Annotated in this window: 45 protein-coding genes (1 of these 45 running past the window's edge); 21 read left to right on the forward strand and 24 right to left on the reverse strand. The window is 62.7% G+C overall.

Annotated features, from left to right (window positions below):
* Positions 1 to 53: 53 nt before the first annotated feature.
* Entirely contained in the window at positions 54 to 296 is a 243-nt protein-coding gene (locus ACPPVP_RS05310; protein ID WP_426531965.1) for a hypothetical protein, read from the reverse strand.
* Positions 297 to 756: 460 nt separating this feature from the next.
* Here ACPPVP_RS05310 and ACPPVP_RS05315 point away from each other — a divergent pair, with 460 nt between their 5' ends.
* The 5 genes from ACPPVP_RS05315 to ACPPVP_RS05335 all read left to right on the forward strand — a co-directional run bounded on the left by ACPPVP_RS05315 (position 757) and on the right by ACPPVP_RS05335 (position 5,935).
* Positions 757 to 1,557 carry a crotonase/enoyl-CoA hydratase family protein gene (locus ACPPVP_RS05315; protein WP_426531967.1) on the forward strand — a complete coding sequence of 267 codons (801 nt, stop codon included), beginning with the start codon at positions 757 to 759 and terminating at the stop codon, positions 1,555 to 1,557.
* A gap of 1 nt (position 1,558) precedes the next feature.
* Complete coding sequence (locus ACPPVP_RS05320; protein WP_426531969.1) at positions 1,559 to 3,445, forward strand: feruloyl-CoA synthase; 1,887 nt, start codon at positions 1,559 to 1,561, stop codon at positions 3,443 to 3,445.
* A gap of 34 nt (positions 3,446 to 3,479) precedes the next feature.
* Entirely contained in the window at positions 3,480 to 4,241 is a 762-nt protein-coding gene (locus tag ACPPVP_RS05325) for an SDR family NAD(P)-dependent oxidoreductase (RefSeq protein WP_426531971.1), read from the forward strand.
* A gap of 13 nt (positions 4,242 to 4,254) precedes the next feature.
* Positions 4,255 to 4,674 (forward strand): acyl-CoA thioesterase, encoded by a 420-nt coding sequence (locus ACPPVP_RS05330; RefSeq protein ID WP_426531973.1) that lies wholly within the window; start codon positions 4,255 to 4,257, stop codon positions 4,672 to 4,674.
* Positions 4,675 to 4,783: 109 nt separating this feature from the next.
* A complete protein-coding gene (locus tag ACPPVP_RS05335; protein ID WP_426531975.1) occupies positions 4,784 to 5,935 on the forward strand; it encodes an ABC transporter substrate-binding protein in 1,152 nt (383 codons plus the stop codon).
* 122 nt (positions 5,936 to 6,057) lie between these two features.
* Here ACPPVP_RS05335 and ACPPVP_RS05340 read toward each other — a convergent pair whose 3' ends face one another.
* The 5 genes from ACPPVP_RS05340 to ACPPVP_RS05360 form a co-directional block, all read right to left on the reverse strand.
* On the reverse strand, positions 6,058 to 8,640 hold the full coding sequence (locus tag ACPPVP_RS05340; RefSeq protein ID WP_426531977.1) for an EAL domain-containing protein: 2,583 nt from the start codon (positions 8,638 to 8,640) through the stop codon (positions 6,058 to 6,060).
* A 519-nt stretch (positions 8,641 to 9,159) separates the two neighbouring features.
* Positions 9,160 to 9,828 (reverse strand): hypothetical protein, encoded by a 669-nt coding sequence (locus ACPPVP_RS05345; RefSeq protein WP_426531979.1) that lies wholly within the window; start codon positions 9,826 to 9,828, stop codon positions 9,160 to 9,162.
* Between the two features lie 163 nt (positions 9,829 to 9,991).
* On the reverse strand, positions 9,992 to 10,723 hold the full coding sequence (locus ACPPVP_RS05350) for an ABC transporter ATP-binding protein (protein WP_426531981.1): 732 nt from the start codon (positions 10,721 to 10,723) through the stop codon (positions 9,992 to 9,994).
* A complete protein-coding gene (locus ACPPVP_RS05355) occupies positions 10,720 to 12,489 on the reverse strand; it encodes an ABC transporter permease subunit (RefSeq protein WP_426531983.1) in 1,770 nt (589 codons plus the stop codon). Before ACPPVP_RS05355 ends, ACPPVP_RS05350 begins: the two co-directional genes overlap by 4 nt.
* A 5-nt stretch (positions 12,490 to 12,494) precedes the next feature.
* A complete protein-coding gene (locus tag ACPPVP_RS05360; RefSeq protein WP_426531985.1) occupies positions 12,495 to 13,535 on the reverse strand; it encodes a branched-chain amino acid ABC transporter permease in 1,041 nt (346 codons plus the stop codon).
* A gap of 177 nt (positions 13,536 to 13,712) precedes the next feature.
* Here ACPPVP_RS05360 and ACPPVP_RS05365 point away from each other — a divergent pair, with 177 nt between their 5' ends.
* Complete coding sequence (locus ACPPVP_RS05365) at positions 13,713 to 14,231, forward strand: MarR family winged helix-turn-helix transcriptional regulator (protein ID WP_426531987.1); 519 nt, start codon at positions 13,713 to 13,715, stop codon at positions 14,229 to 14,231.
* Positions 14,232 to 14,354: 123 nt separating this feature from the next.
* On the opposite strand, the gene ACPPVP_RS05370 is transcribed toward ACPPVP_RS05365, so the two are convergent.
* The 11 genes from ACPPVP_RS05370 to ACPPVP_RS05420 all read right to left on the reverse strand — a co-directional run bounded on the left by ACPPVP_RS05370 (position 14,355) and on the right by ACPPVP_RS05420 (position 28,025).
* Entirely contained in the window at positions 14,355 to 16,502 is a 2,148-nt protein-coding gene (locus ACPPVP_RS05370) for a sensor domain-containing protein (RefSeq protein ID WP_426531989.1), read from the reverse strand.
* Positions 16,503 to 16,683: 181 nt separating this feature from the next.
* Entirely contained in the window at positions 16,684 to 17,973 is a 1,290-nt protein-coding gene (locus ACPPVP_RS05375; RefSeq protein WP_426531991.1) for a glycerate kinase type-2 family protein, read from the reverse strand.
* A 141-nt stretch (positions 17,974 to 18,114) separates the two neighbouring features.
* Positions 18,115 to 19,341, reverse strand: coding sequence for an ABC transporter substrate-binding protein (locus ACPPVP_RS05380; RefSeq protein ID WP_426531993.1), 1,227 nt, complete (start codon positions 19,339 to 19,341; stop codon positions 18,115 to 18,117).
* Between the two features lie 219 nt (positions 19,342 to 19,560).
* Positions 19,561 to 20,787, reverse strand: coding sequence for an ABC transporter substrate-binding protein (locus ACPPVP_RS05385; RefSeq protein WP_426531995.1), 1,227 nt, complete (start codon positions 20,785 to 20,787; stop codon positions 19,561 to 19,563).
* Positions 20,788 to 20,948: 161 nt separating this feature from the next.
* Complete coding sequence (locus ACPPVP_RS05390; protein WP_426531997.1) at positions 20,949 to 22,178, reverse strand: ABC transporter substrate-binding protein; 1,230 nt, start codon at positions 22,176 to 22,178, stop codon at positions 20,949 to 20,951.
* 236 nt (positions 22,179 to 22,414) lie between these two features.
* Complete coding sequence (locus tag ACPPVP_RS05395) at positions 22,415 to 23,644, reverse strand: ABC transporter substrate-binding protein (RefSeq protein WP_426531999.1); 1,230 nt, start codon at positions 23,642 to 23,644, stop codon at positions 22,415 to 22,417.
* 29 nt (positions 23,645 to 23,673) lie between these two features.
* Positions 23,674 to 24,690: a branched-chain amino acid ABC transporter permease gene (locus ACPPVP_RS05400; protein ID WP_426532001.1), complete on the reverse strand. Its 1,017-nt coding sequence runs from the start codon at positions 24,688 to 24,690 to the stop codon at positions 23,674 to 23,676.
* A gap of 2 nt (positions 24,691 to 24,692) precedes the next feature.
* A complete protein-coding gene (locus tag ACPPVP_RS05405; RefSeq protein WP_426532003.1) occupies positions 24,693 to 25,571 on the reverse strand; it encodes a branched-chain amino acid ABC transporter permease in 879 nt (292 codons plus the stop codon).
* A gap of 10 nt (positions 25,572 to 25,581) precedes the next feature.
* Positions 25,582 to 26,295 carry an ABC transporter ATP-binding protein gene (locus tag ACPPVP_RS05410; protein WP_426532005.1) on the reverse strand — a complete coding sequence of 238 codons (714 nt, stop codon included), beginning with the start codon at positions 26,293 to 26,295 and terminating at the stop codon, positions 25,582 to 25,584.
* On the reverse strand, positions 26,292 to 27,089 hold the full coding sequence (locus ACPPVP_RS05415) for an ABC transporter ATP-binding protein (protein ID WP_426532007.1): 798 nt from the start codon (positions 27,087 to 27,089) through the stop codon (positions 26,292 to 26,294). The genes ACPPVP_RS05410 and ACPPVP_RS05415 overlap by 4 nt, the downstream gene beginning before the upstream one ends.
* A gap of 69 nt (positions 27,090 to 27,158) precedes the next feature.
* Positions 27,159 to 28,025: an IclR family transcriptional regulator gene (locus tag ACPPVP_RS05420; protein ID WP_426532009.1), complete on the reverse strand. Its 867-nt coding sequence runs from the start codon at positions 28,023 to 28,025 to the stop codon at positions 27,159 to 27,161.
* Between the two features lie 180 nt (positions 28,026 to 28,205).
* Between ACPPVP_RS05420 and ACPPVP_RS05425 the strand changes: the two genes are divergently transcribed.
* From ACPPVP_RS05425 to ACPPVP_RS05455, 7 genes are all read left to right on the forward strand, one after another.
* On the forward strand, positions 28,206 to 30,302 hold the full coding sequence (locus ACPPVP_RS05425) for a 3-hydroxyacyl-CoA dehydrogenase NAD-binding domain-containing protein (RefSeq protein WP_426532010.1): 2,097 nt from the start codon (positions 28,206 to 28,208) through the stop codon (positions 30,300 to 30,302).
* A 157-nt stretch (positions 30,303 to 30,459) separates the two neighbouring features.
* Positions 30,460 to 32,133 (forward strand): dicarboxylate--CoA ligase PimA, encoded by a 1,674-nt coding sequence (gene pimA / locus ACPPVP_RS05430; protein ID WP_426532012.1) that lies wholly within the window; start codon positions 30,460 to 30,462, stop codon positions 32,131 to 32,133.
* A gap of 36 nt (positions 32,134 to 32,169) precedes the next feature.
* A complete protein-coding gene (gene pimC / locus ACPPVP_RS05435) occupies positions 32,170 to 33,360 on the forward strand; it encodes a pimeloyl-CoA dehydrogenase large subunit (RefSeq protein ID WP_426532014.1) in 1,191 nt (396 codons plus the stop codon).
* Positions 33,361 to 33,564: 204 nt separating this feature from the next.
* On the forward strand, positions 33,565 to 34,707 hold the full coding sequence (gene pimD / locus ACPPVP_RS05440) for a pimeloyl-CoA dehydrogenase small subunit (protein WP_426532015.1): 1,143 nt from the start codon (positions 33,565 to 33,567) through the stop codon (positions 34,705 to 34,707).
* 166 nt (positions 34,708 to 34,873) lie between these two features.
* Entirely contained in the window at positions 34,874 to 35,647 is a 774-nt protein-coding gene (locus ACPPVP_RS05445; RefSeq protein WP_426532017.1) for an SDR family NAD(P)-dependent oxidoreductase, read from the forward strand.
* Between the two features lie 227 nt (positions 35,648 to 35,874).
* Complete coding sequence (gene glpK, locus ACPPVP_RS05450) at positions 35,875 to 37,377, forward strand: glycerol kinase GlpK (protein WP_426532019.1); 1,503 nt, start codon at positions 35,875 to 35,877, stop codon at positions 37,375 to 37,377.
* A gap of 117 nt (positions 37,378 to 37,494) precedes the next feature.
* The gene (locus tag ACPPVP_RS05455) at positions 37,495 to 38,088 is read left to right on the forward strand and encodes a GNAT family N-acetyltransferase (protein ID WP_426537680.1); all 594 of its coding nucleotides are present in this window, start codon (positions 37,495 to 37,497) and stop codon (positions 38,086 to 38,088) included.
* 156 nt (positions 38,089 to 38,244) lie between these two features.
* On the opposite strand, the gene ACPPVP_RS05460 is transcribed toward ACPPVP_RS05455, so the two are convergent.
* On the reverse strand, positions 38,245 to 38,658 hold the full coding sequence (locus ACPPVP_RS05460; protein WP_426532021.1) for a DUF6636 domain-containing protein: 414 nt from the start codon (positions 38,656 to 38,658) through the stop codon (positions 38,245 to 38,247).
* 204 nt (positions 38,659 to 38,862) lie between these two features.
* On the opposite strand from ACPPVP_RS05460, the gene ACPPVP_RS05465 reads away from it, so the two are divergent.
* Positions 38,863 to 39,492, forward strand: coding sequence for a glutathione S-transferase family protein (locus ACPPVP_RS05465; protein WP_426532023.1), 630 nt, complete (start codon positions 38,863 to 38,865; stop codon positions 39,490 to 39,492).
* A 95-nt stretch (positions 39,493 to 39,587) separates the two neighbouring features.
* On the opposite strand, the gene maiA is transcribed toward ACPPVP_RS05465, so the two are convergent.
* From maiA to metF, 3 genes are all read right to left on the reverse strand, one after another.
* On the reverse strand, positions 39,588 to 40,247 hold the full coding sequence (maiA, locus tag ACPPVP_RS05470; protein ID WP_426532026.1) for a maleylacetoacetate isomerase: 660 nt from the start codon (positions 40,245 to 40,247) through the stop codon (positions 39,588 to 39,590).
* A gap of 353 nt (positions 40,248 to 40,600) precedes the next feature.
* Positions 40,601 to 44,449, reverse strand: a complete 3,849-nt coding sequence (gene metH, locus ACPPVP_RS05475; protein WP_426532029.1) for a methionine synthase — start codon at positions 44,447 to 44,449, stop codon at positions 40,601 to 40,603.
* A gap of 4 nt (positions 44,450 to 44,453) precedes the next feature.
* On the reverse strand, positions 44,454 to 45,368 hold the full coding sequence (metF, locus tag ACPPVP_RS05480) for a methylenetetrahydrofolate reductase [NAD(P)H] (protein ID WP_426532031.1): 915 nt from the start codon (positions 45,366 to 45,368) through the stop codon (positions 44,454 to 44,456).
* A gap of 383 nt (positions 45,369 to 45,751) precedes the next feature.
* On the opposite strand from metF, the gene ACPPVP_RS05485 reads away from it, so the two are divergent.
* Positions 45,752 to 46,771 carry an LLM class flavin-dependent oxidoreductase gene (locus tag ACPPVP_RS05485; RefSeq protein WP_426532033.1) on the forward strand — a complete coding sequence of 340 codons (1,020 nt, stop codon included), beginning with the start codon at positions 45,752 to 45,754 and terminating at the stop codon, positions 46,769 to 46,771.
* Between the two features lie 131 nt (positions 46,772 to 46,902).
* Here ACPPVP_RS05485 and ACPPVP_RS05490 read toward each other — a convergent pair whose 3' ends face one another.
* Positions 46,903 to 47,763: a prephenate dehydratase gene (locus ACPPVP_RS05490; protein WP_426532035.1), complete on the reverse strand. Its 861-nt coding sequence runs from the start codon at positions 47,761 to 47,763 to the stop codon at positions 46,903 to 46,905.
* Positions 47,764 to 47,784: 21 nt separating this feature from the next.
* Positions 47,785 to 48,525: a 3-deoxy-manno-octulosonate cytidylyltransferase gene (locus ACPPVP_RS05495; protein ID WP_426532036.1), complete on the reverse strand. Its 741-nt coding sequence runs from the start codon at positions 48,523 to 48,525 to the stop codon at positions 47,785 to 47,787.
* 211 nt (positions 48,526 to 48,736) lie between these two features.
* Here ACPPVP_RS05495 and ACPPVP_RS05500 point away from each other — a divergent pair, with 211 nt between their 5' ends.
* The 6 genes from ACPPVP_RS05500 to ACPPVP_RS05525 all read left to right on the forward strand — a co-directional run bounded on the left by ACPPVP_RS05500 (position 48,737) and on the right by ACPPVP_RS05525 (position 57,193).
* Complete coding sequence (locus tag ACPPVP_RS05500) at positions 48,737 to 49,291, forward strand: c-type cytochrome (protein WP_426532038.1); 555 nt, start codon at positions 48,737 to 48,739, stop codon at positions 49,289 to 49,291.
* A gap of 215 nt (positions 49,292 to 49,506) precedes the next feature.
* A complete protein-coding gene (locus ACPPVP_RS05505; RefSeq protein WP_426532040.1) occupies positions 49,507 to 51,402 on the forward strand; it encodes an extracellular solute-binding protein in 1,896 nt (631 codons plus the stop codon).
* A gap of 11 nt (positions 51,403 to 51,413) precedes the next feature.
* Positions 51,414 to 53,282: an extracellular solute-binding protein gene (locus tag ACPPVP_RS05510; protein ID WP_426532042.1), complete on the forward strand. Its 1,869-nt coding sequence runs from the start codon at positions 51,414 to 51,416 to the stop codon at positions 53,280 to 53,282.
* Positions 53,283 to 53,285: 3 nt separating this feature from the next.
* Positions 53,286 to 54,392 carry a microcin C ABC transporter permease YejB gene (locus tag ACPPVP_RS05515; RefSeq protein WP_426532044.1) on the forward strand — a complete coding sequence of 369 codons (1,107 nt, stop codon included), beginning with the start codon at positions 53,286 to 53,288 and terminating at the stop codon, positions 54,390 to 54,392.
* Positions 54,392 to 55,570: an ABC transporter permease gene (locus ACPPVP_RS05520; protein WP_426532046.1), complete on the forward strand. Its 1,179-nt coding sequence runs from the start codon at positions 54,392 to 54,394 to the stop codon at positions 55,568 to 55,570. Before ACPPVP_RS05515 ends, ACPPVP_RS05520 begins: the two co-directional genes overlap by 1 nt.
* 9 nt (positions 55,571 to 55,579) lie before the next feature.
* Positions 55,580 to 57,193, forward strand: a complete 1,614-nt coding sequence (locus ACPPVP_RS05525; RefSeq protein WP_426532048.1) for an ABC transporter ATP-binding protein — start codon at positions 55,580 to 55,582, stop codon at positions 57,191 to 57,193.
* Between the two features lie 134 nt (positions 57,194 to 57,327).
* Here ACPPVP_RS05525 and ACPPVP_RS05530 read toward each other — a convergent pair whose 3' ends face one another.
* On the reverse strand, positions 57,328 to 57,671 hold the 3' portion of the coding sequence (locus ACPPVP_RS05530; RefSeq protein WP_426532050.1) for an NlpC/P60 family protein. The gene runs 499 nt beyond the window's last position; 344 of the gene's 843 nt are visible here — the last part of the coding sequence; the start codon falls outside the window, past its right edge; the stop codon is at positions 57,328 to 57,330.

Consider the following 57,671-nt stretch of genomic DNA (forward strand, 5'->3'; position numbering starts at 1 on the left):
TCCGCTCGACGTCGATGGTCGCTACGAGCCGTTCAATCTCGCCTAATCGCGGATCAGCCGCAGACTCGCACCCGGCGGACCCGCCAGCCATGGCCGTCCCAGAAACGCTGGGTCACCCATTCGCAACTGCCAAAATCGTCGTATGGCCCGCGACCTGCTCCGTAAGGGGCGGGCCAAGAATAGCGGTCCGGAGCCGTGACGCCCGCGGCGCCGCCACGCTGTGCGCTTACGGGCGTCGCGGCGAGCGAACCCACGATCGTAGCCACCGCGACGAAGGCAGCAAATGTCCTCTTCATTCCAGGGGCCCTCCTTGCAAGATGACGCCTTCGGTCAGCGCCGGTGGACGGTCAATCTCCAGCGGGGCATCGTATCAGGCCAACTGAGTGCATTGATAGGGGTTGGCTTCGAGTCGCTTGTCGCAAGTCCTGATGTCCGTTGTGAGTCAGTCAATCGCGTCGAGTTTGACATCTCTGCGGCATGTCCAGTCAGGGGAACGAGAGGTCATGTTCGGTCGGAGCCACGTCATTGCGAGCCAACGGGTCGCGCGAATGCCCGCCCCGCGACGAGCGCAATTGCGCCCGCACAGTGATGACAGGCTCCGCGAAGCAATCCATTGTCACCTCGCGTACGGAAAGGTGGATTGCTTCGCTTCGCTCGCAATGACGGTGGCGCCAGCAGGGGCCCACAGATCCATATTGACTCCGTCCAAAATCGTTATAAAATATAACTATTCTGCACAGGAAGTAAAACGCGCCCATGGGAAACGCCTCCACCGCCGCTGCGGGTTCATCCGACCTGCTCAAGATCGAGCAGACGGGCGCGGTGCTGACCGTGGGCCTCAACCGCCCGGCCAAGCGCAATGCGCTGAATGACGGCATCATCCTCGCGATCCAGGACTGCTTCTCCAATCTTCCCGAGGGAACGGGCGCCGTGGTCATCCATGGCGTCGGCGATCACTTCTCCTCCGGCCTCGATCTGTCCGAACTGACCGAGCATGACGCCACCGAGGGCCTGCGCCATTCGCAGATGTGGCACCGGGTATTCGACCGCATCCAGTATAGCCGCGTTCCCGTGATCGCGGCGCTGAAGGGCGCGGTGATCGGTGGCGGACTGGAACTGGCCTGCGCGGCACATATCCGTGTCGCCGAACCATCGGCCTATTTCGCGCTGCCCGAGGGCCAGCGCGGCATCTTCGTGGGCGGCGGCGGATCGGTGCGGTTGCCGCGGCTGATCGGCGTGGCGCGGATGATCGACATGATGCTCACGGGGCGGGTCTATTCGGCCACTGAAGGCTCGGCGTATGGTTTCTCGCAATATCTCACGGAGGCCGACGGCGCGCTTCCGAAGGCGCTGGAACTGGCCGAAAGAGTGGCTGCGAACGCCCCGCTGACCAATTTCGCCGTGCTGCAGGCATTGCCGATGATCGCGGAGGCCAATCCGCAGGCCGGCCTGTTGATGGAATCGTTGATGGCAACGGTGGCGCAGAGCGACAAAGAGGCCAAGCGCCGCATTCGCGCGTTTCTCGATCACAAGACCGCAAAGGTGAAGCCGACCTGACATGAGCGCCAAGCCCAGCATGTCCGCCTCGACCGACAAAGCCGCGCGCGCCGATCATCCGCTGCGCCCGATCTCGTTCGGCACGCCCGCGGTGCATGTCGAGCGCCGCGATGACGGCACCATCTATCTGCGCCCGAAGGCGCCGTTGCTCGACTATCCCGTGCGCCTCACCGACCGCCTGCATCATTGGGCCGCAGCCGTGCCCGATCGGGTCTTTATGGCGGAACGCAACGCCGCGCGGGGCTGGCGGCAGATCACCTATGCGGAGTTGCTCGCCTCCTCGCGGCACATCGCCTCCGCGCTGCTGGCACGCGGGCTTTCCGCCGAAAAACCGGTCGTCATTCTCTCCGGCAACTCGATCGATCATGCATTGATCGCGTTCGGCGCGCTCTATGCCGGCATTCCCTTCTGCCCGGTCTCGCCGGCCTATTCGCTGGTGTCGCGGGACTACGGCAAGCTCAGCTATCTGATGAAGCTATTGACGCCCGGCCTCGTCTTCGCCGACGACGCCTCGAAATTCGCCGACGCGCTGGCTGCCAACGTGTCCCATGGCATCGAGATCGCGGCCTCGCGCGGCACGGTGGCCGGTCGCAACGTAACTGACCTCGCTGTTCTGATGGCTGCGCCATTGCATCCGCGCCTCGACGCAGTACACGAGGCGATCGGCCCTGACACGATTGCAAAATTCCTGCTGACATCGGGATCGACGGGCAATCCGAAGGCCGTCATCAACACCCAGCGCATGATCTGCGCCAACCAGGTGATGCTGCGCGAGACGCTGGCGTTCCTGAAGGACGAGCCGCCCGTCATCGTCGACTGGCTGCCATGGAATCATACGTTCGGCGGCAATCACAATATCGGGCTGACGCTGTACAATGGCGGCTCGATGTATCTCGACGAGGGCAAGCCGATGCCCGGCGGCATCGAGGAGACCGTGCGTAATCTGCAGGAGATTTCGCCGACGGTCTATTTCAACGTGCCCAAGGGTTATGAATCGCTGCTGCCCTATCTGCGCGACGATCCCGCCTTGCGCAAAAAATTCTTTGGCCGGCTGCATGCAATGTTCTTCTCGGGCGCCGCGCTGTCAGCCTTTGTCTGGAACAGTCTCGACGAACTTTCCGTCCAGGAAACCGGCTATCGCGTGCCGATGCTGACCGGCCTGGGCGCCACCGAGACTGCGCCGTTCTTCATGTCGGTCAATCCGCACACCAGCCGTTCCGGCCATGTCGGGCTGCCGGTGCTGGGCAATGATGCCAAACTCGTGCCCAACAACGGCAAGCTGGAAGTTCGCGCCAAGGGGCCGAACGTGATGCCGGGCTACTGGCGTCAGCCTGACATGACGGCGAAAGCCTTCGACGAGGAAGGCTTCTACAAAATGGGCGATGCGCTGAAACCAGTCGACCCCGATAATTTCGACGCCGGGTTCGATTTCGACGGCCGCACCGGCGAAGACTTCAAGCTCGCCAGCGGCACCTGGGTCAGCGTTGGGCCGTTGCGGGCGCGCTTCGTTGGCGCTTGCGCGCCTTTGGTGCGCGACGTCGTCATTGCCGGCATCAACCGCGATGAAATATCGGCGCTGGTGGTGCTCGACCTCGACGGCTGCCGCCTGATCAATCCAACGCTTCCGCTCGACGACCTGGCCGCTGCGGCGTCCGACCCGCTGATCGTTGCGGCCTTCCGCGAGCGCTTCCGGGCGCTTGTCGCGGGCGCGACCGGCTCGTCGACCCGGATCACGCGCGCGGTGCTGCTCGATGCGCCGCTGTCGATCGATCGCGGCGAGGTCACCGACAAGGGCTCGATCAATCAGCGCGCGGTATTGGAAAATCGCGGCGCGCTGATCGAGGAGATTTATTCGCCCGCGCCGCCGGCGCAGGTGATTACGCTGTAGCCGAATTCGCACAAAGCTTGTCAGGGAGAGCACCATGCAGTTGAAGGACCAGGCCGCCATCGTCACCGGCGGCGCATCCGGATTGGGCGCAGCAACCGCGCGCCGGCTCGCAGCGCAGGGCGCCAAGGTCGCGGTCTGCGATCTCAACGCAAAACTTGCCGAAACCGTCGCCACCGAGATCGGTGGCGTTGCCGTGATCTGCGACGTTTCCGACGCAGCCTCGGCGGAAGCTGCGATCGCCAAGGCCGCGGCGGCCCACGGCCCGGCGCGCGTGCTGGTGAACTGCGCCGGCATCGGCGTCGCCAAGCGCGTAATCGGCAAGGAAGGCCCGATGGCGCTCGGCGATTTCGACAAGGTAATCAAGGTCAATTTGATCGGCTCCTTCAACATGCTGCGGCTGGCGACGGCGGGCATGTCGAAGCTGGAGCCGCTTGCGACCGGCGAGCGCGGCGTGGTGATTTCCACGGCTTCCGTCGCAGCCTATGATGGCCAGATCGGTCAGTCCGCCTATTCGGCCTCGAAGGGCGGCATCGTCGCCATGACGCTGCCGATCGCGCGCGAACTGGCGCAGTTCGGCATTCGCGTGCTGACGATCGCGCCCGGCCTGTTCCTTACGCCGCTGCTCGCCAATTTGCCGCAGGAAGCACAGGACTCGCTTGCCGCCTCGATCCCGTTCCCGCGCCGGCTCGGTCAGGCCGACGAGTTCGCCTCGCTGGCGCTGCACATGATCGACAACCCTTATTTGAACGGCGAAGTGGTGCGGCTCGATGCCGCGCTTCGCATGGCACCGCGCTAGGATATTCCAGCTCATGTTCATTAACCGGCGCGACGTGCAGATCCAGTGGGGCGATTGCGACCCCGCCAACATCGTCTACTACCCGCGTTATTTCGCGATGTTTGACGATTCGACCTCGATCATGTTCGAAGCCGCCGGCTTTTCGAAGCAGGACATCATCCACAAATACGGCCTGGTCGGCATACCCATGGTGGATACAAGGGCAAAATTCCACATTCCCTCGACCCATGGTGACTGGATCAGGATCGAAAGCCGGATCGAGAGTTTCAAGCGATCCTCTTTCGAGGTGCTCCACAACGTGTTCAAGGGCGAGGCGCTGGCGATCGAGGCGTTCGAGACCCGCGTGTTGGTCGGCAAGCATCCGGACGATCCGGCGAAGCTCAAATCGGCACCGATGCCCCCGGAGATCATCGAACGATTCATGCGGGACTGACTCAGTTCTCCTCGGGGCTGACTCAAGTCCCCGCATGACCTAAAGAAGGGGCTGAATAGCCCACGGGATTTTGCTTAGAACGATAAATAGACAATCAAGGGAGGAATGAATGAAGAAGGCCTTTTTGTCCGCTGCAGCCGTTGCAGCGGCTCTCGCCCTGCCGGGTTCGCCCGCGCTCGCGCAGACCAACGAAATCACGATCGGCATTTCCGTTACCACGACGGGACCGGCGGCCGCCCTTGGTATTCCCGAGCGGAACGCACTCGACTTCGTGCCGAAGGAAATCGGCGGCGTGCCGATCAAGATCATCGTGCTCGACGACGGTGGTGATCCCACGGCAGCGACCACCAATGCGCGGCGCTTCGTGACGGAATCCAAAGCCGATATCATCATGGGTTCTTCGACGACGCCGCCGACGGTCGCGGTCTCCACCGTCGCGAACGAGGCGGGAATTCCGCATTTCGGCCTCGCGCCGTTCCCGATCAACGAAGCGCGCATGAAGTGGTCGGTGGCCATGCCGCAGCCGATCCCGATCATGGGCAAGGTGTTGTACGAGCACATGAAGGCGCATGGCATCAAGACCGTCGGCTATATCGGCTACTCCGATTCCTATGGCGACCTCTGGGTCAACGACTTCAAGGCGCAGGCCGTTCCGATGGGCCTGACCATGGCCACCGAAGAGCGCTTTGCCCGTCCGGATACCTCGGTCGCCGGGCAGGTGCTGAAGCTCGTCGCCGCCAATCCGGATGCGGTTCTCGTCGGTGCCTCCGGCACTGCCGCAGCCCTGCCGCAGAGCACGCTGCGTGAGCGCGGTTACAAGGGGCTGATCTACCAGACCCACGGCGCCGCCAGCATGGACTTCATCCGTATCGCCGGTCCTGCGGCGGAAGGCGTGATCATGGCCTCGGGTCCGGTGATGTCGCCTGAATCCCAGCCTGACAGCGCGCTGACCAAGAAGCCGGGGCTCGCGCTCAACACTGCCTACGAAGCAAAATACGGCGTCAACAGCCGCAGCCAGTTTGCAGGCCATTCCTACGATGCGTTCGAAGTGCTCAAGCGTATCGTGCCGGTGGCATTGAAGACGGCGAAGCCGGGCACGCCGGAATTCCGCGAGGCGCTCCGCCAGGCCATGACGTCCGAGAAGGACATCGCGGCAAGCCAGGGTGTCTACAACTTCACCGAAAAGGATCGCTACGGCCTCGACGACCGCTCGCGCATCATCCTGACCGTGAAGGACGGCAAGTACACCCCGGCGAAGTAAGGTGCGCGGTCTGTAGGGTGGGCAAAGCGTAGCGTGCCCACCATAGATAGGCCAGCAAGAGAGATGGTGGGCACGGCGCAAGTGCGCCTTTGCCCACCCTACGGAAGCCGGAGATCGTTTGCCTAACCGCCTGTGGAAGCGATCAGCAACGACGGCGTCGGTTGCGAGCGCGCCTCCTCGATGCTCTTGCGCATCATCCGCGCCTGCTCGGCGACGTGGTCGAGCAGCCATCGCTCGAATGCTTCGGGCGACATCGGACGCGCGCAGAGATAGCCCTGCACGACGTCGCAGCCGAGCGCAGCCAGCAGTTGGCGTTGCCCCTCGGTTTCGACGCCCTCGGCGACCACGGCCATTTTCAGGCTCTGGCCGACGCGGACGACGGCGGTGGCGATTGCGAGTGCACTGGCGTCGCGCTCGATGTTGCGCATGAAGCTGCGATCGATCTTCAATTCGCGGATCGGCAGATGCGCCAGCCGGCTCAGGCTGGAATAGCCAGTGCCGAAATCGTCCAGCGACAGGCCGACGCCGAGCTTGCGGATCGCATTCATGGTTTCGATCGCCGCCGAGCGCTCGTTCACGAGCACGCCCTCGGTGATCTCGAGCATCAACGTTTCATGCGGGAGGCCGTTGGCCGCGATGGTCTCCGCCACCACGGCGGCGAGCTTCGCATTCTGGAAATTGAGCGGCGACAAATTGACCGCCACGCAGGGGACGTCCAGCCCGGCATGGCGCCATGCGGCCATTTGCCGGCACGCCTCGCGGATCGACCACAGGCCGATCTGCTCGATCAGGCCGACTTCCTCGGCCAGCGGGATGAATTTCGAAGGCGGGACGTCGCCGAGATCAGGATCGTGCCAGCGCGCCAGCGCTTCGACGCCGTAGAGAGCGCCGTCGACGGTTCGGGTCTGCGGTTGATAGACGAGCGTCAACCGGTCATTGGCGATGGCTTGGCGAAGCGCCGCGCTGAAGACGAGCCGCTGCTCGGCGAGCCGGTTCATGTCGGCGCTGAAGAAGCGGTGGGTGGAGCGGCCCGCTTGCTTGGCCTTGTACATCGCCGCATCGGCCTGCTGTATCAGCGTATCGATATCGGTGGCATTGTCGGGATAGATGCTGATGCCCATGCTGGCGGAAATCGGCACCTGCCGGTTGTCGATCCATAGCGGCGACGCCAGCGCTTCGGTGATGTTGGAGGCGACCAGCGAGGCGCGCGCCGGATCGCAGTTCGGCAGCGCGATGACGAACTCGTCGCCACTCAGGCGTCCCAGCAGGTCGGACGGCTGGATGCGCCCGCGCAGCCGTTTTGTAAACTCGATCAGCAGGGCGTCGCCGGCCGAATGTCCCAGCGTGTCGTTGACGTCCTTGAAGTGATCGAGGTCAAGAAATATCAGGGCGAGCTGCTTTTCCGCAGGACAGTCCGCGATGGCCTGGTTGATCAGCTCGCGCAACTGCGCGCGGTTCGGCAGCCCGGTCAGCATGTCGTGATAGGCAAGCCGGGCGATCTGGGCCCGCGCTTCCTTTCGCTCGATCGCCAGCGCACCGAGGTGAACGCAGGCCTCGACGATCCGCTGATGCCAGCGGCTCGGCGCCCGAGGCTCCCTGAAATAGAAGGCGAAGGTTCCGATCACGCGGCCATCCTTGGCCTTGATCGGCGTCGACCAGCAGGCCTTCAGGCCGACCTCGAGCGGCCGCCTCTTGTACGGCTGCCAGCGCGGATCGGTGTCGAGATTCTCGGCCAGCACCGGCGTGCCGTAATACGCGGCCGACCCGCACGAGCCGACGTCCGGACCAATGGCGATGCCTTCAAGCGCGCGGGAGTAATCGTCAGGCAGGCTGGGTCCACCCAGCGGGTGCACCAGCCCGTCCGAATCGACGTGCAGCACCGAAGCGACGACATCGGGTGCGATGGTTTCGACGCGCCGGCACAGCTGGTCGGCGATCTCGGTGAGCGGAAGCTCGTCGGCCAGCGCGGCCATGATCAGTTGCTGCAGCGACCTCAGCTGCTTGTTCTCGCTGATATCGGTCAACAGGGCGAAGGTGTATTTGACCCGTCCGCGCGCGTTGCGGAACGGCTTGACCATGGCCGAGACCCAAATTTCATCGCCGTTCTTGTCGTAGGCCAGGATTTCCTCTTCAGCGCCGCTGTCATCGAAGATTCGGCGGGGCAGCTTCCCCAGCGTCTTGCGATCGGTGAATCGGCCGCCAAGCAAGTGGTGCGCCTGTCGCCCTTGCGCTTCTTCAGGCGAGTATCCGAACAGTCCGGAGAACGCAGCGTTGGTATAGACGATCTGTAGCTTCCGATCGGTGACGACGACGGCGCGGTTGGTCTTGTCGGCCACCAGATTGAGCAGCGCGATCCTCTCACGTCGTTCGACCTCCGCGGTGGTGTCACGAACGAAGACCATGCAGTTGGCTCGGCCGCCGATCTCGACACCCGACACCGATAGCTGAGCCCGGATCCGGCTGTTGTCGCTGCGCCGGATCGTGATCTCAGATTCGTCGCCATTTTTCAATTCATTGAAGCCAAGACAGTGTGCATCGCAGCCGAGAACCTCCGCGCGCCGCACGCCCCAGATCGATTCGGCAGCGGCGTTGAAATGGCGTATGCACAGATCGCTATCGACAATGACGATAGCCTCGCTCGCCTGCTCAAGCGCGGCCAGCAAGAACTCGGCGGTATCGATCGTGGGGGAATCGGAAGCGCGCATCGTCTGACCTTGTGATCCGCCGGCCGCCATTAACGTCCGGCATCGGACTGAAAATGACTGCTGTATCGCAAGGTTAGAAGGCCGCGCGTGATCAGGAAGTTGTGCAACTCACTACGAGCGGACGGTAACTCGCATCATGCTTAAGATTTCGTTAGTGAAAGGAGTGGATTGGTTCGGTCGAAAATGCATCAAAGCAGACATCCGGTGAAACAGTAACCTCAGCCACTAGGATTCCGTAGACTTGCGCCGCCGGTGAATGACCGGTTCGCTTTTCAGCGGCGCACAAGAGCTTCTTTCCGCTTCTTCCCTCGTGGATTCGGAGCTTGTCCACACTTGCTGGACACCGTTGAAGAACAAATAGCGGCAGTGTTTCTTGTAAAACGGTACCGGATAGTCATCACTTAGTCGTGCAGTTATTATCTCGGATCCAACCAGGACCCCGCGATTGAGAAAGTAGGCAGCCAACAAGAATACCGCCAATCCCAACAAAACCCAGCGCGTTGGCGATAATCGCATCCGCTATTCTTCCATGCATTTGAGAATGAAGGTCGTGCGGTCCCTGGGCAAAACACCCTCATGAACGGCCTGCTGTTGGCATTTCATCTGCTCCACGTGCGCGGCCAGTGCCTTGGTGCGCTGCTCTTCAACGACTGTATCGGCCACTCTTATCATCCTCACCTTGATCGGTGATCCATCCGATTCGAACTGGAATTCGTATTTTCGTCCCTTTCCATCGGCGGCATTACAAGTCACACTGGATACCTGCTGTGCAGCAAAATTTCCGATCTGCTTGCACATTCCAGTCGACAGCTCGACGGATGGCGTTGGCAACCCATCGACCTTGGGTCTGTCTTTTGATTTCAACAGCATTCGGTCGATCGATAATTCATACAGGGTGTCCTGCTCTCTCTTACTTTTCTCGCCTGAAAACGTAACGATGTGACTATCGTCGTCGGGATCGTTCAAGGGGACGGTGAAGCCGGATCGGCCCCCAGGACTGTGGGAAAAGGCCACGGTCGTACATGAGAAATCGCGCTCGGCAATTTTCAGGACGCTGCACTTGCCGTTCATCGATGCGAACACGTCGATCTCAGGTCCCCGCCGCTCGGCCTCGTCAGCAAAAACGGCGACTGAAACAACCGAAAACGACACGAACGCAACGGCGGCAATCCGCCAACAGATGCGCATGAAAATATCCCCAAGCCAAAATCGAGTGTAATCTGCGGGTTTCCATATGAAAACGCAATGGAGTCACCAGGCTCGACGGGACGTCAGGCGATTTCCTGCTTAGGTCCAGAACGCACACCAAAGCGGACGCCCGCCGACTACCCTGAACTCGTAGGGCAGTCCGCTAAATCCCGCTCGCGCCTTCGTGCTGGAATCCGAGATAGCTTGCCGCGACACGCTGGTTGCTGGCGATATCCGTTGCCGATCCGCTCAGGATGAATTCGCCGAGCTCCATGACGTAGGCGCGGTCGGCGATCTTGAGAGCAGCTTGCGCGTTTTGCTCGACCAGCAGCACCGACACGCCGGCGGCGCGCAGTTCGCCGATGGTGCGGAAGATGTCGGCGACGATGATCGGGGCGAGGCCAAGGCTCGGTTCGTCCAGCATCAGCAGTTTTGGCGCGCCCATCAGCGCGCGGCCCATCGCGAGCATCTGCTGCTCGCCGCCGGAGAGCGTGCCGGCCAGTTGCTTGCGCCGCTCCTTCAGCCGCGGAAACAGCGTGTAGACTTTTTCGAACGAATTTACTGCGGTGGCCTTCGGAATCCGGAAAGCGCCGAGCTCCAGATTGTCCTCGACATTCATGGTGCCGAACAATTCGCGGTGCTCGGGCACGAGAGACAAACCCGCCGCGACGCGATCCTCGATGTCGAGCGGAGCCATGTCGTCGCCGGCGAACGCTGCACCCCCCTTGAGCGGCAGCACGCCCATGATGGCGTTCAGCAGCGTGGTCTTGCCGGCGCCGTTGGCGCCGATGATGGTGACGATCTCGTTGTCGGCGACATCGAGCGACACCGAACGCACGGCTTCGACCTTGCCGTAGGAAACATGGGCGTCGGAGACCGATAACAGCGCGCTCATGCGGTAGCTCCGAGATAGGCCTTGATCACGTCGGGATTGGTCTTGATCGCAGCCGGCGTCCCCTCGGCGATCTTGGTGCCGAAATCCAGCACCACGATGCGGTCAGCGAGATCCATCACAAAACCCATGTCGTGCTCGACCAGCAGCACCGACATGCCGCCGTCGCGCAATTGACGGAGCAGCGCCGCGAGCCGCTGCTTCTCCATGTGACGCAATCCCGCCGCCGGCTCATCGAGCAGCAGCAGCAACGGATCGACGCATAACGCGCGCGCAATCTCGACGATGCGCTGCTGGCCGAGCGACAGGCTTCCCGCCAACTGGTCGATCTGGTCGCCGAGGCCGACGCGCTCGATCTGGCGCGCGGCTTCCGCCAGCAGCTTCGCCTCGTCGGCGCGGTCGAACCGGAACATGCTTGAGATCGCGCCCGAAGACCCACGCAGATGCGCGCCGATCGCGACGTTCTCCAGCACGGTCATGTCGGGCACCAGCTTGACGTGCTGGAAGGTGCGCGCGACGCCGAGTTTGACGACTTCCTGCGGCGGGGCATTGTCGACCTTGTGGCCCAGCACCGAGATGGTGCCGCCGGTCGTCGTCAGCACGCCCGTGATCAGGTTGAAGGTCGTGCTCTTGCCGGCGCCGTTGGGACCAATAAGCGCGACGATCTCGCGCGCCTGGACCTCGAAGGAAACGTCGTTGACGGCAATCACGCCGCCGAACTGCTTGCGCGCTTTTTCGATCTGCAGCAGCGCGGCAGCGGAGGCCGGCGCGCGCTCGCGCTTGGCAAGGGGAAGCGATGTGTCGGGCACCTTGCGGCCGGGCTTGAGCGGCAGACGCGCCATCAGCCAGGGCCAGACGCCGGTTGGCGCCAGTTGCAGCAGCACCACCAGCAGGATGCCGAACACGATGGTTTCGAGCTGGCTCTGGCCGCCAAAGACATACGGCAGATAGCTCTGCAGCACCTCTTTGAGGATGACGACGATTCCGGCGCCGAGCACCGCGCCCCAGACATAGCCCGCGCCGCCGACCACGGCGATGAACAGATATTCGATGCCGGCCTGCGCGCCGAACGGCGTTGGATTGGCGGCGCGCTGGAAATGCGCATAGAGCCAGCCGGACAGGCCGGCGAGAACCGCCGCATAGATGAACACCAAAAGCTTGGCGCGCGGCGTCTGCACGCCGAACGCTTCGCCGGCGATATGCCCGCGCCGCAGCGCGCGGATCGCGCGACCGGTGCGGGAGTCCAGAAGGTTCATGGTCAATAGCGCCGAAATCAGTACCGCGATCCAGATCGCGAAATAGATCGAGCCGGGATCGAGCATTTTGAAATTGCCGATCGAGAGCGGCGGGATGCCCGATATGCCGTCATTGCGGCCGAGGAATTCCAGCTTGCTGAACAGATAAAACAGCCCGATGCCCCAGGCGATGGTGCCGAGCGGCAGATAGTGGCCGGATAGCCGCACCGTGACGATCCCGAGCAGGACAGCCGCCACGCCGCTGACCAGCAGCGAGAGCGGCAATGTCAGCCACGGCGAAAAACCGTAGGCCGTCGTCAGCACCGCGGTGGTGTAGGCGCCGAAGCCGCAGAAGGCTGCCTGGCCGAATGACGTGAGGCCGCCGACGCCGGTCAGCAGCACCAGCCCCATCGCCACCAGGGCGGCGAGGCCGATATTGTTGAGCAACACGATCCAGAACGGCGGAACGCCCGGAATGAACGGGATCGCCGCCATGACGAGTGCGAAGATGAGGACAGGAAGCCGCTGATGCATTGCCGTCAGTCCTTCTCTTCCTCGACCGCGGGCGCTGCGAGCGAACGCAGCACCAGCACGGGAAGGATCAGCGTAAAGACGATGACCTCCTTGAAATTACTGGCGTAGAACGAGGAAAAGGCCTCGACGCTGCCGACGATCAAGGCCGCCACCGCGGTCAGCGGATAGCTCACCAGCCCGCCGATGATCGCGGCGATGAAACCTTTCAGGCCGATCAGGAAGCCGGTGTCGTAATAGAGCGTGGTGATCGGCACGATCAGGATGCCGGAAATCGCGCCGATCAGGGACGCCAGCAGGAACGCGATCTGGCCCGACAGCGTGGTGCGGATGCCGACGAGGCGGGCGCCGAGCCGGTTGACGGCGGTGGCGCGCAGCGCCTTGCCCATCAGCGTGAAGCCGAAGAACAGCCACAGCGCGACGATGAAGGCGATCGTCAGCCCGTAGACTGCAAGGCTCTGGCCGGTGAAGCGCAAAGGACCGACCGTCAGCGCCACGCTCGACAAAGCCGGTCCGCGCATGCCTTCGGCGCCGAAGAACACCAGGCCTAAGCCCTGCAAAGCGAGATGGCAGCCGACGGAGGCGATCAGCAGCACCAGCACTGAGGTATGGGCGAGCGGCTGGAACGCGATGCGGTAGAGGAACAGTCCGATCGCCGCGACGATCAAAAGCGACAGCGCGATGTTGACCGCGATCGGGGTCGTGGGCCCGGCCAGGCCATAGGTCAGGGCCAGTATGGCGGCGGGCAGCACGATGTTGAGGGCAAGGGAGCGCAATATCCGCTTGAGCCGCAGCGATCGCCGCGCGTCAAACAGGTCAAGAGCAAAGGCGACCAGGCCCATCGCCATCGCAAGCCACGCGGTGCCCGGCACCTTGCCGGTCGCCAGCACGGCGTAGCTCAGCGCGCCATAGGTGACGAATTCGCCCTGCGGGATCAGGATGACGCGGGTGACGGCAAACACCAGCACCAGCGCAAGCCCGAGCAGCGCATAGATCGCGCCATTGGTGATGCCGTCCTGCAGCAGGAACAGCATGATCGTCGTGTTCAAGACTGGCGCTCCCCCTAAAAGCGTCGCCGGTCTGGACCTCATGCGGTCAGCCGGTCGTCCCCCATCTCGGCAGTTGAAAGACGCCGATATTTGATATACTCTATAACAATTATCAAATATAACATCAAGGCCCGGCCACCGGCGGGACCTTACTTTCCGGACGACGAGCTTTATCCGATGACAGTTTCCAAGGCAGCGACCGATGCCGTCAAGCCTTCTCGCACCGGCGGCAAGGATCTTGGCGACGGCGCCGCTGACCATGCCGGGCTGCAACTGGGCGAGCTGGCCGAACTGCTCGGCTATTCGCTCAAGCGCGCGCAGCTCAAGGTGTTCGAGGATTTTCTGCGCTGTGTCGCGCCGCTGCAACTGACGCCGGCGCAATTCTCGGTGCTGCTGTTGCTCGACCGCAATCCCGGACGCAACCAGACCGAAATCGCCAACACGCTCGGCATCCTCAGGCCGAATTTCGTCTCGATGCTGGATGCGCTGGAAAGCCGCGGCCTGTGCGCCCGGATGCGCTCGACCAACGACCGCCGCTCGCACATCCTGGCTCTGACCGACAAGGGAAGGGCGGTGCTGGCGCGCGCCAAGAAGCTGGTTGCCAGCAAGCACGAGGCGCGGCTCAACGAGTTGCTGGGCCCCGCCAACCGCGTAGCGCTGCTCGAAATGCTGTCGAAGATCGCGGCGGAGTTCTGATTGTTGTTCGTCATTCCGGGGCGCATCGACGATGCGAACCCGGAATCTCGAGATTCCCCGATGCGCAATTGCGCATCTGAGGTCTGGTCCTACGGACCATCCCGGAATGACGGTGTAGATCAATCAGGCCGCGACGATACGGCCTTGAATATCGCGCGGCGCGCGTCCCGACAGAAATTGCCGCTCGATCTCGGCGGCGGGAAGCGGCCGCGAGAACAGAAAACCCTGCATCTCCGTGCATCCTTCGGAAGCGATGCTGTGGAGCTGCTCCGCGGTTTCCACGCCCTCGGCGGTGGCCGTCATGCCCATGCCATTGGCGAGCGCTGCGACCGCCCGCACGATGTTGAGCGAGCTCGAATTCTCGGTGATGTTCTTGACGAAGGAACGGTCGATCTTGATCTTGTCGAATGGAAAGCTCTGCAGGTACGTCAGCGACGAATATCCGGTGCCGAAATCATCCATCGCGATCCGGATTCCGAGCGCCCGCAACTGATGCAGCACCGCAAGCGTCGCTTCCTTGTTGTGCAGCAACACGCTCTCGGTGATCTCGATCTCCAGCCGCGTGGGCGCGAGGCCGGAAGCTGCGAGCGCGCTGATAATCACCTGCATCAGGCCGGGACTGCGAAACTGGATCGCTGAAATATTGACGGCGACGTGAAGGTCGCCGGGCCATCGCGCCGCAGTGGCGCAGGCCTGTCGGATCACCCACTCGCCCAGCGGAACGATGAAGCCGATCTCTTCGGCCAGCGGAATGAAGTCCGCCGGCGAGATCATTCCCTTGCTCGGATGATTCCAGCGTATCAGGGCCTCGAAGCCGCTGATTTCCTTGCTCGCCAGGTTAACGACCGGCTGGTAGTGCAACTCGAATTCGCCGGCCGGCAGCGCCTTGCGCAGGTCCTGCTCCATGATGCGGCGGGTCTGCATCTGCAGGTCCATCACGGGTTCGAAGAAACGGAACGTGCCGCGGCCGTCGCTCTTGGCGCGGTAGAGCGCGAGGTCGGCGTTGCGCAACAATTTGTCGGGGTTCGATCCGTCGCCGGGACCGACCGAAATGCCGATGCTGACGCCGATTACGGCCTGCTGGCCATCGATGTCATAGGGTTCACTCAGCGCGTCGATGACGCCCTGCGCCAGCGCGGTCGCCTCGGCCGGGTCCGCGATCGTGGCCTGCACGATTACGAATTCATCGCCGCCCATCCGCGCGATTGTGTCGGCTTCGCCAACGAGGGAGCGCAACCGTTCGGCGACGGTCTTGAGCAGCTTGTCGCCGCAGGGATGGCCGAACGTATCGTTGACGGCCTTGAACTGGTCGAGGTCGAGATGGTGGACGGCCACCATTTCGTCAGGCTGAACCCGGCCCAGCACGTATTCGAGCCGATCGTTTAGCAGCACCCGGTTGGCCAAATCGGTCAGCGCATCGTGGTGCGCCATGTATTCGATCTTGACCTCGGACTGGCGCTGCTCGGTGATGTCCTCATGGGTCGCGACCCAGCCACCGCCGGGCATTGGCCGGTGTCGGATCTTGATCGTGCGCCCGTCCTGCAATCCGACAATGCTGTCTTTTGCTTCATTGGAGACCGCGACGTCGTTGCGCCAGCGGATGTATTCTTCGCGTGTCATGGCCGGAAAGCTTCTGGCCTCGATACGCAGATCGACAATCTCCGTCAGCTTCATGCCGGGATGGACACGGTTGGCGGGGATATTATAGATCTCGACGAAACGGTCGTTGCAGACGATCAGGCGGTGGTCGGAATCGAAGAAACACAGACCCTGCGACATGTTGTTGATGGCGGTGTCGAACTGGAAATTCCTGACGCGCAGCGTCTCTTCCTGCTCCTTGCCGAGTTCGTATTGCTTCTTCAGCCGGGCGTTGAGCTCTTCGCGCTCGGTGATGTCCTCGTGGGTCGCCATCCCGCCGCCGCCCGGCAGCGGGTAGACGGTGTAGGCGATGATCCGGCCGTCACCGAATTCCTGCACCGTGGTGTCGAGTGCGATGTTGCGGCCGACGCGCTCACGGATGTAATCATCGGGTGCGATCTGCACTTTGAGGCCAAGATTGAGCCTGTGCTGGATCAGTTCACGGGTCGGCGTTCCCGGCTTCACCTCTTCAGGCGACAGCCCGTACATTTCCCGATAGCGCTCGTTGCAGAAAACGACTTCGCGCTTCTCGTCGAATACGACGATTCCAAGCGACAAATGGTTGATCGCTTCTTCGAACCGCGCACTCAAGGGCGCTGACCGCAGGGCGGAAATCTGGCCGTGATCCGTCATAAGGCGTTTCCCCAGCCGCTATCGGCGGCTCTCCTCCCTCCAGGAGAGCGGCCATTAGAAGCCCAAGCCGGTGAATCGCGCCTTCGATACCGGCGGATGCGCGCCGGTTCTTCGCAACTTGCTCAACAAAGCGTTAACGCCGTTTTGGCACGCACAGGATGCTGGAAACGGCTCGGAAAACCTAGGCGGGGTCTACCAAAATTACCCTGACGTCGTTGACGTTGGTGAGCGTCGGGCCGGTCAGCAGGAGATCGCCGGTGGCCGAAAAGAACGCGGTGGCATCGTTGTTGGCGAGATAGGCCGCGGGTGAAAGGCCGAGCGACTTCATCTTCGCAAACGTCGCCTGATCGATCACCGCGCCGGCCGGATCGGTTGCGCTACCGGCGCCGCCGTCGGCGCCGTCGGTGTCCGCGGCCAGCGCCACGATGCCGGTCGTGTCCTTCAGAAGATCCGCCAGCGCCAGCGCATATTCCTGGTTGGGGCCGCCACGGCCGTTGCCGCGCACGGTCACCGTGAGTTCGCCGCCCGAAAGGATCGCGATGCGTTTGCCTTCGCTCTTTGCCTTGAGCGCCAGCCGCGCATGATCGGCCGCAACATCGCGTGCCTCGCCTTCGAGATCGGCGCCGAGGCCAATAACCTCGTAGCCGGCGTCCTTTGCGACCTTGATGGCCGCGTCCAGCGAAGCCTTCGGCTTCGCAATCATCTTGAATTGCGCGCGGGCAAACGCGTCATCGCCGGGCTTGCAGCTCTCATTCCGGGAATTTTCGAGCGCGCGCCTGACGGCATCGTCGACCGTGAGGTTATACTTCGCCACCAGCGCGCGGGCATCCGCCAGCGTGCTCGGATCGGGCACCGTCGGTCCCGATGCGATCGCGGATGGATCGTCGTGCGGCACGTCTGATATCGCGAACGTCACGATCTCGGCGGCGCGCTGTCCGGCGCGTGCCAGCCGGCCGCCCTTGATCCGCGACAGATGCTTGCGGACGATGTTCATCTCGCCGATCGGCGCGCCCGAACGCAACAGCGCGCGGTTCACCTGCTGCTTCTGCGTGAACGACACGCCGTCGACCGGCGCGATCCAGTTTGCCGAGCCGCCGCCGGACAACAGCACCAGCAACAGATCGTCAGCGGTTGCTTCAGCCGCGAGACGCAGCGTTTCGTCGGCGGCTTTCAGTCCGGCTTCGTCGGGCACGGGATGGCCGGCCTCGATAACCCTGATGCGCCGCGTCGGCACGCCGTGGCCGTGCCGCGTGGTGGCAAGGCCGGTCAGTCGCGACGGATCGAGCCCCAGCGTATCGAGATAGTGCCGTTCGGCCGCGGCAGCCATCGCTGCCGCGCCCTTGCCGGCGGCAAGGCAGATCACCTTACCCTTCGGCACCGGGCGCAGATGCGCCGACAGCACGACGTCGGGATGTGCGGCCGCAACCGCCGCATCGAAGATCGAACGCAGGAGGGGGCGTCGGTCGGTCATGGCAATCCTGTCCTAGAGCATGATCCGGAAAAGTGGTTCCCGGTTTTCCCTCGCGACAAACGCGGAACGCGTTTGCGCGGAGATCATGCTCAAATCAAAGAGATAGAGCGGGATGACGTTTCGAAGAAAGGCCATTGCGCTCTAGTGGGCTAGTTCGCCGCTGATGACGTCGCCGAACAACTGCCAACGGCCGTCCTTGAACGTCATCAATTGCAATTGCTCGATCGGCTGGAAGTCGTCCGGCCCGGTGGAGATGGTGACGCCCGGCAGCAGCCCGCCTTGCGGGAACTGCTTCATGCTCGCGGCCTGCTTCATCACGTTCTCGCGGGTCAAATTGTCACCGCAGCGCTTCAACACTTCGACCATGGTGGTCGCCATGTTGTAGCCGGTCATGGCCGAGGAATCGACGCGATTGACATCCGGCAGATATTTGGCCAGCAGCGCGTCGAACGCCTTGATGCCGGCATCGCCCTCCCACTGGGGATCGCCGGCGTCCTTGGCGTAAGCGGCCGAGATCACGCCCTGCGAATTCTCCAGCCCCGCGGGCCGCATCACGGTCGCGGTGGATGCGCTGACATTGGAGATGATGGTGACCGGCTTCCAGCTCATCTCGCCGAGCTTCTTGATCGCCTGCGCGCCGAACTTCGGTGTGGTGAAGAACACCACGACATCCGGATTGGACGACTTGATCCGCACCACATGCGAGTCGATGGTCGGCTCCGACACCTCGTAACTTTCCTCCGCAACAATGCGGGAGGTATCCTTGGCGAGGCCGTCCTTGATGCCCTTCAGATAGTCCTTGCCCATGTCGTCGTTCTGGTAGAGCACGGCGATCTTGGTCGCCGGCTTCTCCTTCGTGAGATACTTCGCGTAGATGCGCGACTCGCTCTGGTAGCTCGGCAGCCAGCCCATGGTCCAGGGAAACGCCTTCGGGTCGTTCCACTTGGTGGCGCCGGTGGCGACGAACAGCTGCGGTACCTTCTTGCTGTTGACGTATTTCTGGATCGCGGTGTTGGAGGGGGTGCCGAGCGTGCCGAACAGCAGCAGAACCTCGTCGCTCTCGATCAGCTTGCGCGCCTGCTCGACGGCCTTCGGCGGCGAATAGGCGTCGTCATAGGAGATGAAGTTGATCTTGCGGCCATTGATGCCGCCCTCGTCATTGACCTTCTTGAATACCGCGCCCATCGCCCTGCCGACTACACCATAGGCTGACGCCGGGCCGCTATAGGGCACGATGTTGCCGATCTTGATCTCGGTGTCGCTGGCGCCGGTGTCGTACTTCTTCTGCGCCAGTGCGGCGGTGGCGCTGGTGGCCATCGCGAGGCCGAGCAGGGTGGTGGCGATACGGCGTCGGGTCAGCAGGGACATTTCGCAAAACTCCGTGTTCTTCCGCGCCCATGGGAACAGGCGCTGCGGCTTCTTGTGCGGGGGTGCCAAGCCGATACCTAGCGCATGATCCGCCGAAGTGTAAGCGGTTTGGCTGGCCAATCGGCTTTTCCGATCGGGCGATAGCAGAAGGCTCGCGAAAAGGCCCCCCGCAAGGTGTTGCAGGGGGCCTGATGCGGTTTGGTGGCTTTGGAGACCAGGCTAGCCGCCGACGTCGCCGCTCATAATCTCGCCAAACAATTCCCACGCTTCGCCCTTAAACTTCTGCAGTTGGACCTGCGAGATCGGAGCGAAATCGGTCGGGCTGGTGTTGACCTTGATGCCGGGCAACAGGCCACCGAGTTCGAGCTCCTTGATGTTGGCCGCCTGTTTCATGACGTTTTCGCGCGTCAGATCATCGCCGCACGCCTTGAGGACGTGAACGAGGCCCTGGGCAACGGTGTAACCGAACATCACCGATCCATCGATCCGGTTACCTTCCGGGAAATACTTCGTCAGGAATTCATCGAAGGCCTTCATGCCGGCGTCGTCTTTCCACTGCGGGTCGGACGTGTCCTTGAGGTAGGCGGAGGAGATGATGCCCTGGCTGGCTTCGAAGCCGGCGGGCTTCATGACGGCGCCGATCGAGGCCGAGACGTTGTTGAGGAAGTGCGTTGGCTTCCAGCCGATCTCGGCGTTCTTCTTGATCGCCTGTGCTGCAAACTTCGGCGTGGTGATGTTCATGAACACGTCGGCGCCGGTCGACTTCAGCTTGACGATGTGCGAATCGATCGTCGGTTCGGAAACCTCGTAGCTCTCCTCCATGACGATCATCGAGGCGGCCTTCGCACCGAGTCCGTCCTTGAAGCCCTTCAGATAGTCCTTGCCGTAGTCGTCGTTCTGGTAGAGCACGCCGATCTTGGCATTCGGAAAATTCTTCAGGATGTACTTGGCGTAGATGACGGTTTCGCTCTGGTAGTTGGGCTGCCAGCCCATGGTCCAGGGGAAATTCTTCGGGTCGTTCCATTTGGTGGCGCCGGTAGCCACGAAAAGCTGCGGTACCTTTTTGGAGTTGAGATACTTCTGGATCGCCGTGTTCGGTGGGGTGCCGAGCGGGTTGAAGACGATCAGGGCCTCATCGCTCTCGACCAGCTTGCGCGCCTGTTCCACCGTCTTCGGCGGGCTGTAGCCGTCGTCATAGCTGATGAAGTTGATCTTGCGGCCGTTGATGCCGCCCTCGGCGTTGACCTTCTTGAAGTAGGCTTCTTCGGTCTTGCCGATCACGCCGTAGGCGGAAGCCGGTCCGCTGTAGGGCATGATGTTGCCGATCTTGATTTCGGTGTCGCTCGCGCCGGGATCGTATTTCTTCTGTGCGAGAACGCCGCTCGAAGTCGCCGCGAGTAATCCGAACGCCGCCGAAACGACCGCCAGTTTTTTCATTGTGGACATTTCTGTCTCTCCCTTTTCATTTATTAAATCCAACCGTCAGGCCCTTTAGCAGAAGCTCTTTTGACGGCGTCGTGATTAGCATCTTGCCGGAAGCCTCACAATAACAAGCCCCTGCGGCAAAGCCGCAGGGGCTGCTTCTTTAGTAGCCAGTTCCGGCGGCGTTAACCGCCGACGTCGGCGGAGAGGATTTCGCCGAAGCGTTCCCAGGTGTCGCCCTTGAACCTTACCAACTGCAGTTGTGAGAGCGGGGCAAAGTCCGTCGCCGAGGTATTGGCCTTGATGCCCGGTAGAAAGCCACCGAGTTCGAGGTCCTTGATGCTGGCGGCCTGCTTCATGACGTTCTCGCGCGTGAGATTGTCGCCGCAAGCCTTCAACACGTGCACGAGACCCTGTGCGACGGTGTAGCCGAACATCACCGACGCATCCGCGCGGTTGGCTTCCGGATAATACTTGTCCAGGAACTCGTTCCAGGCGAGCATCCCGGCGTCCTTCGTCCACTGCTTGTCGGTCGGGTCCTTCAGGTATTGCGACGAGATGATGTCCTGCGCATTCTCGAAGCCGGCCGGCTTGATGACGCTGCCGATCGAGGCCGAGACGTTGTTGAGGAAGTGCAGCGGCTTCCAGCCTATCTCGGCATTCTTCTTGATCGCCTGCGCCGCGAACTTCGGCGTGGTGATGTTGAAGAACACATCGGCGCCGGTCGACTTCAGCTTGACGATGTGGGAGTCGATCGTCGGTTCGGAAACTTCGTAGCTTTCCTCGATGGCGATCAAGGATGCGGCCTTGGCGCCGAGACCGTCCTTGAAGCCTTTCAAATAGTCTTTGCCGTAGTCGTCGTTCTGATAGAGCACCGCGATTTTCGCGTTCGGATGGTTCTTCAGAATATACTTTGCGTAAATCTGCGACTCGCTCTGGTAGTTGGGCTGCCAGCCCATCGTCCACGGGAACTCTTTCGGATCGTTCCACTTGGTGGCGCCAGTGGCGACGAACAGTTGCGGGACCTTCTTGGTGTTCAGGTATTTTTGGATCGCTGAATTCGGCGGGGTACCCAGCGGATTGAAGACGAGCAGCACTTCGTCGCTCTCGACCAGCTTGCGCGCCTGCTCCACCGTCTTTGGCGGAGAGTAGGCATCGTCATAGCTGATGAAGGTGATCTTGCGGCCGTTGATGCCACCCTCGGCGTTGATCTTTCGGAAGTAGGCCTCTTCGGTTTTTCCGATCACGCCGTAAGCGGAGGCCGCCCCGCTGTAGGGCATGATATTGCCGATCTTGATTTCGGTATCGGTGGCGCCGGTGTCGTATTTCTTTTGTGCCAATGCGCCGCTGCTGGTCGCGGCAAGCAGTGCGAGGGCAGCCGCAAAGGCTCCCAATCGCAAATTGATAACGGACATTTTGATCTCCCTAGGATCACGATGGATGTGTCATCTTCTTTTTGATTGGAGCGCTTGGCGGCTCTTGAGGGCATTGAATACCTTTCGGCCCCGTCCAGCAACAAAAAGCCCCCCGCGACGGTGTCGCGGGGGGCGGTATTTAGTCTGATGTCGCGGGCTGCCCGCGAGGCGGAATATTAATCTTTGCTGTCTCGACAGAAGGTCACAAGGACCGCCTGTTCAGCCAGGCAGCAGACTTAGTGCGAGGCTACGTCACCGCTGATGATCTCGCCGAACAATTCCCATTTCTCGCCCTTGAAGCGCTGCATCTGCAACTGGCTGATGGGAGCGAAATCGGTGGCGCTGGTGTTGATCTTGACGCCCGGCAACAATGTGTCGGGCGTGAAGTCCTTCAGGTTTGCCGCCTGCTTCATCACGTTGGCTCGGGAGAGGTCATCGCCGCACATTTCCAGAACCTTCGCCAGGGTTTGTGCCGCGCCGTAGCCATAGACGAGCGCACTGTCGGTCCGGTCGGCGCCCGGCATGTACTTGTCGATGAACTCGCTCCACTTCATCATGCCGGGATCGCTCTTCCACTGCGAGTCGGCAGCGTCCTTGGCGTAAGCTGCCGACAGCACGCCCTGGGAGTTTTCAAACCCTGCCGGCTGCATCACCGCACCCACCGAGGCGGACACATTGGTCATGATCTGCAGCGGCTTCCAGCCCAGCTCGGCGGTCTTCTTGATGGTCTGCGCGCCGAATTTCGGAGTAGCATAGATCAGCAGCACGTCTGGATTGGCGGCCTTGATCTTGACGATGTGGGAGTCGATGGTCGGTTCCGAAATCTCGTAGCTTTCCTCCACGATGATCATCGAGGATGCCTTGGCGCCCAGTCCGTCCTTGGTGCCCTTGAGGTAGTCTTTGCCGAAGTCGTCGTTCTGATAGAGGATCGCGATCTTGGCGTCCGGCTTTTCCTTCAGCAGATATTTTGCATAGATCTGTGCTTCGCTCTGGTAGCTCGGCTGCCATCCCATCGTCCACGGGAAGCCCTTCGCGTCGTTCCACTTGGTAGCGCCGGTGGCGACGAAAAGTTGCGGTATCTTCTTGCCATTCAGATATTTCTGGATTGCGGTATTGGACGGAGTGCCGAGCGGGTTGAACACGACCAGCACTTCGTCGCTCTCGACCAGCTTGCGTACCTGCTCGACCGCCTTCGGAGGGCTGTAGGCGTCGTCATAGCTGACGAAATTGATCTTTCGTCCGTTGATACCGCCCTTGTCATTGATCATCTTGAAATAGGCTTCTTCGGTCTTGCCGATCAAGCCGTAGGCGGACGCCGGTCCGCTGTAGGGGATGATGTTGCCGATCTTGACCTCGGTATCGGTCGCGCCGGTATCGTATTTTTTCTGAGCGAGGGCGTTGCCGGGGGTGAAAGCAATGGCAGTGACCGCCGCCGAGAATGCGGCGGTCCGTAGTGTTGCAAGCATAATATCTCCCGAGTTTGTTCTTTGAGTTCTTAGTTCTTCTTGAGTTTGCCGAGCATCTGCTGGGCGACGATCGCGACCTGCCTGGCGCCGTGCGGCACGAGGAAGATGACGAGGAACAGGAGTACGCCGAATACCGCGCCGGAAAGGCCCTTTGAGATACCTTCGGCGATATTCGGCACGAAGATGATAAAGGCGCTTCCGACGATCGATCCCGGCAGCCAGCCGACGCCGCCGACGACCATGCCGAGGAACAGCGAGATCGACAGCACGATGGTGTAGCCATCGGGCGCCACGAACTGCACTGCGATAGCGCCCAAGCCGCCGGCAACGCCGGTGATGCCGGCCGAGACGCCGAACGCCAGCGTCTTGTATAGCGCGACGTCGACGCCCATCGCGGACGCCGCGATCTCGTTGTCACGGATCGCCATGAAGGCGCGGCCCGAGCGCGACCGCAGCAAGTTGACCGAGGCGATATAGATGCCGATCGTGATCACGAGCGTGAAGTAATACAGCCACATGTCCTGCGACATCGGCAGGCCGAACGGCGCATCGGGTTTGGTCACGACCAATCCCTGCACGCCGCCGGTCCAGTGCTCGAAAAAGCCGAGCTTGAGCAATTGCGGCATCGCGGTGGCAAGCGCGAACGTTGCCAGCGCGAGATAGACGCCGGAAAGCCGCAGCGCCGGCTGGCCGAACAGGAATCCGAAGCCGAAGCAGATCAGCCCCGCGATCGGCAGCGTCAGCGCGTAGTTCATGCCGACGTGTTCCATCAGGATCGCCGACGTGTAGGCGCCCACTGCGTAAAATGCACTCTGGCCCAGCGAGAACTGGCCGCTTCCGCCGGTCAGGATGTTGAGCGCGAGAACCGCAAGGCCGTAGATCAGGAGCATCGTCATCTGGAAGATGATGAAGTTCTTGACGAACAGCGGGGCCAGGACCAGCGCGGCCAGCACGACCAGCGAGGTGCCCAGGCCGAGCGTCATGGCGCGCTTCGGAACGGCCTCGACGGCCGGTGCTTCTGTGGCGACGTCTTCGACAGCGCTCATGATCAAACTCGCTTCACGATGGGCCGGCCCAGCAGGCCAGCGGGTTTGAAGACCAGGACGGTGATGATCAGCGCAAGCGCGATCGGCAGTTTCAGCTCGTTACCGACGCCGGGAATGTAGGTCCCGGCGAGATTCTCGAAGATGCCGACCAGGAAGCCGCCGACCACGGCGCCCAGCGGCGAAGTCAGGCCGCCGAGCACGGCCGCCGCGAAGCCGTAGAGCAGCACGCCCAGCATCATGTTCGGCTCCAGGAACACGACGGGTGCGATCAGGATGCCGGCGATTGCGCCGATCGCCGAGGCCATGCCCCAGCCTAGTGCGATCATCCAGGACGTGTTGATGCCGACCAGCCGCGCCGATTCAGGTAGTGCGGCGGCGGCGCGCATCGCAAGACCGATCCGCGTGTACTGGAAGAACAGGAACAGCAGGATCAGCAACAGCACGGTAACGCCGATCATGCCGGCCTGGTGGGTCGAGATCAGCTGGCTGCCGAGGAACGGCGAGGACCCGAACGGCGTCGGATATTGCTTGATGGTGAAGTCCCAGATCAGGCCCGCGACCGAGTTGATGATCCCATATAGCGCGATGAAACCGGCGACGTTGGTCAGCACCGGCGCCTTGGCGAGCGGCTTGAACAGCAGCCGCTCGATGAGGATGCCGCCGGCAAAGGAGATGATCAGCGTGGCCAGGAAGGCCCACCAGTAAGGGAGGCCCCACTGCATCAATTGCCAGGAGATGAAGGTCGAGAACATCGCCATTTCGCCCTGGGCGAAATTGAGATGGTCGATCGCCTGGTAGATCATCACGACCGCGAGCGCCATACAGGCGTAAATCGCGCCCGTGGCGATGCCGGCCAGGACTTGGTTTGTAAACAGTTCCATGGCCAGCTCCTCAGTAGCCGAGATAGGATTTGCGGACGTCTTCGTTGGTCGCGATGTCCTTGGCGTTGCCCGACATCACGATCTTTCCGGTTTCGATCACATAGGCCTGGTCGGCGAGTTCCAGCGCCAATTGCGCGTTCTGCTCGACCACCAGAATGGTGACCTTGTCCTCGCGGTTGATCTTGCCGAGAATCTTGAACAGCTCGCGCACGATCAGGGGCGCCAAGCCGAACGACGGCTCGTCCAGCAGCATCAGCCGCGGCCGCAGCATCAGCGCCCGCGCGACCGCGAGCATCTGCTGCTCGCCGCCTGAAAGCGTGCCCGCCTGCTGGGTATGCCGTTCCTTCAGCACCGGAAAGTGGTCGTACATGCGCTCGATATCGGCAACGATGCTCTTCTTGTCGCTGCGGGTGATGGCGCCGAGCTGGAGGTTTTCCTCCACCGTCATGGTGGTGAAGGTGCCGCGGCCCTGCGGCACATGCGCGATGCCGAGACGGACGACGTTTTCGGTCGACTTGCCGGCGAGCGGCTTGCCCTCGAACTCGATCGCACCGGTCGAGCGCACCATGTTGCAGATCGCGCGCAGGGTGGTGGTCTTGCCGGCGCCATTGGCGCCGAGCAATGTGGTCAGCGAGCCCTCGTTGAGGGAGAAGCTCAGGCCGTGAAGCGCCTGGACCTGGCCGTAATAGGCGCGGAGATCCTTGATGTTGAGCATCGCGGTCATTGGTCCTTGCTCCCCAGATAGGCTTTGATGACATCCGGGTCGGCCTGGACCTGGGCCGGTGTTCCCTCGGCGAGCTTGCGGCCGAAGTTGAGGGCGACGACGTGGTCGGCGATCGACATCACCAGACCCATGTGATGCTCGACCAGCAGCACCGTCATGTGACGCTCGTCGCGAATTCGGCGGATCAGGTCGCCGAGCACATAGACTTCCTCGTGGTTGAGGCCGCCGGCGGGCTCGTCGAGCAGCAGGATTTTCGGATCGGCGGCGAGCGCGCGCGCCAGCTCGACGCGCTTCTGTGTGCCGAACGGCAGGCCGGAAACCACCGTATGGGCGACGTCATTGAGATCCAGGTAATCCAGAATCTCGTGGACCTTCTGGTTGATCTCGGCCTCGAGGCGGCGGACCTTGCCGAGCTTCAGCGAGTCACTGACGATGTCGCTGGAGGTGCGGGAGTGCGTGCCCACGCGAACATTGTCGAGCACTGAAAGATTGGGAAACAGCGCGACGTTCTGGAAGGTGCGGCCGATACCGATTTCGGCGATCCGGTGCGGCGGACGCGTCAGGATGCTCGCGCCCTCCATCAGGATATCACCGGAAGACGGCTGATAGAGTCTGGAGAGGCAGTTGAACAGCGTCGTCTTGCCGGCGCCGTTCGGTCCGATCAGGCCGAGGATTGCGCCTTTGTGCATGTCGAAGGATACGCCATTCAGCGCAATGATGCCGCCGAACACGACGCTGACGTCGCGAACCGCGAGCAGGGGGGCATTTCCCTGCGCGAGCTGTGCCTGCGTCATCTCGTCTCGCCCGCCCTGATCAGGGGGCAGGAATGACCATGCGAACATTTTCGCCGGTCATGATGAAGGCTATCTGATCCCCTCGGCCAAACGTGCAACTTTCCCTCCTGCTTTCAACTTCTTGTTTTCTGTTTTTTTGGATTGCGGTGCTGCGCCGCCCAGCGCTGCCTCGATTTTCCTTACCATCGTGACAAGGCGAGGTCCAATATCGCTCATCAGGCGGTCTTCCGTGAAGCGGAATGCCGGCGCGCCGCAATTGAAGGCATACGGCCCGGTTCCGTCATTGAGCTTCAGCGCTACACCTACCGCGTGCACATCGTTCTGCCATTCGCCTGCGGAAATCGCGAACCCGTGTTTCGCCACCGTTTCGCCCGAGCGCTCGATGCCGTCGCGCATCCGGGCCCATCGGCTGCCGTAATGGTCGCGCAGGTCGCGCAATAAAGAGGCACGTTCGTCGTCGGGCAGTGCCCAGATATACGCACGGCCCATCGCCGACGTCGCGATCGGTACGCGCGAACCGACGTCGAGCTGGACGCCGAGCGTCAGCCCGTTACGGCTCTGCCCGAAATAGATCATGCTGTGACGGTCGCGTCCGCCGACGGCGACGGCGCCGCCGGTCTCGCGCATCAGCTCTTCACGATAGGGTTCGGACAAATGCCGAACGCCGAGATTGGCAAGGGCGGCATACCCCAGCGCCATGGCTGATGGTGCGAGCTGATACTTTTCGAAACGCGGAACGGGTGTAAGATAACCCAGCTTGGTCAGGGTGTAGGTCAGCCGCGAAATGGTTGGCTTTGGCAAATTAGTACGGGCGGCGAGTTCTTGATTGCCGAGAAGCCCGTCGTTGGGATGAAATGCGCGCAACACATCGAGTCCGCGGGAGAGTGCGACGACGAAGCTGCGATCGGTCGCCACCTTTTTCCCTGGACGCTTCATTACCCGCTACTGCTGATGAGCTCGTTGACAACGGACGTGCTTCAAAATAACCCTCCGTGTCAAGATGTGGAATTAAATTTCGCAGTGCGAAATCGACGAAATCGACCGTAGCCACTCAACGCAAGTTGATCGGCATCCAAGAACAAACGATCCAGAGAACAACGATCCAGGGAGAGTCCCGTGAGCGAAGTGGTAAAACTCGAGCGTCATGACGTCATCGCCATCGTCACGGTCAACAGTCCTCCCGTCAATGCGCTGAGCGCCGCGGTGCGCGGCGGCATCTTCGAATGCATGAAGAGCGCGATCGCGGACGCGGAGGTTAAGGCCATCGTGCTGACCTGCGCGGGCCGTACCTTCATCGCCGGCGCCGACATCACCGAATTCGGCAAGCCGCCGAAGCCGCCCGGTCTCGCCGAAGTGCTCGTTCTGATGGAGAATTCGCCTAAGCCGATCATTGCAGCCATTCACGGCACCGCACTCGGCGGCGGCCTCGAAGTTGCTCTGGCATGCCACTATCGCGTCGCGACCAAGGAAGCCAAGCTCGGCCTGCCCGAAGTGAAGCTCGGCCTGCTGCCGGGCGCCGGCGGTACCCAGCGGCTGCCGCGCGCGGTCGGCCCCGAACTCGCGGTCAAGATGATCGTCAGCGGCGATCCGATCGGCGCGGCGGAAGCCCAGAAGGCCGGTCTCATCGAGGAGATCGTCGAAGGTCCGGCATCCGGTGGCGAAGCCTTTGCCCGCAAGGTGCTGGCGGAGAAGCGTCCCTTGCGCAAGCTGCGCGACGACGACGCCAAGCTCGCAGCGGCCAAGGCCGACATTTCGATCTTCACCAATGCGGTCGCAGCCCTGACCAAGAAGGCGCGCGGGCTCGAAGCGCCGTTCGCTGCCGCCGATGCCGTTCGCGCCGCGATCGAGCTGCCGTTCGACGAAGGGTTGAAGAAGGAGCGCGAAGGTTTCCTCAAGCTGGTGTCGAGCGACCAGTCGAAGGCGCAGCGCTACGCCTTTTTCTCCGAGCGCGAAGCCGCCAAGATCGCCGGCGTGCCCGAGGGCACCAAGCCGCGTCCTGTCGAGCGCGTCGCCATCATCGGCGCCGGCACCATGGGCGGCGGTATCGCGATGTCGTTCGCCAATGCCGGTATCCCGGTCACGCTGATCGAGACCAGCGAAGAGCAGCTCAAGCGCGGTCTGGGCGTAATGCAGAAGAATTACGAAGCGACTGCCGCGCGCGGCGGCATCCCGGCGGATGCGCCGGCGAAGCGCATGGGCTTGATCACAGGCGTGGTCGGCCTCGAGAACGTCAAGGATGCTGACCTGGTAATCGAAGCCGTGTTCGAAACCATGGCGGTAAAGAAGGAAGTGTTCGAGGCGCTCGACAAGCACGCCAAGCCGGGCGCGGTGCTGGCTTCCAACACCTCGTACCTCAACATCGACGAAATCGCGAAGGTGACGAAGCGTCCGCAGGATGTGCTCGGCATGCACTTCTTCTCGCCGGCCAACGTCATGAAGCTGTGCGAGATCGTTCGCGCCGACAAGACCGCGCCGGACGCGCTGACAACAGCGGTTTCGATCGCGCGCAAGATCGCAAAGGTGCCGGCCGTGGTCGGCGTCTGCGACGGCTTCGTCGGCAACCGCATGCTGGCCCAGCGCGGCAAGCAGTCGGAAAAGCTGCTGTTCGAGGGCGCATTGCCGCAGCAGGTCGATGCCGTGGTGACGAAGTTCGGCATGCCGATGGGCCCGTTCGCGATGAGCGATCTCGCCGGCCTCGATATCGGCTGGCGTTCGCGCAAGGACCGCGGCATCAAGTCGGAAATCGCCGACGCGCTGTGCGAAGCCGGGCGCTTCGGCCAGAAGACCGGCAAAGGCTACTACAAGTATGAAGCCGGCTCCCGCGCGGCGCTGCCGGATCCGGAAGTCGAAAAACTGATCGACGAGACGCTGCAGCGGCTCGGCCGCAAGAAGCGCGTCGTCAGCGACGACGAAATTTTGGAACGCATGATGTACCCGATGATCAACGAGGGCGCCCGCATCCTTGAAGAGGGGATCGCGGCGCGTCCGAGCGACATCGACGTGATCTGGCTTTATGGTTACGGCTGGCCGATCTATCGCGGCGGCCCGATGTTCTATGCCGACCAGGTCGGGCTCAAGCACATCGCCGATCGTCTCTCCTATTACGCCAAGGAGACCAACGATCCCTCGCTCGAACCGTCAGCCCTGCTCAAGCGCCTCGCCGCCGAAGGCAAGACCTTTGCGTCGCTGGCCGAAAAATCGAAAGCAGCTTGATGAGCCGATGTGCGCTCTCCATGCCGTTCCGGGGCGCGCATAGCGCGAACCCTGGTGCGCAGGTGCGCACCAGGGAACCTCGAGATTCCGGGTTCGCTCGCTGGTCGCGAGCCTCCCGGAATGACGGCTTGGTTGGCGCGTTGTACTGAAAGCTTCCATGACCCATCCCGGCGAACAGTTCTATCCGCAAGGCGTCCGCTGGGACGATCCGATCGCACGCGGCACGCTGCCGGATCTGCTCTCGGAGGCCGCCGCTGAGTTCGGCTCGCGCCCTGCCATCGAATTCCGCGACCGGCCGATCAGCTACAGCGAACTGGAAGACAAGGTCGAGATTGCCGCCAGCGCCTTCCTTCGCGCCGGTTACGGCAAGAACAGCTCGGTCGCATTGTTCCTCGGCAATTCGCCCGACCATCCCATCAATTTCTTCGGCGCCTTGAAGGCAGGTGCGCGCGTCGTGCATCTATCGCCGCTGGATGGCGAGATCGCGCTGTCGCACAAGCTTACGGACTCCGGTTCGCGCGTGCTGGTCACCAGCAATCTCTCGGCGCTGTTGCCGACCGCGCTGAAATTTCTCGATAAGGGCCTGCTCGATCGCCTGATCGTCTGCGAGGACGATCACTGGGGCAAGGTCGGCACGCCCCAGACGGCGCTGCCGGATAATCCTGCGATCGTCACCTACAAGCAATTTTCCGACGGCGTATCGAAGCCGGCGCAATGGCCTACGATTTCGGCCGATGATGTCGCGCTGCTGCAATATACCGGTGGCACCACCGGCCTGCCAAAGGGCGCGATGCTGAGCCACGGCAATCTCACCTCGGCCGTGTCGATCTACGACGTCTGGGGCAAGCCGGCGCGCGCCGAGCGCAACGCGATCGAGCGCGTGATCTGCGTACTGCCGCTGTTTCACATCTTTGCGCTCACAGTGGTGATGCTTTCCTCGCTCCGCCGTGGCAACCTGGTCTCGCTGCACCAGCGCTTCGACGTCGAGGCCGTGATGCGCGATATCGAGGCCAAGCGCGCCACCATTTTTCCCGGCGTGCCCACGATGTGGATCGCCATCGCCGCGCTGCCTGATCTCGACAAGCGCGATTTTTCGTCGCTGCGCAGCGCTGGCTCGGGCGGCGCGCCGCTGCCGATGGAAGTCGCAAGGATTTTTGAGAGCAAGGTCGGCATGAAGCTGAGGAGCGGCTGGGGCATGACCGAGACGTCCCCGGCCGGCACGGCACATCCGGAGGATGGACCGGACAAGCCGGGCTCGGTCGGGGTGATGCTGCCCGGCATCGAGATCGACGTGGTGTCGCTGGAAGACCCGACCAAGGTGCTGGCCGTCGGCGAGACCGGCGAAATCCGCATCAGGGGGCCGAACGTCACCAAGGGTTACTGGAACAAGCCGAAGGAAACCGCGGAAGCCTTTGTCGGCGACCGCTTCCTCACCGGTGACATCGGCTACATGGATTCCGATGGCTATTTCTATCTGGTCGACCGCAAGAAGGACATGATCATCTCGGGCGGCTTCAACGTCTATCCGCAGATGATCGAGCAGGCGATCTATACGCATCCTGCGGTGCAGGAGGTGATCGTGATCGGCATCCCGGACGATTACCGCGGCGAGTCCGCAAAAGCCTTCATCAAGCTGCGCGATGGCGCCAAACCCTTCTCACTGGATGAGCTGCGCGCGTTCCTGACCGGCAAGCTCGGCAAGCACGAGCTTCCCGCCGCGGTCGATTTCCTCGACGAACTGCCGCGCACCGCGGTCGGAAAATTGTCTCGCCACGAATTGCGCATGCAGCAGGAGCCGGCGCTGGGCGCCATCAAGAAAGACGTCGCGTAACCTGATTTGGAATTATTCGCTCACAAGGAGGATCCGATGGATCTCGCTTTCAGCAAGGAAGAAATCGCGTTTCGTGAGGAGGTGAGGGCCTTCTTCAGGGGCAACGTGCCGCCGGAAACCCGGCGCAAGATGGTGGAGGGGCGTCACCTCTCCAAGGACGAGATGGTTGCCTGGTGGCGCATCCTGAACAAGAAGGGCTGGGGCTGCTCGCACTGGCCGAAGGAATATGGCGGCACGGGCTGGACCTCAGTGCAGCACTACATCTTCAACGAAGAACTGCAGATGCACCCCGCGCCGGCGCCGCTCGCCTTCGGCGTCAGCATGGTCGGGCCGGTGATCTACACCTTCGGCAACGAGAAGCAGAAGAAGCAGTATCTGCCGCGCATCGCCAATGTCGACGACTGGTGGTGCCAGGGCTTTTCGGAGCCGGGTTCGGGATCGGACCTCGCCTCGCTCAAGACCAAGGCCGAGCGCAAGGGCGACAAGTACATCATCAACGGCCAGAAGACCTGGACCACGCTCGCCCAGCACGCCGACATGATCTTCTGCCTGTGCCGCACCGACACCAACGCGAAGAAGCAGATGGGCATCTCCTTCATCGTGTTCGACATGAAGTCGAAGGGCGTCACCGTGCGCCCGATCGAGACCATCGACGGCGGCCATGAGGTCAACGAAGTGTTCTTCGACGACGTCGAGGTGCCGGTCGAGAATCTGATCGGCGAGGAGAACAAGGGCTGGGACTACGCAAAGTTCCTGCTCGGCAACGAGCGCACCGGCATCGCCCGCGTCGGCGTCTCCAAGGAGCGGCTGCGCCGCATCAAGGATCTCGCCTCGAAGGTCGAACAGAACGGCAAGCCCGTACTTGAAGACCAGGGTTTCCGCGAGAAGCTGGCGGCCTGCGAAATCGAGCTCAAGGCGCTGGAGCTCACCCAACTCCGTGTCGTCGCCGACGAGGGCAAGCACGGCAAGGGCAAGCCCAACCCGGCGTCCTCGGTGCTGAAGATCAAGGGATCGGAAATCCAGCAGACCACCACCGAGCTTCTGATGGAAGTGATCGGCCCGTTCGCCGCGCCCTACGACGTGCATGGCGATGACGGCTCCAACGAGACCATGGACTGGACCGCCCAGATCGCGCCGAGCTATTTCAACAACCGCAAGGTCTCGATCTACGGCGGCTCCAACGAGATCCAGCGCAACATCATCACCAAGGCGGTGCTGGGGCTTTAGCTTCCTCACCCTCTCCCCGCTCTTCGCGGGGAGAGGGCAGGGGTGAGGGGCATCTCTCCGAGCAAAGACTGTTGCGAGACCTGTACCCCCTCACCCGGATCGCAAGGGCGATCCGACCTCTCCCCGCTGGCGGGGAGAGGTTGAGAAGCCGGCGGCGTATGCCAGCGAAAATTTTAGTGACGACGTGTAGTCAGGGAAAAGAACATGGATTTTGATTTGTCCGAGGAGCAGCGCCTTCTCAAGGAAAGCATCGACGGTCTGTTGACCGACTCCTACGATTTCGATGCGCGCAAGAAGTACCAGAAAGAAAAGGGCGGCTGGAGCAAGGCGGTCTGGGGCAAGCTCGCCGAGCAGGGCTTGCTGGGCCTGCCGTTCGCGGAAGCCGATGGCGGCTTCGGCGCCGGTGCGGTCGAGACCATGATCGTGATGGAAGCGCTCGGCAAGGCGCTGGTGCTTGAGCCGTATCTGGCGACCGTCGTGATCGGCGGAGGCTTCCTGCGCCATGGCGGCTCGGCCGAGCAGAAGGCCGCGCATATCCCCGGCATCATCGACGGCAGCAAGACCTTTGCCTTCGCGCAGCTCGAGAAGAACTCGCGCTACGATCTCGGCGATGTCGCAACATCAGCCAAGAAGAAGGGCGCGGGCTGGGTCATCGACGGCGAAAAGTTCGTCGTGCTCAACGGCGAGAACGCCGACACGCTGATTGTAACCGCGCGCACCAAGGGCGCGCAGCGCGACAAGGCCGGCGTCGGCGTGTTCGTCGTGCCGGCGAATGCCAAGGGCGTCACCCGCAAGGGCTATCCGACCCAGGACGGCCTGCATGCCGCTGATATCACGCTGACCGGCGTTGAGGTCGGCGCAGATGCCGCGATCGGCGATCCCGAGAACGGCCTGGCGCTGGTCGAGCGCGTGGTGGACGAAGCCCGCACCGCGATGTGCGCGGAGGCGGTCGGCGCGATGGATGAATCGCTCAAAAGCACGGTCGAATATCTCAAGACCCGAAAACAGTTCGGCGTGCCGATCGGCAGCTTCCAGACCCTGCAGCACCGTGCCGCCGATATGTTCGTGGCGCTTGAACAGGCCCGCAGCATGTCGATGTTCGCGACCATGGCTGCCGATTTCGACAGCGCCAAGGAGCGCGCGACCGCGGTCGCCGCCGCCAAGGTGCAGATCGGCAAGTCCGGCAAGTTCATCGGCCAGCAGTCGATCCAGCTTCACGGCGGCATCGGCATGACCCAGGAAGCCAAGATCGGCCACTACTTCAAGCGGCTGACCATGATCGAAAACAGCTTTGGCGACACCGACTACCACCTCCGCCGCGTCACCGACGCTGGCGGGCTGGTCTGAGCCTCACCGCAGCTACGCAATAGGCGTCATGCCCGGCCAGAAGCGCGAAGCGCGTCTTCGCGCTAGATGTGCCGGGCATCCACGTCTTGGCGGCAAGGGAAGTCGCGGATGGCCGGTCAAGCCCGGCCATGACGGAAAGCGAACAAACGTCAGGGAGCCAACAACAATGAAAAACACCCCCTTCGATCTCACCGGAAAAGTCGCCATCATCACCGGCTCCAGCCGCGGCATCGGTCGCTCTTCGGCGGAGCTGCTCGCCAAACTCGGCGCAAAGGTCGTGATCTCCAGCCGCAAGGCCGACGCCTGCCAGGAGGTCGCCGAAGGCATCAACAAGGCCGGCGGCGACGCCCATGTCATTCCCTGCAACATCTCGCGCCGCGAGGAAGTCGAGGCGCTGGTCGCGGGCACCACAAAGCATTACGGCAAGGTCGACATCCTCGTCTGCAACGCCGCGGTGAACCCGTATTACGGCCCGCTGCTCGACATCAAGGACGAGGCCTTCGACAAGATCATGGGCAGTAACGTCAAGAGCAACATCTGGCTCTGCGCGCTTGCGATCCCGCAAATGGCCGAACGCGGCAACGGCTCGGTGGTGATCATCTCGTCCATCGGCGGCTTGCGCGGCTCCACCGTGATCGGTGCCTACGGCATCTCCAAGGCTGCTGACTTCGCGCTGTGCCGCAGCCTCGCCGGCGAATGGGGCCCGAAAGGCGTCCGCGTCAACTGCGTGGCGCCGGGCTTGGTGAAAACCGATTTCGCCAAGGCGCTATGGGAAGACCCTGACAACCTTAAGCGCCGCACCGCCTCGACCCCGCTGCGCCGCATCGGCGAGCCCGACGAAATCGCCGGTGCGGTCGCGTATCTCGCCTCGGACGCCTCGACCTTCATGACCGGACAGACCATCGTGGTCGATGGCGGCGTGACGACTGCAGCGACGTAGGACGGTGCGCTCCCTCGCCCCGCTCTTCGCGGGGAGAGGGTCGGGGTGAGGGGCTCTCTCCACGATTCGAGAACGTGGTTGGTCCGGTACCCCCTCACCCGGCGCTGCGCGCCGACCTCTCCCCGCAAGCGGGGCGAGGTAAGAAAGGCGCCGCCTCCCCAACTTGACCTCCGCCTCCCAATCGGATTGCCTCTTCCGCAACCAAAACCTCCCAGGGAAGCAGCGTCATGTCCTTTGTGCTGGCCATCGATCAGGGCACCACGTCCTCACGCGCCATCGTATTCCGCAGCGACATCTCCATCGCCGCCACCGCGCAGCAGGAATTCCCGCAGCATTTCCCGGCCTCGGGCTGGGTCGAGCACGAGCCCGAGGACATCTGGACCTCGACGGTCGCGGTCTGCCGCGAGGCGCTGGAAAAGGCCGGCCTGAAGGCAAAGGACATTGCCGCGATCGGTATCACGAACCAGCGCGAGACCACGGTCGTGTGGGACCGCGCAACGGGTCAGGCCGTGCACCGCGCCATCGTCTGGCAGGACCGCCGCACCGCTGACATCTGCGCCAAATTGAAGAGCGAAGGCCACGAGCCGGCGATTTCCGCCAAAACCGGCCTGATCATCGACCCCTATTTCTCCGGCACCAAGGTCGCCTGGATCCTCGACCACGTGCCGGGCGCGCGCGAACGCGCCGGCCGCGGCGAGCTGATGTTCGGCACCGTCGATTGCTATCTCTTGTGGCGGCTGACCGCGGGCCGTGTGCACGCGACCGACGCTACCAATGCCTCGCGCACGCTGCTGTTCAACATCCACACCGGCGAGTGGGACGATGAGCTCTTGAAACTCCTGCGCGTGCCGCGCTCGATGCTGCCTGAGGTAAAAGATTCCTCCGCCAAATTCGGCGACAGCGACGCCGATCTGTTCGGTGGTTCCATCGCGATTTCAGGCATCGCCGGCGACCAGCAGGCCGCGACCATCGGCCAGGCCTGCTTCACGCCTGGCATGATCAAGTCGACCTACGGCACCGGCTGTTTTGCGCTGCTCAATACCGGCACGACGCCGGTCGCTTCGAAGAACAAGCTGCTCACCACCATCGCCTATCAATTGAACGGCAAACGCACCTACGCGCTCGAAGGCTCGATCTTCGTCGCTGGCAGCGCCGTGCAATGGCTGCGCGATGGGCTCGGCATCATCAAGCAGGCGTCCGAAACCGGCCCGCTCGCCGACAAATCCGATTCCATGCAGAGCGTCTACCTGGTGCCGGCGTTCGTCGGCCTCGGCGCTCCCTACTGGAATCCCCGCGTCCGCGGCGCACTGTTCGGCCTCACCCGCAACACCGGTCCGGCCGAACTGGCGCACGCCGCGCTGGAAAGCGTCTGCTATCAGACGTTCGACCTCCGCGCAGCGATGCGCGCCGACTGGCCGGGCGAGAAAGCCGCCAACGTGCTCCGCGTCGACGGCGGCATGACCGCTTCCGACTGGACCATGCAGCGCCTCGCCGACCTGCTCGACGCCCCCGTCGATCGTCCGATGATTCAGGAAACCACCGCGCTCGGCGCTGCCTATCTCGCCGGGCTACAGGCCGGCGTCTATCCCGAGCCGGCAAAGTTCGCCGATAACTGGCGGCTGGAGCACCGCTTCAAGCCGGCGATGAGTGCAGCGACAAGGGAGCGGAAGCTCGCGGGCTGGGCGAGGGCGGTGAAGGGCGTGCTGGCGAGCGATGAGGGGGAGGGATAGTCCCACCCGTTATCGCCGGGCTTGACCCGGCGATCCACGCCTTACTTATTCCCTCTCAACGGATAAACGTGGATGGCCGGGAAAAGCCCGGCTATGACGGTAGAGAGAAAGCGCACGATGATCCTGCCCGACGGCTATTCCGACGTTCCCGCCGGCAAGATCGCCGCCGTCGTCACGCATCTGGAGATGACCGCGCGCCCCGCGCCGCGCCCCGATTCCGCCGGCGCGTGGACGCTACGCCAGGCCGATGTTCCCGCGCTCGACTGGTATCGCGATCTCTATGGCCGTGTCGGCCGGCCATGGCTGTGGATCTCGCGGATACGGATGCCCGACTCGGAATTGGCCGCGATCATTCAATCCCCGCCGATGGAGATCTACGCACTGGCGCATGAGGGACGCGACGAAGGCCTGCTCGAGATGGATTTTCGCGAGCCCGGGCAATGCGAAATCGTTTCTTTCGGGCTCACCGAAAAGCTTGTCGGCACCGGCGCCGGTCGCTGGCTGATGACCCGCGCGCTGGAGATCGCATGGTCGCATCCGATCGATCGCCTCTGGCTGCACACCTGCACCTTCGATCATCCCGCCGCGCTCGCTTTCTACCAGCGCTCGGGCTTTCGTCCATTCCGGCGGCAGGTCGAGGTGGTCAACGATCCGCGGCTCGATGGAACGGTGCCGCGTGATGTGGCGAGGCATGTGCCGGTGATTGAGTGATGCACCAAAGCGGCCTCAGCCTCCGCCGTCATCCCCGCGCAGGCGGGGATCCAGTATTCCAGAGCAGTTGCGATCGATCCGAGATGCCGCGGCGTACTGGATACTCCGCCTTCGCGGAGTATGACGACCTGTATTGGAGGCGGCGGCGAGTATCACTTAGAAAATGTCTTGCTTCGCCCGCGATAGCGAAAACCCGCGCCGTTCGGCATTGAAGCACGTTACCCCCGTCTGCTCCGACGTGCACGTAAACCCGCCGCGCTGCCACACCTCGCCATAGCCCAGCACCGGCAGGCGCGGGTCCATCACGGTGTCGCCGTGGCAGATGCGCGCGGCGGGGCCCTTGGCGTTCATTTCGAAGGCGCCGCCGAAGTCGAGCTCGCAGTCGGCCGGCCGCCGCGGCTTGGTTTCCATAGCGCTGATGTCGCAGCGGAGCGTGTTCTGCTTGTCGTAGTCGAAATACTGGCAGGCGATGTTTTTGGACGGGGACTGGAAGCCGGTCGGGCCGCTTTGTGCGTGGGCCGGATGTGAAATGACGATGAGCAATCCGATCAGGATCGGCAGATGTCGCATGTGTTTGGCTCCTCAGTCGTCGTCACCCGCCACCGGGCTGGCGCGCTGCGCCAGTCGATGACAGGCGCCGGCGGGTGATCCGGCATTCCCTGGCTAGCGGTGATAAACCGCGAGGCCGCGGCGTACTGGATACCCCGCTTTCGCGGGGCATGACAGTCCGTTACACTCAGGATTCCGTCCGCCTCGAAGAGTGGTGAAAACAAAATGATCCTGATCGGCCAATACGATTCCCCCTTTGTCCGCCGCGTCGCCATCGCGATGCGGCTCTACGGCATCGCCTTCGAGCACAGGCCGTGGTCGACCTTCGGCGATGCCGACAAGATCGCACCCTATAATCCGCTGCGGCGGGTGCCGACGCTGGTGCTTGACGATGGCGAGGCGCTGATCGAGAGCGCGATGATCCTGGATTATCTCGACGACCTTGTTGGCCCCGAGAAAGCGATGATCGCCCCGCGCGGCGAGATGCGGCGGCGGCATTTGCGGATTTGCGCGCTGGCGATGGGCCTCGGCGACAAGGGCGTCAGCCTGCTTTACGAACGCGTGCTGCGCAAGGACAAACAGCTCGATCTTTGGGTCAAGCGCTGCAAGAAGCAGATATCCGGCGTGCTGGAGATGCTGGAAAAGGAGCGCGCCGCGGTCAAGACGCCGTATTGGTTCGGCGAGAAGATCGGCCACGCCGATATCGTGGTCGCCTGTGTGCTGCGCTTCACTGGCGAGGCGCATCCCGCGCTGTTCGACGCGCGCTATCCCGCGCTGAAGGCGCATTCGGAGCGATGCGAGGCGCTGCCGCCGTTCCAGGAAATCGTGCAGCCGCTGGCGCCGCCGAAGGGGTGAGGGGGCTTCGTAGGGTGGGCAAAGCGTAGCGTGTCCACCGTTCGGCATGATTGAAGAAAGATGGTGGCACGGCGCAAAAAGCGCCTTTGCCCACCCTACTTCTTCCGCATCGCCTCTGGCGTATCCGGCTGTGCCAGCGGATGGGCTTTGGCGAATTCGGGCAGCGCCATCGCAGTTTCGAAAATGCGCTTCACGGTCGGATAGATTTTCAGGTCGATCTGCTGCGTCACCGCGACGGTGACGTGGCCGACCATGCAAATATCGGCCAGCGTGGGCGCATCGCCATGGCAGAATTTGCCGGTGTCCTTGTGATCAGCCAGATGTCCCTCCAGCGCGGCCAGCGTTTCCACCGTCCAGTGTCGCCGCCATGCCGCCTGCTGCGTGTCGCGCAGATTGAGTTCGTGATCGAGATAGCGCCGCACCCGCGGCACCAGCAGCGGATGGCCCTCGCAGGCGACCATCAGCGCCAGCGCGCGGACACGGGCGCGGCCGTTGATATCGGCAGGCAGCAGCGGCGGGGAGGGGTATTTCTCGTCGAGATATTCGAGGATCGCGAGCGACTGGAACAGCGTGGAGCCGTCATCCTCGACCAGCGCCGGCAGCGCCATCTGCGGATTGATCTTGCGATACGCGGCATCGCGATGCGCGTTGGCATCGAGGTCGACGAAGATCACCTCGGCCGGCACATTTTTGAGATTGAGCGCGATGCGCACGCGAAAACTCGCCAGCGATCGCCAGAACGAGAAGAATTTCATGAGAGACTCCGCACTCTCTTCCCCTCTCCCCTTGTGGGAGAGGGTGGATCAATCGTACGAAGCGCGATTGAGACGGGTGAGGGGTTCTGTCCGCGAGCACCCTAGCCGAGAGAACCCCTCATCCGGCGCTTCGCGCCACCTTCTCCCACAAGGGGAGAAGGGAAGGAAGATGCAATCTGGCCCCACTTTCTTACCCGCCCCTTGAGGGGGCGGGTCGACGCGAAGCGGCGGGGTGGGGTGATATCTCAACTCGGGCACTGTTGGATGCGGAGATACCGTCACCCCGCCCCGTCTCGCATTTCGCTGCGCTCAATGCGAGCGACCCGCCCCCTCGAGGGGCGGGTGAACAAAGTTCAGCCTGCGCCAACCACCTTTTTCCGCCACGCAAGGTGCACGGCGCAAGTGCAGCCGGGGGGATGTGAGGTGACGTCGTTGGCCGGAACGACCTCCGCGACCGTCGGCGTCTTCGCAGCCTCCTGCGAGGGAATATAATTCAGCACCGGCGCCAGCCAGCGTTCGGTCTCGGCCACCGTCATGCCCTTGCGCGCGGCATAATCCTCGACCTGGTCGCGCTCGATCTTGCCGACGCCGAAATAGAAGCTTTCGGGATGGCTGAAATAAAGCCCGGAAACTGACGAGCCCGGCCACATCGCAAAGCTTTCGGTCAGCTTCACGCCGGCGGTGTTCTCGGCATCGAGCAGGCGAAACAGCGTCGCCTTCTCGGTGTGATCGGGCTGCGCGGGATAGCCGGGCGCCGGGCGGATGCCGGCATATTGCTCGAGGATGAGTTGATCCGCGGCCAGCGTCTCGTCCGGCGCGTAGCCCCAGAATTCCTTGCGGACGCGCTGATGCATCCGTTCCGCGAAGGCTTCCGCGAGGCGGTCGGCGAGCGCCTTGCACAGGATCGAGGAGTAATCGTCATTGGCGTTCTTGAAGCGGTCGGCGACGGCATCCTCGCCGATCCCGGCGGTGACGACGAAGGCGCCGATATAATCAGGCACGCCGGACGACGCGGGCGCGATGAAATCCGACAGCGCGGCATTGAAGCGGCCTTCGCGCTTCTCCAGTTGCTGGCGCAGCGTGTGGAAGGTCGCGATCTTCTTGTTTCGCGTGTCGTCGGCATAGACGGCGATATCGTCGCCATCGGCATTGGCCGGCCAGAAGCCGATGGTGGCGCGCGCCTTGAACCATTTCTCCTTGACGATGAGATCGAGCATCTTGCGCGCGTCGTCATAGAGCGAACGCGCGACTTCGCCGATCTTGGGATCATCGAGGATGGCCGGAAAGCGTCCGGTCAGTTCCCAGGTCTGGAAGAACGGCGTCCAGTCGATGTATTCGGCCAATTCCGCGAGATCGTAAGCGTCAAAACTCCTGATGCCGAGAAATGCCGGCTTCTTCGGCGGCGTCTTGGCGAAGTCGGCCTTGACCGCGTTGGCGCGGGCGTCAGCCAGCTTCAACCGCTTCTTGTCGGCCTGCGCGCGGAAATGCGCTGCCGAAATTTTGGCGTACTCGGCGCGGATGTCGGCGGCATAGGCCTCGCGCCGCTCGGGCGAGAGCAGCGACGATGCCACGCCGACGGCGCGGCTGGCGTCGTTGACGTGCACCACCGGCCCGCCCTTGTAGTTCGGGTCGATCTTCACGGCGGTGTGGACGCGGCTGGTCGTGGCGCCGCCGATCAACAGCGGCATGTTCATGCCCTGCCGCTCCATTTCGCCGGCCAGAAAGCTCATCTCGTCGAGCGAGGGCGTGATCAGGCCGGACAGCCCGATAATGTCGGCGCCCTCGGCCTTGGCGGTTTCGATGATCTTGCTCGCGGGCACCATGACGCCGAGGTCGATCACCTCGAAATTGTTACATTGCAGCACGATGCCGACGATGTTCTTGCCGATATCATGGACGTCGCCCTTCACAGTCGCCAGCACGATCTTGCCGGCGGCGTTGCGGCCGTCGGTAGCCGTGCCATTGGCAAGGTTGCGCGCCTTCTCCTCTTCCATGAAGGGCATGAGGTACGCGACCGCCTGCTTCATCACGCGCGCCGACTTCACCACCTGCGGCAGGAACATTTTTCCGTCGCCGAAGAGGTCGCCGACGATGTTCATGCCGGCCATCAGCGGGCCTTCGATCACGTTCAGCGGCCGCTCGACCGTCAGCCGCACGGCTTCGGTATCCGCTTCGATGAACTCGGTGATGCCGTGCACCAGCGCATGCGAGAGCCGCTTCTCGACCGGCCATTCGCGCCAGGCGAGATCCTGCTCCTTGGTCTGCTTTTCCTTGCCGCGGAATTTTTCGGCGAGCGCCAGCAACCGCTCGGACGCGCCGGGGTCGCGGTTGAGGATGACGTCCTCGCAAACCTGGCGCAGCTCGGGATCGATGTCGTCGTAGACGATCATCTGCCCGGCATTGACGATGCCCATGTCCATGCCGGCCTTGATGGCATGATAGAGAAACACCGAATGCATGGCTTCGCGCACTGGCTCGTTGCCGCGGAACGAGAACGAGAGGTTGGAGACGCCGCCGGAGATATGCGCATGCGGCAGGTTCTGGCGGATCCAGCGCGTCGCCTCGATGAAGTCGACGCCGTAATTATTGTGCTCTTCGAGCCCGGTCGCGATCGCGAAGATGTTCGGATCGAAGATGATGTCCTCGGGCGGAAAGCCGACGTCGTTGACGAGAATGTCGTAAGCGCGCTTGCAGATCTCGGTCTTGCGCGCGAACGTATCGGCCTGTCCGACCTCGTCGAACGCCATCACCACGACGGCCGCGCCATGGCGGCGCGCAATCCGGGCCTCGTGGATGAATTTCTCCACGCCCTCCTTCATTGAGATCGAGTTCACCACAGGCTTGCCCTGAACGCATTTCAGGCCGGCTTCGATCACGTTGAATTTCGAGGAGTCGACCATCACGGGCACGCGGGCGATATCAGGCTCGGCGGCGACGAGGTTGAGGAAGGTCACCATCGCGGCTTCGGAGTCGAGCAGGCCCTCGTCCATATTGACGTCGATGATCTGGGCGCCGTTCTCGACCTGGTCGCGCGCCACCGCCAACGCTGCGGTGTAATCGCCGGCGGTGACCAGCTTGCGGAATTTCGCCGAGCCCGTGACGTTGGTGCGCTCGCCGACATTCACGAACGGGATCGCCGGCGTCAGTTCGAACGGCTCGAGGCCCGACAGCCGCAGCCGTGGCTCGATCGTGGGGACCGCGCGCGGCCGGTGCGGGGCGACAGCCACTGCAATCGCCGCGATATGGTCCGGCGTGGTGCCGCAGCAGCCGCCGACGATATTGACGAGGCCGGCCTCGGCGAATTCGCCGATCAGGCGGGCCATGTATTCCGGCGTTTCGTCGTACTGGCCGAATTCGTTGGGCAGGCCGGCATTCGGATAGGCGCAGACCAGCGTATCGGCGACGCGGCCGATATCGGCGATATGCGCGCGAAGGTCTTCGGCGCCGAGCGCGCAGTTGAAGCCGATGGTGATCGGCTTGGCGTGCCGCACCGAATTCCAGAACGCTTCCGGCAATTGCCCGGACAGCAGGCGGCCGGACCTGTCGGTGATGGTGCCCGAGATCATCACGGGCACGTCGATGCCGCGTTGTTCGGTGATTTCCGAAATCGCGTAGAGCGCGGCCTTGGCGTTCAGCGTGTCAAAAATGGTTTCGACCAGCAGCAGATCGGCGCCGCCGTCGAGCAGGCCGTTGATCTGCTCGCCATAGGACTTGCGCAGATCGTCGAACGTGACGGCGCGATAGCCGGGGTTGGAAACGTCGGGCGAGATCGAAGCGGTCCGGTTGGTCGGGCCCAATGCGCCGGCAACGAAACGCGGCTTGCCGTCCTCGGCGCTGACGCGCTCGGCGGCTGCACGCGCCAGCTTCGCGCCATCGCGGTTCAGTTCATAGGCGAGATCCGACATGTCGTAGTCGGCCTGCGCGATCGAGGTCGAGGAGAACGTGTTGGTGGCGACGATGTCGGCGCCGGCACGCAAGTAAGCCGCGTGGATATCCTCGATCGCATGCGGCTGCGTGAGGATCAGAAGGTCGTTGTTGCCGCGGACGTCGCGATGGAAATCGGCAAAACGCTCACCGCGAAACGCGGCTTCGTCGTACTGCAGGCCCTGGATCATGGTGCCCATGGCGCCGTCGAGCACCAGAATGCGTTCGCGGGCGGCGGCGAGCAAGGCAGTACGCTTGGGCGAAATCTTTGCGGTCATCGGATCAGGCGGCTTTCTGTGCGCCGTTCGGGCGAATGCCCAGCAAATGGCTGATCGCGAAAACGAGGTCCGCGCGATTCATGGTGTAGAAGTGAAAGGTATCGACGCCCTGCTTGGCGAGCTTTTGCACCTGGCCGGCTGCAACGGTGGCGGCGACGAGCTTTCGCGTCTCGGCGTCGTCGTCGAGGCCTTCGAACTTGTCCGCCAGCCAGGTCGGCACCGTCGTGCCCGCGCGGGTCACGAAGCTGCGCGCCTGCTTGAAATTGTGCATCGGCATGATGCCGGGCACCACCGGGATATCGATGCCGCGGGCGCGGACGCGGTCAAGGTAGCGGAAGTAGAGGTCGTTATCGAAGAACACCTGCGTGATGGCGCGCGCCGCGCCGGCATCGACCTTGGCCTTCAGCGTGTCGATATCGGCGTCGAGCGTCGGGCTCTCCGGATGTTTTTCGGGATAGGCGGAAACCGAGACTTCGATATCCGGGTAACGCTTCTTGATGCCTTCGATCAGGTCGGGCGAGCTCTGATAGCCGTCCGGGTGGGCATGGTAGGCGGTGCCGATGCCGGTGGTCGGATCGCCGCGCAGCGCGACGATGTGGCGGACGCCGATCTCGTGATAGCGCGCCACCACGTCGTCGATCTCGCCCTTCGGCGCGCCGACGCAGGTCAGATGCGCGGCCGGCGTCAGGCGGGTCTCTTTCAGGATGCGGGCGATGGTCGAATGGGTGCGCTCGCGGGTCGATCCACCCGCGCCATAGGTCACGGACACGAAGTTCGGGGTGAGTGGCGCCAGCCGGTTTATGGTCTCCCACAGGCTCCGCTCCATCTCTTCCGTCTTGGGCGGAAAGAACTCGAAGGAAATCTTTGGCGAATGCAGCGCGCGATGGCCGCCGAAAGCAGGGGGAATAACTTCGGTCATGGCACTTCACAGAGCTCCGGAAGGATGGGCGGACGTCAGGCCTAGCGGCGGTAAGCTAAAATAGGCCAAACGAGGCCAACCAGACAGCCCATCAATGATGGGAAATGGCCCAATAGATGGAAAACTTCTCAAAAATAAGATCCATGTATAATGTAGGTGGGCAGAAGCAATTTTATAATTTATGTAGTATAAACAATGTAGTAATAAGTGGTCACCGCCAAGTTCAACATCAAAAATCGTGGGTACTAGTGAAAATTATTGCACTTGTCACATTTCGTCCCACTCACGGCCCGCGGTTCGCGGCTCCCTTTCCCCACAGGCGCGGGCCTGCTCTGCGCCGACCGGGCCTTTGTCGCCCTCGCTTGCCGCACTAGTTTACCGAGATGATTCCGCTTTCAGTCCTCGACCTCTCCGTCGTCACCACAGGCACCCGTCCGGCCCACGCGCTGCAGAACAGCATCGATCTGGCGCGCCATGTCGATGGGCTTGGCTATATCAGGTACTGGCTTGCCGAGCACCACAACCTGGCCTCGGTGGCGAGCCCCGCGCCGGACCTGATGATTGGGCAGATCGCGGCGGTGACGAAGAATATCCGCGTCGGCTCCGGCGGCGTGATGCTGCCCAACCATGCGCCGCTGGTCGTGGCAGAGCGCTTCAAGATGCTGGAAGCGCTGTTTCCCGGCCGCATCGATCTCGGCCTCGGCCGCGCGCCCGGCACGGATGGCGCCACCGCGCACGCGCTGCGCAGCCGGCTCGACCGCCGCGAGGGAGATGACTTCCTCGAACGGCTGAGTGAACTGGTGTTATGGGAGACCCGCGATTTTCCGGCCGGCCATCCCTATAACAATGTGGTGGCGATGCCGGACGATACGCCGCTGCCGCCGATCTGGCTGCTCGGCTCGAGCGATTACAGTTCGGAGCTGGCCGCACAGGTCGGCATGGGCTTTGCGTTCGCGCATCATTTTGCGTCCTATGACGCGGTCGCGGCAATGACCACCTACCGCGACCATTTCAAGCCGTCCGGCTGGCGCGCTACCCCGCACGGCATTCTCGCTGTCGCGGCCGTTGCCGCCGAAACCGATGCGGAAGCCGAACAGCTCGCCTCTTCGATGGACCTCAACCGCCTGCGCCGCGACCGCGGACAATACCTGCCGCTGCCCAGCGTCGATGAAGCGTTGGCCTATAATTATAGCGACGCCGAGCGCGCCTCTGTCGCGCGCAACCGCTCCCGGCTATTCGTCGGCAGCCCGGCGACCATCATGGCGAAGCTGCAACCGATGATCACGGCGGGCAGGCCGGATGAGTTGATGATCATCACGGCGGTGTACGACCACGACGCGCGCAAGAAGTCATACAGCCTGCTCTCGGATACATTTGGTCTGGGGAAGAAGGCGGCGGCGTAAACGGTGTCGTCCCTGCGAACGCAGGGACCCATACCGCGTGATCTATCGATATGGCAGTATCTCCAATGCCTTCTAACGCAACAGCGTTCGGTGGCTATGGGTCCCTGCGTTCGCAGGGACGACGGGCCACCTCAGTCCTGCGCCCCGCTGAACGTCTCCCGGAACGGGTGGCCGGGATAGACGCCAACGATGCGGAATTCGCGCGAGAAGAATTTTAGTTCCTCCAGCGCAAAGGCGAGGCCCTTGTCCTCGGGATGGCCGTCGACGTCGGCGTAAAACTGCGTGGCGGAGAATTCGCCGTCGACCATGTAGCTTTCGAGCTTGGTCATGTTGACGCCGTTGGTAGCGAAACCGCCGAGCGCCTTGTAGAGCGCGGCGGGCAAATTGCGCACCCGGAAAACAAAAGTGGTGACCAGCGGCCCCGACCCCTGCTTGGCCCAGTTCGCCTCGCGCGCCAGCACCACGAAGCGGGTGGTGTTGTGGGCCTCGTCCTCGACGTCCTCGGCCAGGATATCGAGGCCGTAGATCTGCGCCGCCAGCCGCGAGGCGATCGCGGCGACGCTCTTGTCCTTGCGTTCGGAAACGTCGCGCGCGCTGCCGGCGGTATCGGCCGCGACGATCGGCTTGATGCCGAGCTTGCGGATGATGCGCCGGCACTGGCCGAGCGCGTGGACGTGGCTCTCCACCGTCTTGATGTCGGTCAGCTTGGCGCCGCGGACCGCCATCAGCTGATGCCGGACCGGCAGAAACCATTCGCCGACGATGAACAGGCCGGAGGCCGGCAGCAAATGATGGATATCGGCGACGCGGCCGGCGACCGAATTCTCGATCGGGATCATGCCGAGGTCGGCCTCGCCCGAGGAGATCGCCGCCAGCGCGTCCTCGAAGGTCGCGCACGGCAACGGCTCGGCGTCGGGATAGGCCTCGACGATGGCGATATGGGAATTGGCGCCAGGCTCGCCCTGGAATGCGATTTTGAGTTTTTTGGTCATGGCGGGCCTTTTAGCAGCCGGTCAGGCTTTTGCCAGTATGCGCCGGGCGGTTTCGAGGTCATCTGGGGTGTCGACCCCGCGGGGGACGCTGTCGACGATGGCGATGTCGATCCGCATCCCAGCCTCCAGCGCGCGCAACTGCTCGAGCTTCTCCTGTTGCTCCAGCGGAGACGGGGGCAGCGCCACGAACCGTTCCAGCGCGGCGCGGCGGTAGGCGTAGAGGCCGATGTGGTGATAGCGGGGGCCGTCGCCATGGGGCGCCGTGGCACGGGTGAAATAGAGCGCACGGAGCCGGTTCGGGCCGATCGGCGAGCCGACCGCCTTCACTACGCTGGGGGCCCGATCCTCTTCCTCGGTATGGATCTGCGAGGCCAGCGTCGCAATGTCGACCGCGGGGTCGTCGAGCGGCGGCAGCGCGGCACGGATGGTGTCCGGCGTGATCGTGGGAAAGTCGCCCTGCAGGTTGACCACAATCTCGGCCCGGCCGTCGGGATCGATCGTCCGCATCGCCTCATGGATCCGATCGGAGCCGGAGGGATGATCGGCACGGGTCATGACCACCTCGCCGCCGGCGGCCTTCACGGCGGCCGCGATCTCGGGCGTGTCGGTGGCGACCGCCACCCGGCCGATTTTGGCCTCCTCGGCCCGCCGCAGCACGTGGACAATCATCGGCAGGCCGCCGATATCGAGCAGCGGTTTGCCGGGCAGGCGGGTCGCCGCCATGCGGGCGGGAATCAGCACCAAAATGCGGGGTTCGGTCATCCGGAACGAGGTCAGCCGGCCTCTGAGAACAGGCCGGAAATAATGGGGGACTGGCGGAAAGTCGGGGCGTTTATACGGGTTGCCAGAGCCCGGGCAAACCGATATCTCAACCGTGCTGAGGGTGCGGCGCGAAAGGCTGATTCCTGACGCGCATCCGCGGCCGTTTTGCCGGCCTTCAGTCGACCTTCCCGGCCTGGAGCCTGATCCAACTATGGACTCCTTCGAACTCAACAAGATTCTCGGTGCCCTCCTCGGCACCTGCATTCTCGTTCTGGTGACGAGCTTTGCCGCTCATGCGATTTTTACGCCCGGGAAGCTGGAAAAGCCGGGCTTCGAGATCGCCGTGAAGGAAGACACCTCTCACGGCGCAGGAGCCAAGGAAGTCGCAGCTCCCTCCGAGCCGATCGAGAAACTGCTGCAGACCGCCTCCGTCGAGAAGGGCGCCGCCGCTGCCAAGAAGTGCGGTGCCTGTCACACCTTCGAAAAGGGCGGCCCCAACCGCGTTGGTCCGAACCTCTATGGTGTCGTCAACGAGCCGAAGGGCGCAGGCCGCGGCGGGTTCAATTTCTCGGCCGCCATGAAGGGCAAGGGCGGCACCTGGACCTTTGACGACCTCAACAAGTTCATCTCCAATCCCAAGGGTTTTGTTCCGGGCACCGCGATGGGCTTTGCCGGCATCCAGAAAGACAGCGAGCGCGCCGACGTGATCGCCTACCTGAACTCAGTATCGGACAAGCCGGAGCCACTGCCGACCGCGGCGAAGTAATATTTCGTCAGTCCTGCATGGACTTGCGCACGACACGACGGCCAGGCATTGCCTGGCCGTTTGTCTATGGTGATCGCGTTGTTGTTATCGGGACGTTTCGCCGCACCGGCTTGGTTCCCGTGTTGATATCATGAGGAAAAAGCAACGTTATTGGTCGAACCCTTGCCTTATATTGGGTGCTGGCTGGCTCCCTTAAAGCAACAGGATTTCCGCACTTGGCAATCACCCGACGACATCTCCTGCAAAGCACCGCCGCTGCCGCCATGGCCCCCGCGCTCGGGCTCAACATCGGCGTTTCTTCGCTTGCGCTGGCGCAAGCCGCGCCGGACGGACTGAAGTGGCGGCACGGAATCTCCACCTTTGGTGACATCAAGTACCCCGCCGACTTCAAGCGCTTCGACTACGTCAATCCGGATGCTCCCAAGGGCGGCGTCGCCCGCCTGTTCGAGCTTGGCACGTATGACAGCTTCAACATCGTGGTCGCCGGGTTGAAGGGATCGGCCCCCTCGGGCGTCGCAAGAATCTATCAATCGCTGATGGATCCGGCCCTCGATGAGCCGGACAGCTATTACGGCACACTGGCCGAACTCGTCGCCTACCCCGACGATTTCTCCTATGTGATCTATCGCCTGCGTCCGGCGGCGCGGTGGCATGACGGCAAGCCGGTGACTCCGGAGGACGTGGTTTTTTCGTTTGAAACGTCCAAGAACAGCAGCCCGAGAGCCCGCTTCTATTACCAGCATATCGTCAAGGCCGAGAAAGTCGGTGACCACGACGTCAAGTTCTTCTTCGACAGTCCCGGCAATCGTGAACTTCCGCTGATCACCGGCCAGCTCAACGTGTTGCCCAAGCACTGGTGGGAAGGCACCGACGCGCAGGGCCGCAAGCGCGACGTGACGGCAACCACGCTGGAGCCGCCGCTGGGGTCGGGACCCTATCGCATCAAGGACTTTGTCGCCGGCCGGTCGCTGGTGCTCGAGCGGGTGAAGGATTACTGGGCCAAGGATCTGCCCAACAGCATCGGCCAGGACAATTTCGACGAACTCCGCTACGAATTCTTCCGCGACGACGTCGTCGGACGCCAGGCCTTCAAGGCCGACCAGTTCGACTGGTATGCCGAGCGCAGCGCCAAGGAATGGTCGGTTGCCTATGATTTCGCAGCCGTGCATGACGGGCGGGTGCTCAGGGAAAAGTTTCCGGTCCTGAGTTCAGGACGGATGCAGGGCTGGGCCTTCAACCTGCGCCGGCCGCTGTTCAAGGACGTGCGGCTGCGCCGCGCCTTCAACTACGCGTTCGACTTCGAGGAGATGAACCGGACCTTGTCGACCGGCGAGTACCATCGCGACAGCAGCTATTTCGACGGCATCCCCGACTTCATGGCGACCGGGCTTCCCGAGGGCCTCGAACTGGAAATGCTGGAGCCGCTGCGCGACAAGGTGCCTGCCGAGGTTTTCACGACGCCCTACAAGGATCCCGTCAACGGTACCCCCGAAGCCGTCCGCACCAATCTGCGCGAAGCGACGCGGCTGTTGAAGGAGGCCGGGTTCGAGGTCCGCGACCGCAAGCTGGTCGATCCCTCCGGCCAGCCTGTCAGCGTCGAGATTCTATGTCCCGACGAGGGCAATGAACGCATCTCACTGTTCTACAAGCCCTCGCTGGAGCGACTCGGCGTCACCGTGAATATCCGCCGCGTCGATGACGTCCAGTACCAGAACCGCACGCGTGACTATGACTTCGATATGACGACCGTTGTATGGCCGCAGTCGCTGTCGCCCGGCAACGAACAGCGCGAATGGTTCGGCTCGCAAGCGGCGGACAAGCCCGGCGCCCGCAATATGGGCGGGATCAAGAACCCCGCGGTGGATGCGCTGATCGAGCGCATCATCTTCGCCAAGAATCGCACCGAGCAGATAGCGGCCTGCAAGGCGATGGACCGCGTGCTGCTCTGGAACTTCTATTGCGTGACGCAATTCAGCTACGGCTTCCAGCGCTATGCGCGCTGGGATCGTTTCAGCCACCCCGATCCCTTGCCCAAATATGGCGTGTCGGGATTCCCGACGGTGTGGTGGTACGATGCCGATAAGGCAGCCAAGATCGGCAAGCGCAGTTGAAGGAATCGCGCATGGCGCTACTCAACCGTCGACACGCGCTCGGTCTCGGCATCGGTGCGCTGAGCGCGGGCCTATTTCGCCCCGCCGCCGCCGACAATGGCGGCACCGACATGCACGGCATGTCGGTGTTCGGCGATCTGAAATACCCCGCCGACTTCAAGTATTTCGACTACGTCAATCCGGATGCGCCGAAGGGCGGCCTGTTTTCGACGATCCCGTCGGTCCGTGCCTATAACCAATCCTTCCAGACGTTCAATTCGTTCAATGCCTTCATCCTCAAGGGCGAAGGCGCCAAGGGCATGGAGCTGACTTTTGATGGGCTGATGGCGCGCGCCAATGACGAGCCCGACGCGATGTATGGCCTTGCGGCGAAGTCGGTGTGGATTTCGCCCGACAAGCTCACCTACCGTTTCACGATGCGGCCCGAGGCCCGTTTTCACGACGGCTCGAAGATGACGGCGCACGACGTCGCCTTCTCGCTCAACACGCTGAAGGAAAAAGGCCACCCGCTGATCGTGGTGCAGTTGCGCGATATGGTGAAGGCCGAGGTGATCGACGACGCAACGGTGGCCGTGACCTTTGCGCCGAACCGCGCGCGCGACGTCCCGCTCTATGTCGCGAGCCTGCCGATCTTCTCCAAGGCCTATTACGCAACGCGGTCATTCGAAGAATCGACCACCGATATTCCGCTCGGCTCGGGGCCGTACAAGGTGGGCAAATTCGAGATCAACCGCTACGTCGAATTCGACCGGGTCAAGGAATATTGGGGGGCCAATCTTCCCGTCAATCGCGGCAGCTACAATTTCGAAACCGTGCGTTATGAGTTCTATCGCGACCGCGACGTCGCGTTCGAAGGCTTTACCGGCAAGAACTACCTCTATCGCGAAGAATTCACTGCGCGGATCTGGGCCACGCGTTACGATTTTCCCGCCATCAAGGACGGCCGGGTCAAGCGCGAGACCCTGCCGGATGAATTGCCGTCGGGTGGGCAGGGCTGGTTCTTCAATACCCGCCGCGACAAGCTCAAAGACCCCAGAGTGCGCGAAGCGGTCATCAATGCGTTCGATTTCGAATGGACCAACAAGACCGTGATGTACGGCGCCTATGCGCGCACGGTTTCGCCGTTCCAGAATTCGGACATGGTGGCCGTCGGATTGCCGTCGCCGGAAGAGCTGAAGCTGCTCGATCCGTTTCGCGGCCAGGTGCCGGACGAGGTGTTCGGTGAGCCGTACGTGCCGCCGGTATCTGACGGATCGGGCCAGGACCGGGCGCTGCTGCGCAAGGCCCAGCAATTGCTGCAGGACGCGAAAATCCCGATCAAGGATGGCAAGCGGGTGTTGCCGAACGGTGAGATCTTTACGATCGAATTCCTGCTCGACGAGCCGTCGTTCCAGCCGCATCACGCGACCTTCATCAAGAATCTTGGCCAGCTCGGCATCGAGGCCAACATCCGCCTGATCGACGCCGTGCAGTACCGTGCGCGCGTTGAATCTTTCGATTTCGACATGACGACGATGCGGCTCAGTATGTCGCCGACACCGGGCGACAGCCTGCGGCCATACTTTACGTCGCAAGCCGCGGCCACCAAGGGATCGTATAATCTGGCGGGCGTGGCCAATCCCGCGATCGACGCGCTGGTCGACAAGGCCATCGGCGCCGAGACGCGTGCCGATCTGACGGTCGCATGCCGCGCGCTCGATCGTGTGTTCCGCGCCGGCCGCTACTGGGTACCGCAATGGTTCCGCACCAACCACCCGATCGCCTATTGGGATCAGTTCGCGCATCCGGAGAAGCCGGCACGCTACGCGCAGGGCACCGGGGCGCCGGACAATTGGTGGTATGAGCCCGCCAAGGCCGCAAAGCTCGAGCAGGCAAAGTAATTCATGACCGGCTATATCGCCCGCCGCATCCTGCTGATGTTCCCGACGCTGCTCGGGATCCTGTTCGTGTCCTTTGTGGTCGTCCAGTTCGCGCCGGGCGGACCAGTCGAACGCGTGCTGGCGCAGCTCTCCGGGGCCGACACCGGAGGCACGTCGAGGATATCGGGCGGCGGCGGCGATTTCGGTCCGCGCGGCCAGGTCGGCGCGGCCTCCGATGCCGTCAGTTCGAAATACCGCGGCGCGCAGGGGCTGGATCCCGAATTCATCAAGAAGCTGGAAGTGCAGTTCGGCTTCGACAAGCCGGCGCCGGAGCGCTTCGCGCTGATGGTGTGGAATTTCTCACGCTTCGATTTCGGCAAGAGCTATTTCCGTGACGTCAGCGTCATCCAGCTGATCAAGGAGAAGCTGCCGGTGTCGATGTCGCTCGGCCTTTGGATGATGCTTCTGACCTATTTGATCTCGATCCCGCTCGGCATCCGCAAGGCGGTAAAGGACGGATCGGAGTTCGACACCTGGACGTCGGCAGTGATCATCATAGGCTTTGCGATTCCGGGATTCCTGTTCGCGATCCTGTTGATCATCCTGTTCGCCGGCGGCTCGTTCCTCAACATCTTCCCGCTGCGTGGGTTGACTTCCGACGGCTGGGCGCAGTTCCCCTGGTACTGGAAGATCATCGACTATTTCTGGCACATCACGCTGCCGCTGATCTCGATGGCGCTCGGCGCCTTCGCCACCATGACGCTTCTGACCAAGAACTCGTTCCTCGACGAGATCCGCAAGCAGTATGTGATGACCGCGCGCGCCAAGGGCTGTAGCGAACGCCAGGTGCTGTACAACCACATCTTCCGCAACGCGATGCTGATCGTGATCGCGGGCTTTCCGAGCGCGTTCATTCACGCCTTCTTCTCCGGTTCGCTGCTGATCGAGACCATTTTCTCGCTCGACGGCCTTGGCCTGCTCGGATTCGAGAGCATCCTGAACCGCGATTACCCGGTCGTGTTCGGCACGCTGTTCATCTTTTCGCTGGTCGGTCTCGTGGTCAATTTGATCTCCGATCTCGCTTACATGTGGGTCGATCCGCGGATCGACTTCGAGGCGCGTGAGGTCTGATGACGATCACTGCGCCCCAGCCGGTCGAGACCTCGACGCAATCGCCGCTCGGCGAAGTCGTTCCGGCTACCCGCCATGCCTTTGCGCCGTCGCCGCTCAATCGCCGCCGCTGGCAGAACTTCAAGGCCAACCGCAGGGGCTATTGGTCGTTCTGGATCTTCCTCGTCCTTTTCACGGTCTCGCTGTTTGCCAACTTCATCGCCAACGACAAGCCGCTCCTCGTCAAATATGACGGCCGACTCTATTGGCCGGTTATCTTCAACTATTCCGAGACCACCTTCGGCGGCGATTTCGAAACCACCGCCGACTATCGCGATCCCTATTTGCAGAAGCAGATCGCGGAGAAGGGCGGCACCATGATCTGGCCGCCGATCCGCTATTCCTACGACACCCACAATCTCGACCTGCCGACGCCGGCGCCGTCGAAGCCGACCTGGATGCTGACGGAAGAGCAGTGCAAGGAGGTGGTGCAGAAGAAGGGCCTCAAGGGCTGCCGCGACCTCGAATACAACTGGCTCGGCACCGATGACCAGAGCCGCGACGTGGTCGCGCGCCTGATCTACGGCTTCCGCATTTCCGTGCTGTTCGGGCTGACGCTCACTATCCTCTCTTCGATCATCGGCATCGCCGCCGGCGGCGTGCAGGGCTATTTTGGTGGCTGGATCGATCTCACTTTCCAACGGTTTATCGAAATCTGGACCGCGATCCCCTCGCTTTATCTGCTCCTGATCATATCGGCGGTGCTGCCGCCGGGCTTCTTCATCCTGCTCGGCATTCTCCTGCTGTTCTCATGGGTGTCGCTGGTTGGCCTGGTGCGCGCCGAATTCCTGCGCGGGCGAAATTTTGAATATATCCAGGCGGCGCGGGCGCTCGGCGTTTCAAATCCGGTGATCATGTTCCGTCACCTGCTGCCGAACGCGATGGTGGCGACGATGACATTCTTGCCCTTCATCGTGTCGTCCTCGGTCATGACGCTGACGGCGCTGGACTTCCTCGGCTTCGGCCTGCCGCCCGGCTCGCCGTCGCTCGGCGAATTGCTGTCGCAGGGCAAGGCCAACGTGCAGGCGCCATGGCTCGGCTTCACCGGCTTCTTCTCGGTCGCGATCATGCTGTCGCTGCTGATCTTCATCGGCGAAGCGGCGCGCGACGCCTTTGATCCGCGCAAGACGTTCAGGTAGGGCCAGCGCATGGACGCCATCAATCAGCCCCTGCTCGATGTCCGCGACCTCTCGGTGGCGTTCCGTGACACGCTCGCGGTCGATCACGTCTCGTTTTCCGTCAAGCGCGGCGAATGCGTCGCGCTGGTCGGCGAGTCCGGTTCCGGGAAATCCGTCAGCGCCTTGTCGATCCTGAAGCTGCTGCCGTATCCCAGCGCCTCGCACCCTTCCGGGAGCATCCGCTTCCGGGGCCGCGAGCTGCTGACCGCGGCGGAAGGCGAGATGCGCGAGATCCGCGGCAACGATATCTCGATCATCTTCCAGGAGCCGATGACCTCGCTCAATCCGCTGCACACGATCGAGGCGCAGATCGGCGAGATCCTTTCCCTGCACAGCGGCATCAGCGGGCAGACAGCGCGGGCGCGCACGCTCGAACTGTTGACGCAGGTCGGAATTCCCGATCCCGAAACCCGGCTGAAGAGCTATCCGCATCAATTGTCCGGCGGCCAACGCCAGCGCGTCATGATCGCGATGGCGCTTGCCAACGAGCCGGACTTGCTGATCGCGGACGAGCCGACCACCGCGCTCGACGTCACCGTGCAGGCCCAGATCCTGGCGCTGCTGGCCGAGATCCGGTCGCGGCTCGGCATGAGCATGCTGTTCATCACCCATGACCTCGGTATCGTCCGGCGCATCGCCGACGTCGTCTGCGTGATGAATTCGGGCAAGATCGTCGAGCAGGGGCCGGTCGAGGAAGTCTTCACCGCGCCAAAGCATGCCTATACGCAGGCGCTGCTGGCCGCCGAGCCGAAGCCCGACCCGGCGCCGCCGCGGCCCAACGAGCCGGTGGTGATGTCGGCCGACAATCTCAAGGTCTGGTTTCCGATCAAGCGCGGTCTGTTGCGCTCCACCGTCGGCCATATCAAGGCGGTGGATGGCGTCAGCATCGCGGTCCGCAAGGGCGAGACGCTCGGCGTCGTCGGCGAATCCGGCTCCGGCAAGACCACGCTGGGTCTGGCGCTGCTCCGGTTGATTTCCTCCGAAGGGCCGATCGTGTTCCTCGGCAGCAACATCCAGGGCCTGCGCTTCAAGGACATGCTGCCGTTCCGCCGCGACATGCAGATCGTGTTTCAGGACCCGTTCGGCGCGCTGAGCCCGCGCATGTCGGTCGGCGAAATCGTCGCCGAAGGCCTGAGCGTGCACCAGAAGTCGCTGTCGTACGAAGAGCGCGAGACGCGCGTCGTCAAGGCGCTCCAGGACGTCGGCCTCGATCCGGCGACACGTTTCCGCTATCCGCATGAATTCTCCGGCGGCCAGCGCCAGCGCATTTCAATCGCGCGTGCGGTGGTGCTGGAGCCGAATTTCGTCGTGCTTGACGAACCGACCTCAGCGCTCGACATGCTGTTCCAGGCGCAGATGGTCGAACTGCTGCGCGAACTGCAGCGCAGGCACGACCTGACCTACATGTTCATCTCGCACGATTTGCGCGTGGTGGCCTCACTGGCCAGCCATCTGATCGTGATGCGTCACGGCAAGGTGGTGGAGGAGGGGCCGGCCGCCGAGCTGTTCAAGAATCCGAAGAGCGACTACACCCGCGCCCTGTTCGCCGCCGCGTTCCGGATCGAGGCTGTGGCCGAGCCGTAAGCCGGAGCCACACCAGGAGTCGTCATCCCCGCGAAGGCGGGGATCCAGTACGCCGCGGCCTATCGGTTCTATAACTGACGTCTCTGGAATACTGGGTCACCCGCCTTCGCGGGTGACGACAGTGGAGGGTGTGGCTACAGCCGCTTGATCGCCGTCACTTCGCTTCCCGCCGCCTTGATCCGCGCGATCGCTTCCCTCATGTTCTCCACTACCGTCGCCATATGATGTGCGTTGGCGTGCACGATGGTGTCGGCATCGCGAACGATCGCGACGTGCCCCTTCCAGAAGATCAGGTCGCCGCGCTGCAGTTTCTTCATCTCAGCCGCATTCAGCGCCCGCCCGAGCCCATCCTGCTGCATGTCGCTGTCGCGCGGGCAGCCGATGCCGGCGGCGTTCAGTGAAATCTGCACCAGGCCTGAGCAATCGATACCGAGCGAGCTCTTGCCGCCCCAGAGATAGGGCGTGCCGACGAAGCGTT

This window comes from Bradyrhizobium sp. McL0615 (genome assembly GCF_049993905.1).
GTDB lineage: Bacteria > Pseudomonadota > Alphaproteobacteria > Rhizobiales > Xanthobacteraceae > Bradyrhizobium.

Bases quoted from the DNA above. Each gene is read 5' to 3' on its own strand.
- ACPPVP_RS05460 (WP_426532021.1), bottom strand. From the start codon at position 38,658: ATGCGACATCTGCCGATCCTGATCGGATTGCTCATCGTCATTTCACAT.
- ACPPVP_RS05355 (WP_426531983.1), bottom strand. From the start codon at position 12,489: ATGCATCAGCGGCTTCCTGTCCTCATCTTCGCACTCGTCATGGCGGCG.
- ACPPVP_RS05465 (WP_426532023.1), top strand. From the start codon at position 38,863: ATGATCCTGATCGGCCAATACGATTCCCCCTTTGTCCGCCGCGTCGCC.
- ACPPVP_RS05340 (WP_426531977.1), bottom strand. From the start codon at position 8,640: ATGCGCGCTTCCGATTCCCCCACGATCGATACCGCCGAGTTCTTGCTG.
- ACPPVP_RS05490 (WP_426532035.1), bottom strand. From the start codon at position 47,763: ATGACCAAAAAACTCAAAATCGCATTCCAGGGCGAGCCTGGCGCCAAT.
- glpK (WP_426532019.1), top strand. From the start codon at position 35,875: ATGTCCTTTGTGCTGGCCATCGATCAGGGCACCACGTCCTCACGCGCC.
- ACPPVP_RS05350 (WP_426531981.1), bottom strand. From the start codon at position 10,723: ATGAGCGCGCTGTTATCGGTCTCCGACGCCCATGTTTCCTACGGCAAG.
- ACPPVP_RS05445 (WP_426532017.1), top strand. From the start codon at position 34,874: ATGAAAAACACCCCCTTCGATCTCACCGGAAAAGTCGCCATCATCACC.
- ACPPVP_RS05370 (WP_426531989.1), bottom strand. From the start codon at position 16,502: ATGACGGATCACGGCCAGATTTCCGCCCTGCGGTCAGCGCCCTTGAGT.
- ACPPVP_RS05410 (WP_426532005.1), bottom strand. From the start codon at position 26,295: ATGACCGCGATGCTCAACATCAAGGATCTCCGCGCCTATTACGGCCAG.
- ACPPVP_RS05400 (WP_426532001.1), bottom strand. From the start codon at position 24,690: ATGAGCGCTGTCGAAGACGTCGCCACAGAAGCACCGGCCGTCGAGGCC.
- ACPPVP_RS05345 (WP_426531979.1), bottom strand. From the start codon at position 9,828: ATGCGCATCTGTTGGCGGATTGCCGCCGTTGCGTTCGTGTCGTTTTCG.
- ACPPVP_RS05365 (WP_426531987.1), top strand. From the start codon at position 13,713: ATGACAGTTTCCAAGGCAGCGACCGATGCCGTCAAGCCTTCTCGCACC.
- ACPPVP_RS05310 (WP_426531965.1), bottom strand. From the start codon at position 296: ATGAAGAGGACATTTGCTGCCTTCGTCGCGGTGGCTACGATCGTGGGT.
- ACPPVP_RS05420 (WP_426532009.1), bottom strand. From the start codon at position 28,025: ATGAAGCGTCCAGGGAAAAAGGTGGCGACCGATCGCAGCTTCGTCGTC.
- ACPPVP_RS05515 (WP_426532044.1), top strand. From the start codon at position 53,286: ATGACCGGCTATATCGCCCGCCGCATCCTGCTGATGTTCCCGACGCTG.
- ACPPVP_RS05380 (WP_426531993.1), bottom strand. From the start codon at position 19,341: ATGTCCCTGCTGACCCGACGCCGTATCGCCACCACCCTGCTCGGCCTC.
- pimD (WP_426532015.1), top strand. From the start codon at position 33,565: ATGGATTTTGATTTGTCCGAGGAGCAGCGCCTTCTCAAGGAAAGCATC.
- ACPPVP_RS05495 (WP_426532036.1), bottom strand. From the start codon at position 48,525: ATGACCGAACCCCGCATTTTGGTGCTGATTCCCGCCCGCATGGCGGCG.
- ACPPVP_RS05390 (WP_426531997.1), bottom strand. From the start codon at position 22,178: ATGTCCGTTATCAATTTGCGATTGGGAGCCTTTGCGGCTGCCCTCGCA.
- ACPPVP_RS05375 (WP_426531991.1), bottom strand. From the start codon at position 17,973: ATGACCGACCGACGCCCCCTCCTGCGTTCGATCTTCGATGCGGCGGTT.
- ACPPVP_RS05330 (WP_426531973.1), top strand. From the start codon at position 4,255: ATGTTCATTAACCGGCGCGACGTGCAGATCCAGTGGGGCGATTGCGAC.
- pimC (WP_426532014.1), top strand. From the start codon at position 32,170: ATGGATCTCGCTTTCAGCAAGGAAGAAATCGCGTTTCGTGAGGAGGTG.
- ACPPVP_RS05315 (WP_426531967.1), top strand. From the start codon at position 757: ATGGGAAACGCCTCCACCGCCGCTGCGGGTTCATCCGACCTGCTCAAG.
- ACPPVP_RS05395 (WP_426531999.1), bottom strand. From the start codon at position 23,644: ATGCTTGCAACACTACGGACCGCCGCATTCTCGGCGGCGGTCACTGCC.
- ACPPVP_RS05335 (WP_426531975.1), top strand. From the start codon at position 4,784: ATGAAGAAGGCCTTTTTGTCCGCTGCAGCCGTTGCAGCGGCTCTCGCC.
- ACPPVP_RS05525 (WP_426532048.1), top strand. From the start codon at position 55,580: ATGGACGCCATCAATCAGCCCCTGCTCGATGTCCGCGACCTCTCGGTG.
- metH (WP_426532029.1), bottom strand. From the start codon at position 44,449: ATGACCGCAAAGATTTCGCCCAAGCGTACTGCCTTGCTCGCCGCCGCC.
- ACPPVP_RS05325 (WP_426531971.1), top strand. From the start codon at position 3,480: ATGCAGTTGAAGGACCAGGCCGCCATCGTCACCGGCGGCGCATCCGGA.
- ACPPVP_RS05500 (WP_426532038.1), top strand. From the start codon at position 48,737: ATGGACTCCTTCGAACTCAACAAGATTCTCGGTGCCCTCCTCGGCACC.
- pimA (WP_426532012.1), top strand. From the start codon at position 30,460: ATGACCCATCCCGGCGAACAGTTCTATCCGCAAGGCGTCCGCTGGGAC.
- ACPPVP_RS05320 (WP_426531969.1), top strand. From the start codon at position 1,559: ATGAGCGCCAAGCCCAGCATGTCCGCCTCGACCGACAAAGCCGCGCGC.
- metF (WP_426532031.1), bottom strand. From the start codon at position 45,368: ATGACCGAAGTTATTCCCCCTGCTTTCGGCGGCCATCGCGCGCTGCAT.
- ACPPVP_RS05415 (WP_426532007.1), bottom strand. From the start codon at position 27,089: ATGACGCAGGCACAGCTCGCGCAGGGAAATGCCCCCCTGCTCGCGGTT.
- ACPPVP_RS05510 (WP_426532042.1), top strand. From the start codon at position 51,414: ATGGCGCTACTCAACCGTCGACACGCGCTCGGTCTCGGCATCGGTGCG.
- ACPPVP_RS05485 (WP_426532033.1), top strand. From the start codon at position 45,752: ATGATTCCGCTTTCAGTCCTCGACCTCTCCGTCGTCACCACAGGCACC.
- ACPPVP_RS05385 (WP_426531995.1), bottom strand. From the start codon at position 20,787: ATGTCCACAATGAAAAAACTGGCGGTCGTTTCGGCGGCGTTCGGATTA.
- maiA (WP_426532026.1), bottom strand. From the start codon at position 40,247: ATGAAATTCTTCTCGTTCTGGCGATCGCTGGCGAGTTTTCGCGTGCGC.
- ACPPVP_RS05455 (WP_426537680.1), top strand. From the start codon at position 37,495: ATGATCCTGCCCGACGGCTATTCCGACGTTCCCGCCGGCAAGATCGCC.
- ACPPVP_RS05520 (WP_426532046.1), top strand. From the start codon at position 54,392: ATGACGATCACTGCGCCCCAGCCGGTCGAGACCTCGACGCAATCGCCG.
- ACPPVP_RS05405 (WP_426532003.1), bottom strand. From the start codon at position 25,571: ATGGAACTGTTTACAAACCAAGTCCTGGCCGGCATCGCCACGGGCGCG.